The organism is Paenibacillus sp. MMO-177 (assembly GCF_037147795.1).
Lineage (GTDB): Bacteria > Bacillota > Bacilli > Paenibacillales > Paenibacillaceae > Pristimantibacillus.
On record NZ_JBBCUR010000006.1, the window covers coordinates 230,686 to 280,266 of the forward strand.

At 41.6% G+C, this 49,581-nt stretch carries 50 protein-coding genes, 4 pseudogenes and 1 riboswitch (1 of these 55 only partly in view); of the genes and pseudogenes, 36 read left to right on the forward strand and 18 right to left on the reverse strand.

The genetic code is table 11. The features are described from left to right. Both lspA (WFK81_RS21830) and WFK81_RS21835 read left to right on the forward strand, forming a co-directional pair. Positions 1–363, forward strand: partial view of a signal peptidase II gene (gene lspA, locus WFK81_RS21830; protein ID WP_336788486.1) — the 3' portion only. Its footprint begins 111 nt before the window's first position; only the last 363 of its 474 coding nucleotides appear in the window; the start codon falls outside the window, past its left edge; the stop codon is at positions 361–363. 126 nt (positions 364–489) lie between these two features. Then, positions 490–619, forward strand: a riboswitch (cyclic di-AMP (ydaO/yuaA leader). Positions 620–623: 4 nt separating this feature from the next. Beyond that, positions 624–1,058: a C40 family peptidase gene (locus WFK81_RS21835; protein WP_336788487.1), complete on the forward strand. Its 435-nt coding sequence runs from the start codon at positions 624–626 to the stop codon at positions 1,056–1,058. A gap of 253 nt (positions 1,059–1,311) precedes the next feature. Here WFK81_RS21835 and WFK81_RS21840 read toward each other — a convergent pair whose 3' ends face one another. From WFK81_RS21840 to WFK81_RS21860, 5 genes and pseudogenes are all read right to left on the reverse strand, one after another. Further along, a complete protein-coding gene (locus WFK81_RS21840) occupies positions 1,312–1,983 on the reverse strand; it encodes a class I SAM-dependent methyltransferase (protein WP_336788488.1) in 672 nt (223 codons plus the stop codon). A gap of 166 nt (positions 1,984–2,149) precedes the next feature. After that, a complete protein-coding gene (locus WFK81_RS21845; protein WP_336788489.1) occupies positions 2,150–2,953 on the reverse strand; it encodes an undecaprenyl-diphosphate phosphatase in 804 nt (267 codons plus the stop codon). A 67-nt stretch (positions 2,954–3,020) separates the two neighbouring features. Then, positions 3,021–3,476, reverse strand: a complete 456-nt coding sequence (gene lspA, locus WFK81_RS21850) for a signal peptidase II (RefSeq protein WP_336788490.1) — start codon at positions 3,474–3,476, stop codon at positions 3,021–3,023. A 34-nt stretch (positions 3,477–3,510) separates the two neighbouring features. Then, positions 3,511–5,617 (reverse strand): annotated as a pseudogene (locus WFK81_RS21855) (heavy metal translocating P-type ATPase). 10 nt (positions 5,618–5,627) lie between these two features. Further along, the gene (locus tag WFK81_RS21860; RefSeq protein ID WP_336788491.1) at positions 5,628–5,999 is read right to left on the reverse strand and encodes an ArsR/SmtB family transcription factor; all 372 of its coding nucleotides are present in this window, start codon (positions 5,997–5,999) and stop codon (positions 5,628–5,630) included. Positions 6,000–6,233: 234 nt separating this feature from the next. On the opposite strand from WFK81_RS21860, the gene WFK81_RS21865 reads away from it, so the two are divergent. The 7 genes from WFK81_RS21865 to WFK81_RS21895 all read left to right on the forward strand — a co-directional run bounded on the left by WFK81_RS21865 (position 6,234) and on the right by WFK81_RS21895 (position 14,668). Then, positions 6,234–9,203 carry a Tn3 family transposase gene (locus tag WFK81_RS21865; RefSeq protein WP_336788492.1) on the forward strand — a complete coding sequence of 990 codons (2,970 nt, stop codon included), beginning with the start codon at positions 6,234–6,236 and terminating at the stop codon, positions 9,201–9,203. Next, positions 9,200–9,907, forward strand: coding sequence for a tyrosine-type recombinase/integrase (locus WFK81_RS21870; protein WP_336788493.1), 708 nt, complete (start codon positions 9,200–9,202; stop codon positions 9,905–9,907). Before WFK81_RS21865 ends, WFK81_RS21870 begins: the two co-directional genes overlap by 4 nt. A gap of 134 nt (positions 9,908–10,041) precedes the next feature. Then, on the forward strand, positions 10,042–10,668 hold the full coding sequence (locus WFK81_RS21875) for a copper resistance CopC family protein (protein ID WP_336788494.1): 627 nt from the start codon (positions 10,042–10,044) through the stop codon (positions 10,666–10,668). A 125-nt stretch (positions 10,669–10,793) separates the two neighbouring features. Then, positions 10,794–11,891 carry a copper resistance D family protein gene (locus WFK81_RS21880; RefSeq protein ID WP_336788495.1) on the forward strand — a complete coding sequence of 366 codons (1,098 nt, stop codon included), beginning with the start codon at positions 10,794–10,796 and terminating at the stop codon, positions 11,889–11,891. Positions 11,892–12,220: 329 nt separating this feature from the next. Beyond that, complete coding sequence (locus tag WFK81_RS21885; protein ID WP_336788496.1) at positions 12,221–13,264, forward strand: multicopper oxidase domain-containing protein; 1,044 nt, start codon at positions 12,221–12,223, stop codon at positions 13,262–13,264. A gap of 30 nt (positions 13,265–13,294) precedes the next feature. After that, positions 13,295–14,461, forward strand: a complete 1,167-nt coding sequence (locus WFK81_RS21890; protein ID WP_336788497.1) for a ZIP family metal transporter — start codon at positions 13,295–13,297, stop codon at positions 14,459–14,461. 24 nt (positions 14,462–14,485) lie between these two features. Beyond that, positions 14,486–14,668, forward strand: coding sequence for a twin-arginine translocase TatA/TatE family subunit (locus WFK81_RS21895; protein WP_336788498.1), 183 nt, complete (start codon positions 14,486–14,488; stop codon positions 14,666–14,668). 54 nt (positions 14,669–14,722) lie between these two features. Here the strand turns inward: WFK81_RS21895 and WFK81_RS21900 are convergent, their stop codons facing one another. After that, a complete protein-coding gene (locus tag WFK81_RS21900) occupies positions 14,723–15,220 on the reverse strand; it encodes a PCYCGC motif-containing (lipo)protein (RefSeq protein WP_336788499.1) in 498 nt (165 codons plus the stop codon). A 189-nt stretch (positions 15,221–15,409) separates the two neighbouring features. On the opposite strand from WFK81_RS21900, the gene WFK81_RS21905 reads away from it, so the two are divergent. Beyond that, positions 15,410–15,775 carry an ArsR/SmtB family transcription factor gene (locus WFK81_RS21905; RefSeq protein ID WP_336788500.1) on the forward strand — a complete coding sequence of 122 codons (366 nt, stop codon included), beginning with the start codon at positions 15,410–15,412 and terminating at the stop codon, positions 15,773–15,775. 48 nt (positions 15,776–15,823) lie between these two features. On the opposite strand, the gene WFK81_RS21910 is transcribed toward WFK81_RS21905, so the two are convergent. Beyond that, positions 15,824–16,543 carry a ZIP family metal transporter gene (locus WFK81_RS21910; protein ID WP_336788501.1) on the reverse strand — a complete coding sequence of 240 codons (720 nt, stop codon included), beginning with the start codon at positions 16,541–16,543 and terminating at the stop codon, positions 15,824–15,826. A 308-nt stretch (positions 16,544–16,851) separates the two neighbouring features. Here WFK81_RS21910 and WFK81_RS31005 point away from each other — a divergent pair, with 308 nt between their 5' ends. The 10 genes from WFK81_RS31005 to WFK81_RS21955 all read left to right on the forward strand — a co-directional run bounded on the left by WFK81_RS31005 (position 16,852) and on the right by WFK81_RS21955 (position 29,439). Next, entirely contained in the window at positions 16,852–17,250 is a 399-nt protein-coding gene (locus tag WFK81_RS31005; protein ID WP_442956086.1) for a double zinc ribbon domain-containing protein, read from the forward strand. Between the two features lie 77 nt (positions 17,251–17,327). Continuing rightward, complete coding sequence (locus WFK81_RS21915) at positions 17,328–19,325, forward strand: DUF5693 family protein (protein ID WP_336788502.1); 1,998 nt, start codon at positions 17,328–17,330, stop codon at positions 19,323–19,325. A gap of 3,152 nt (positions 19,326–22,477) precedes the next feature. Beyond that, complete coding sequence (locus tag WFK81_RS21920; RefSeq protein ID WP_336788503.1) at positions 22,478–23,347, forward strand: cupredoxin domain-containing protein; 870 nt, start codon at positions 22,478–22,480, stop codon at positions 23,345–23,347. A gap of 64 nt (positions 23,348–23,411) precedes the next feature. Next, the gene (locus WFK81_RS21925) at positions 23,412–25,280 is read left to right on the forward strand and encodes a copper resistance protein CopC (protein WP_336788504.1); all 1,869 of its coding nucleotides are present in this window, start codon (positions 23,412–23,414) and stop codon (positions 25,278–25,280) included. Positions 25,281–25,319: 39 nt separating this feature from the next. Further along, on the forward strand, positions 25,320–26,027 hold the full coding sequence (locus tag WFK81_RS21930) for a response regulator transcription factor (RefSeq protein WP_336788505.1): 708 nt from the start codon (positions 25,320–25,322) through the stop codon (positions 26,025–26,027). Further along, positions 26,024–27,424: a sensor histidine kinase gene (locus WFK81_RS21935; protein ID WP_336788506.1), complete on the forward strand. Its 1,401-nt coding sequence runs from the start codon at positions 26,024–26,026 to the stop codon at positions 27,422–27,424. The genes WFK81_RS21930 and WFK81_RS21935 overlap by 4 nt, the downstream gene beginning before the upstream one ends. A 1-nt stretch (position 27,425) precedes the next feature. Next, the gene (locus tag WFK81_RS21940) at positions 27,426–27,638 is read left to right on the forward strand and encodes a hypothetical protein (protein ID WP_336788507.1); all 213 of its coding nucleotides are present in this window, start codon (positions 27,426–27,428) and stop codon (positions 27,636–27,638) included. Further along, positions 27,635–28,591 (forward strand): F510_1955 family glycosylhydrolase, encoded by a 957-nt coding sequence (locus tag WFK81_RS21945; protein WP_336788508.1) that lies wholly within the window; start codon positions 27,635–27,637, stop codon positions 28,589–28,591. Before WFK81_RS21940 ends, WFK81_RS21945 begins: the two co-directional genes overlap by 4 nt. 28 nt (positions 28,592–28,619) lie before the next feature. After that, complete coding sequence (locus WFK81_RS21950) at positions 28,620–28,874, forward strand: hypothetical protein (RefSeq protein ID WP_336788509.1); 255 nt, start codon at positions 28,620–28,622, stop codon at positions 28,872–28,874. 331 nt (positions 28,875–29,205) lie between these two features. Beyond that, on the forward strand, positions 29,206–29,439 hold the full coding sequence (locus WFK81_RS21955; protein WP_336788510.1) for an SHOCT domain-containing protein: 234 nt from the start codon (positions 29,206–29,208) through the stop codon (positions 29,437–29,439). A 281-nt stretch (positions 29,440–29,720) separates the two neighbouring features. On the opposite strand, the gene WFK81_RS21960 is transcribed toward WFK81_RS21955, so the two are convergent. From WFK81_RS21960 to WFK81_RS21995, 8 genes are all read right to left on the reverse strand, one after another. Then, entirely contained in the window at positions 29,721–29,987 is a 267-nt protein-coding gene (locus WFK81_RS21960) for a metal-sensitive transcriptional regulator (RefSeq protein ID WP_336788511.1), read from the reverse strand. A 74-nt stretch (positions 29,988–30,061) separates the two neighbouring features. Continuing rightward, entirely contained in the window at positions 30,062–30,544 is a 483-nt protein-coding gene (locus WFK81_RS21965; protein ID WP_336788512.1) for a DsrE/DsrF/DrsH-like family protein, read from the reverse strand. 26 nt (positions 30,545–30,570) lie between these two features. After that, positions 30,571–31,365: a sulfite exporter TauE/SafE family protein gene (locus WFK81_RS21970; protein ID WP_336788513.1), complete on the reverse strand. Its 795-nt coding sequence runs from the start codon at positions 31,363–31,365 to the stop codon at positions 30,571–30,573. Positions 31,366–31,666: 301 nt separating this feature from the next. Continuing rightward, on the reverse strand, positions 31,667–31,894 hold the full coding sequence (locus WFK81_RS21975; protein ID WP_336788514.1) for a sulfurtransferase TusA family protein: 228 nt from the start codon (positions 31,892–31,894) through the stop codon (positions 31,667–31,669). 15 nt (positions 31,895–31,909) lie between these two features. Then, on the reverse strand, positions 31,910–33,031 hold the full coding sequence (locus tag WFK81_RS21980; protein WP_336788537.1) for an MBL fold metallo-hydrolase: 1,122 nt from the start codon (positions 33,029–33,031) through the stop codon (positions 31,910–31,912). Between the two features lie 33 nt (positions 33,032–33,064). Beyond that, positions 33,065–33,460, reverse strand: a complete 396-nt coding sequence (locus tag WFK81_RS21985) for a DsrE/DsrF/DrsH-like family protein (protein ID WP_336788515.1) — start codon at positions 33,458–33,460, stop codon at positions 33,065–33,067. Positions 33,461–33,473: 13 nt separating this feature from the next. Next, the gene (locus WFK81_RS21990; RefSeq protein WP_336788516.1) at positions 33,474–34,049 is read right to left on the reverse strand and encodes a sulfurtransferase TusA family protein; all 576 of its coding nucleotides are present in this window, start codon (positions 34,047–34,049) and stop codon (positions 33,474–33,476) included. A gap of 14 nt (positions 34,050–34,063) precedes the next feature. Then, positions 34,064–34,384 carry a rhodanese-like domain-containing protein gene (locus WFK81_RS21995; RefSeq protein WP_336788517.1) on the reverse strand — a complete coding sequence of 107 codons (321 nt, stop codon included), beginning with the start codon at positions 34,382–34,384 and terminating at the stop codon, positions 34,064–34,066. 190 nt (positions 34,385–34,574) lie between these two features. Here WFK81_RS21995 and WFK81_RS22000 point away from each other — a divergent pair. The 13 genes and pseudogenes from WFK81_RS22000 to WFK81_RS22060 form a co-directional block, all read left to right on the forward strand. After that, positions 34,575–34,816, forward strand: a pseudogene (locus WFK81_RS22000) (metalloregulator ArsR/SmtB family transcription factor); the annotation flags it as partial. A gap of 259 nt (positions 34,817–35,075) precedes the next feature. Continuing rightward, a complete protein-coding gene (locus WFK81_RS22005; protein WP_336788518.1) occupies positions 35,076–35,417 on the forward strand; it encodes a metal-sensitive transcriptional regulator in 342 nt (113 codons plus the stop codon). A 20-nt stretch (positions 35,418–35,437) separates the two neighbouring features. Next, entirely contained in the window at positions 35,438–35,641 is a 204-nt protein-coding gene (locus WFK81_RS22010) for a copper ion binding protein (protein ID WP_336788519.1), read from the forward strand. A gap of 76 nt (positions 35,642–35,717) precedes the next feature. Beyond that, positions 35,718–38,165 carry a heavy metal translocating P-type ATPase gene (locus tag WFK81_RS22015; RefSeq protein ID WP_336788538.1) on the forward strand — a complete coding sequence of 816 codons (2,448 nt, stop codon included), beginning with the start codon at positions 35,718–35,720 and terminating at the stop codon, positions 38,163–38,165. A 45-nt stretch (positions 38,166–38,210) separates the two neighbouring features. Then, positions 38,211–38,843 carry a TVP38/TMEM64 family protein gene (locus tag WFK81_RS22020; RefSeq protein ID WP_336788520.1) on the forward strand — a complete coding sequence of 211 codons (633 nt, stop codon included), beginning with the start codon at positions 38,211–38,213 and terminating at the stop codon, positions 38,841–38,843. Between the two features lie 67 nt (positions 38,844–38,910). Beyond that, positions 38,911–39,531 (forward strand): nitrite reductase, encoded by a 621-nt coding sequence (locus WFK81_RS22025; RefSeq protein ID WP_336788521.1) that lies wholly within the window; start codon positions 38,911–38,913, stop codon positions 39,529–39,531. Positions 39,532–39,572: 41 nt separating this feature from the next. Beyond that, positions 39,573–39,812 carry a glutaredoxin family protein gene (locus WFK81_RS22030; protein WP_336775229.1) on the forward strand — a complete coding sequence of 80 codons (240 nt, stop codon included), beginning with the start codon at positions 39,573–39,575 and terminating at the stop codon, positions 39,810–39,812. 114 nt (positions 39,813–39,926) lie between these two features. After that, entirely contained in the window at positions 39,927–40,631 is a 705-nt protein-coding gene (locus WFK81_RS22035; RefSeq protein WP_336788522.1) for a response regulator transcription factor, read from the forward strand. 5 nt (positions 40,632–40,636) lie between these two features. Continuing rightward, positions 40,637–41,689 (forward strand): HAMP domain-containing sensor histidine kinase, encoded by a 1,053-nt coding sequence (locus WFK81_RS22040; protein WP_336788523.1) that lies wholly within the window; start codon positions 40,637–40,639, stop codon positions 41,687–41,689. Positions 41,690–41,810: 121 nt separating this feature from the next. Further along, positions 41,811–41,990, forward strand: coding sequence for a hypothetical protein (locus WFK81_RS22045; protein ID WP_336788524.1), 180 nt, complete (start codon positions 41,811–41,813; stop codon positions 41,988–41,990). Continuing rightward, positions 41,990–42,496, forward strand: coding sequence for a DUF2269 domain-containing protein (locus tag WFK81_RS22050; protein ID WP_336788525.1), 507 nt, complete (start codon positions 41,990–41,992; stop codon positions 42,494–42,496). Before WFK81_RS22045 ends, WFK81_RS22050 begins: the two co-directional genes overlap by 1 nt. 804 nt (positions 42,497–43,300) lie before the next feature. Continuing rightward, complete coding sequence (locus WFK81_RS22055) at positions 43,301–43,993, forward strand: response regulator transcription factor (RefSeq protein ID WP_336788526.1); 693 nt, start codon at positions 43,301–43,303, stop codon at positions 43,991–43,993. Next, positions 43,993–45,069 carry a sensor histidine kinase gene (locus tag WFK81_RS22060; protein ID WP_336788527.1) on the forward strand — a complete coding sequence of 359 codons (1,077 nt, stop codon included), beginning with the start codon at positions 43,993–43,995 and terminating at the stop codon, positions 45,067–45,069. The genes WFK81_RS22055 and WFK81_RS22060 overlap by 1 nt, the downstream gene beginning before the upstream one ends. Before the next feature lie 286 nt (positions 45,070–45,355). On the opposite strand, the pseudogene WFK81_RS22065 reads toward WFK81_RS22060, so the two are convergent. From WFK81_RS22065 to WFK81_RS22075, 3 genes and pseudogenes are all read right to left on the reverse strand, one after another. Continuing rightward, positions 45,356–45,587 (reverse strand): annotated as a pseudogene (locus tag WFK81_RS22065) (spore germination protein). A gap of 220 nt (positions 45,588–45,807) precedes the next feature. Further along, positions 45,808–46,116, reverse strand: coding sequence for a PspA/IM30 family protein (locus WFK81_RS22070; protein ID WP_336788528.1), 309 nt, complete (start codon positions 46,114–46,116; stop codon positions 45,808–45,810). A gap of 34 nt (positions 46,117–46,150) precedes the next feature. Next, positions 46,151–46,357, reverse strand: coding sequence for a hypothetical protein (locus tag WFK81_RS22075; RefSeq protein ID WP_336788529.1), 207 nt, complete (start codon positions 46,355–46,357; stop codon positions 46,151–46,153). A 431-nt stretch (positions 46,358–46,788) separates the two neighbouring features. Between WFK81_RS22075 and WFK81_RS31010 the strand changes: the two are divergent. The 3 genes and pseudogenes from WFK81_RS31010 to WFK81_RS22085 all read left to right on the forward strand — a co-directional run. Beyond that, positions 46,789–46,920 (forward strand): annotated as a pseudogene (locus WFK81_RS31010) (hypothetical protein); the annotation flags it as partial. A gap of 284 nt (positions 46,921–47,204) precedes the next feature. Next, on the forward strand, positions 47,205–49,082 hold the full coding sequence (gene asnB / locus WFK81_RS22080) for an asparagine synthase (glutamine-hydrolyzing) (RefSeq protein ID WP_336788539.1): 1,878 nt from the start codon (positions 47,205–47,207) through the stop codon (positions 49,080–49,082). Positions 49,083–49,097: 15 nt separating this feature from the next. Next, positions 49,098–49,581: PcsB-like coiled-coil domain-containing protein (locus WFK81_RS22085; protein WP_442956087.1), on the forward strand; the 484-nt coding region annotated here is incomplete at its 3' end.

The following is a 49,581-nucleotide window of genomic DNA, read 5'->3' on the forward strand; positions in this document are numbered from 1 at the left end:
CCTCTATGGCCTGGAGTTTTTCATCTGACTTCAGTCCGTAATCGTGGTGCCTCTTTCAATATTTTTGAAGGTCAGAAAGGTTTACTGATCGCACTTGCTTTAATCATAAGTGTCATTATTGTATTCTTCATCAGGAAACATGCTTCATCCAACAAGTTGCTCGGGATAGGTTTATCACTTGTGCTAAGTGGTGCTTTAGGAAACATGTTAGATCGTATTTTTCGGTCAGAGGTTGTCGATATGTTAGATTTCAGGCTCATTAATTTTCCGGTATTTAATGGAGCTGATGTTTTTATCAATATTGGAGTGTGCCTCTTTATTTGGTCCCAGTTTAAAGATAAAAAAGTCAATGATCAGGTTTAAATAAAAACAAATGAACTATTGATTCAGTATAAGTCCGATAGTTATTTCGTTTAAATGAAAAGATTCTAATCATTGTAATGGAGTGATGTGTCTGATTATGTCGTATTATACTACTTAAAGTAGTTTAATAAAATGATGCCGAATTCTGTAAGATGAAACCGGGGAACCAATGTACATGGGTGAATTAATCAATCTGATTATAGGGATCTTCAACCGAATCCGTAAGCTAACCTGGTAGGCAACGAAGGGAGAAAGTGTTTTTGAAAAAGTTTGTCTCGATTTTTGTTTTCTGTGTCATGTTAGTAACCGGTGCGCAAGGTGTTTTTGCAAGTGAATGTCCTCTTAAAGGATCAATAAACGAGGTAGTAGGAACTCCATACAAGTGGGGAGGCACAACGACTCAAGGTTTTGATTGCTCAGGTTTCATTAATTACATATTTAATCAATTTGATATCAAATTGCCGCGAACATCTCAAACACAAGCTAAGGTAGGGGATCCTGTTTCGAAAAGTAACCTACGTGAAGGTGACTTGGTGTTCTTTAATACGAGTGGCAAAGGGATATCACATGCAGGAATTTACATTGGTAATGGTAAGTTTGCTCACTTCTCCAGCAGCAAAGGCGTGACAATTAGTAAAATGAGTGAGGAATATTATGATTCCCGTTATGTAACAGCGCGTCAAGTGGGGTACTAAGAAGAAATGCAGTCTTTCAATATGAGAGACTGCATTTGCTTTGTTAGATAGCTACTGGACCTTGTAGGCGAGGGTTTTACAGTTCCTAAACAAGGGGGACCTACGCATTCAAGACTATATGGGGTAGTACCAGCGAAGCTGACACCACCCGCAAAGTAGATGTATTTAAATGTGAAATTTAAAGGGGCATCAAAATAACCCTCATCTTCTCATCAAGAGAGTACCAGGAAAGCTGACACTCACCGCAACATTTTTACAGCATATTTTTCCTCGCTCTATATAAAGAAAGGGTTCCATATATAGTCATAAATCGATCTGTTTCTTTAGTTTCATTAAATCCGGCATTAGTCATAAGTTGTAGTAAGAGGCCATTTACATTATCAGTAGTTGTTCTAAATCCGTCCAATATTTGGATGGGTAGGAATGCAACACGCATTAGTCCATTTTGAGCTTTGCCCCAATCCGCGATATGGATTTCACCTTGCGGTTTTAGTACTCGGAATATCTCGTGTAATGTACGGAGTTTATTTTCTAGCGTCAAATGATGAAACATAAGGCTGGTTACAATAAGATCAAATGAATTATTAGAGTATGGAAGTTCAAACGCAATGCCTTGATTAAACGTAATGTCCATTCCCATGTTCTCTGCTTTTCTTTCTGCAATTTGAAGAACTTTTGGGTCAATATCAATCCCGGTAACTTCTGCTTTTGGATACGTTTGTTTCAATAGGATGGTTAACGTACCGGTACCGCATCCTAGATCAAGGATTCGCTGCCCGGGGTCAACTTGAATTTGCCTAATTAGCTGGTTCTTAAAAGCGGATTCCCTCATCGTCCAACGTAATATCGGGTCATATAAAGATGTAAGCCAGTTGAATCGTAGAGCCGGAATAAAGTCTGTTTCCTTATTGTCTCTCTTCCTCATTTTCCCTTTCCTTCCGGCTACCTGCCATAAGTTATCCCTGTAATTTTAAAGTCCGACAAATTGTGCACTTTGCTGTCGGTACCCCTTCGATGCTCTCTCATTTCAATCTCACCCTAGAATCCCGTAACCATAAGAAATGCACTCGTTAATCGGAATTCCAGTTCAATTAAAAACTGTTTGAAAGAATAAGGTAGAAAAAAAACGCCAGCACGAAACGATAATAAGCAAACCAAGACAACTTAAGCCGTTTAATTGCATTTATGAATGTAACTACCGCAATCATTCCGACGACAAAGGAGATAACCAATCCGACGAGGAACAAACCAAGATCATCGAACGTCAAGAAAGCACGGCTCTTATATAAGTCTAAACCCGAGGCAGCGAACATGATCGGAACGGATACAATAAAGGTAAATTCTGCAACTGCTTTTTGGCTCGTGCCGACCAGTAAACCACCAGAGATAGTGGACCCGGAACGGGAGAAGCCGGGCCAGAGTGCCAAACATTGAAAGACCCCAATGAGAAAAGCTTGTTTGTATGTAATATCGTCCATGGAGTCGGCTGTTATTGGTATACGTACCCTCTCAGCCACGATCATCAAGATCCCGCCAGCTACCAAGCCTATGAGGACAGACCATGGTCCGAATAAATATTCTTTTATAAAATCATGTAGTGCAAGGCCGATAATTACAGCAGGGGCCATCGCTAAGCCTACATGAATAATATTGACTCCTGGTCGCTGCATATATCCAGGTGTAAAATTAAAGAAACGGAAAAAGCGTCGGAAATATAGGACAAAGACAGCGATAACGGCGCCAAGTTGAACAATAATTTCGAATGTTTTGGCTCTTTCTCCAAGGAAGTTAAGAAGATGCGCCGTTAAAATCATATGTCCTGTCGATGATACGGGTAGAAATTCTGTTAATCCTTCCACAACTCCCATAATAATTGCGTTAAAAATGTCACTCATCTTATATTTCACTCCTATCTTTGGATCTACGAGGCAGATCAGCTTAACGTATTATTCCTGCAAAGTCTTAGCTTTGTCCGTTTTTGACGACAGGGATGGAGACGATTATGACGATAAAAACGCCGGTAAAGATAAACACATCCGACATATTAAAAATCGGGTAATCTATAAATTGAAACTCCAGCATATCGACCACTTCACCTTTGAATGCCCGGTCGATGAAATTCCCCAGCGCTCCACCAAAGATAAGCGCCAAACCATAAGACAGCAACTTTTTCTCACGGTAAACTTTGCGGAAATAAATGATGATGCCAACTAAGACAATGGATGTCAGCACAACGAAAAATAGACGTTGGTTTTGCAGAATACCAAAGGCCGCGCCGCGATTCCGAATCGAAGTAAATCCAATGAGTCCTGGAATGAATGGTATCTTTTGATCAATCGTCATGTAAGTCGCGACAATCCATTTCGTCACTTGATCAACGAGGAATGCAAATAGTGCGACAATATAAAAACGTAACATCGTGCAACTCCTTTCCAGTGAAAAGTCAGGGGCATCAGCCCCTGACTTTCCGCAATCTCATTCCGTTTAATGTAACAAGCAAAGTTGCTCCAACGTCCGCCAGGATCGCGATCCACAGCGTCAACCAGCCGGGGATGACAAGAGCAAGAGCCGCAACCTTGATGACCAAGGAGAAGGTAATATTCTGTTTGATAATTTGCAAGGTTTTACGGCTGAGCTTTATCGTAAACGGCAGTTTATTCAAGTCATCCGCCATGAGCGCGATATCCGCAGTCTCAAGCGCGGTATCCGTTCCGGCGCCGCCCATTGCGATACCAATGTCGGCTCTGGCAAGGGCAGGAGCATCATTCACGCCATCGCCCACCATGCCTACATGATCGCTGTTCTTCAAGTCCTTGATGGCCTCCAGCTTGTGCTGGGGCAGCAATTCCGCTTTCACTTCACTGATCCCGACTTGCTTCCCGATCGCCTCACCTGTGGCTTTGTTGTCGCCTGTGAGCATGATGGTTCTCTTCACGCCAAGGTCATGCAGCTTGCGAATGACATCCCGGCTGCTTTCACGAACCTCGTCAGCGACAGCGATCAGCACAGAGGCTTCCTGCTCGGTTCCGAGCACCATAACCGTTTTGCCTTGCTTCTGCAAGCTTTCAATTTGAGCGGAAAGTTGTGCATTCAGGCCGCCTAGCAGCAGCTCTTCAAATAACCTAGGACTTCCGATGTAATAAGTCTTACCCTGTACAACCGCTTTAGCGCCTTTCCCCGTAATCGAGGAGAAGTCCTGTGCTTCCCACCGGGTTAGATCGATATTCGCTTCATCCGCTTTACGGACAATCGCCGAGGCGAGCGGGTGCTGAGACCATTTTTCGATGCCGGCTGCGATGCCCAGATATTCTTTTTCATCTTGACCATTCAGCAACACGATGTCGGTGACGGCAGGTACTCCTTTGGTTAACGTTCCCGTTTTGTCGAACGCGATAACAGACAGTTTTCCTGTCTCCTCCAAGTGAATGCCGCCTTTGATCAGTACACCGTTTTTCGCCGCATTACCGATCGCGGTTACGATCGAAACCGGAGTGGAAATTACGAGCGCGCACGGACATCCGACAACAAGCAGTGCCAGACCCTCATAAATCCATTTGCTCCAATCGCCGTTAAAAAGCAGAGGAGGTATTACCGCAATACCGAGCGCCACGAGCATAATGCCCGGAGTGTAATATTTGGCAAAGCGATCCACGAATGCCTGCGACGGCGCTTTTTCCGCTTGAGCTTCTTCCACCAGATGAATGATTTTGGCAATGGTGGTGTCTTCAACCCGCTTGGTTACCTCAACCTCAAGCAACCCTTCTTCGTTCAGTGTTCCTGCGTATACTTCGTCGCCGGCCGTCTTTGCGACCGGTACGGACTCGCCCGTGATGGCCGCTTGGTTAACGGCTGAATTGCCTTTGATGACTTTCCCGTCCATCGCCAATTTCTGGCCCGGTTTGACGATCATGATATCGCCGATTTGAATGTCATCAACGGGGATCTGCATTTCCTGCGCTCCCCTGCGGATCGTGGCTTCCTTCGGCGCAACATCCATCAAGGAGCGGATGGACTGACGCGCTTTTTCCATCGAGAATTTCTCAAGCGCTTCGCTGATCGCAAACAACATGACGACAATTGCGCCTTCGGCCCATTCGCCGATAATGGCTGCACCGATAATGGCCACTGTCATTAAGGTGTTCATGTTGAAATTGAATCGGACGAGACCTTTGAAACCTTTGATAAACAACTCGTATCCGCCAACAACAATGGCGAGCCCAAACAGAATAGGCCCGAGAGAGTTTTCTTCGCCCACAATGTAACCTGCGAAGAAGAAGAGCGGACAACACACTCGTTATCGTCTCTTTACGTTTCCATAACGGAACACGTTCAATTTCCCGTTTTTCTTTCTCCGGATAAACCTTCAGCCCTTCAAAAGCACCGGCTTTTTCCAAATCCGGTATGCTGGCTTCACCATATACGGTTAGTTTGGATGCTCCAAAGTTAACCTGTGCTTTGTCCACTTTAGGCAACGACTGCACATTTTTTTCGAAGGTTGCGGCACAGTTTGTGCACGTAAACCCTTGAACCCGGTATACGCTTTTTTTCTCCATGCTCATTTCTTCTGATTTACTTTCCAAGTAAAACACCCTCTTTCTGTTGTTCAATGGCCAGACGAATCAGCTGCTTAAGCTGTTCACCTTGAAGAGAGTAAAAAACCAGCTTCCCTTCTTTACGGTAATTTGCAATTCCCATATTGCGCAACAGACGCAGGTGATGGGATGCGGTGGCCATAGTGGAAGCGATTATGTTCGCCACATCGCATACGCACAACTCTTGCTCGTCACATAGTGCATAAGCGACTTTTAAACGGGTATGATCAGCAAGCACCTTGAAAATTTGTGCCATATCTTGAAAGTCATTTTTGTTTAGCTTTTCCTTGACGCGGTTGACCTTATCCTCGTCAAAACAAAAGATTTCACATGCGTCATCGTGTTTCATGCAATCACCCCCATTATTACTCAAATAATCATTTGATTATTATAATATATCTCTAGTCTAAATTTGTCAAAAAAATTGTCTAACAATTCTGAAGAAGTTCCGAATGTTAAATTTGATTTGGAACTTTCCAACAATCCGGCTTTCGAACGCTAGATTTCAGGGCTTAAAATCGTCTACAATTGTGCTATTGTTCCGATACTGACTATTTTAGGAACTTTACTAGGAGGGGATCATGTGAAACGAAATTGGGAGCTGGAGGAGTTAATTGAGCATTTTACGTTTCTTCCTAACGAAATGCAGCAAGTTGGCAATAAGTCGGGGGAGACTCGGTTGGGGTTTGCTGTTCTGTTTAAGTTTTTCCAATATGAAGCGCGATTCCCCTTCCATAAATTCGAAGTGCCCAAAGCAGTCATTCAATACATAGCAAAGCAGATCGAGGCACAGGTAGAGCTGTACGTACAATACGATTGGGCCGGTCGCTCAATCACCTACCATCGAACACAAATCAGGGAGTTTTTTGGCTTTCGTGAGGATACCATCAATGATGCTGAAGAGGTAATCGATTGGCTATGCAAAAGCGTGTTATTCCAGGATCACGGCCTCGAACATTTGGTTGAGACCGTATACCGGCGATTTCGGGAAATGAAAGTTGTACCGCCTACGCCTGATCGCATTGAGCGACTTATCAGATCTGCAATTCGTACATATGAGGAACAATTTTTCCAAGCCACACTGGACAAGCTGCCTACGATATCTTTATCCAAATTGGATTCACTCGTAGATAATATCGCATTTCTGGATGAAGATCAGGGCGGCTCAAGCAGCGATGAGGGACTTCTTTCTTTTCAAGAACTAAAGGCCGATCCTGGCAAACCAGGTGTCGAAAGTGTGTTAAGAGAAGTAAGCAAGCTGCGAACGATTCGAAATCTGGAACTTCCGGATGATCTGTTTCGTGATATCCCTCTTAAAGTATTGACCAAGTACCGGCAGCGGACCGCAACAGAGGATCTCCGAGAACTTCGCCGCCATCCTGATCCGATCCGTTACACATTGTTGGCCGCCTTCTTCTGGCTAAGGAGCATGGAGATAACGGACAATTTGATCGAGCTGCTTATTCAAATCGTACATCGGATAGGAGTACGGGCAGAACGCAAAGTCGAAAAGGAAATCCTGAATGACTTACGCAAGGTAAGCAATAAGTATGGCATTTTATTCAACATGGCGCAGTCTGCCGTCAATAATCCAGACGGAGTAATTCGTGATGTCATTTTCCCGGTCGTTAATGAGCAAACATTACGGGATTTGATAAAAGAATTCAAACACACCGGACCGGCTTACCGGGAGAAAATCCATACCATTATTCGGGCTTCCTATGGGAGTCACTACCGCCGTATGGTTCCCGAAATATTAGGCATCCTGGAATTTCGATCAAACAATGAAGTGCATCGGCCAGTGATTCGTGCGTTGGAACTGGTAAAGAAATATTCAGATACGGGCCATCATTATTTGCCAATGTCTGATGAAATCCCGATAGATGGTGTAATCCGGACTGTTAACAAAGAAATCATTGTAGAGAAGGACGAGAAAGGCCAAGAGCGAATTAATCGGATGAATTATGAGATAAGCGTCCTGCAAGCTTTACGGGAAAAGCTTCGTTGCAAGGAAATATGGGTGGCCGGAGCGAACCGGTACCGGAACCCGGATGAAGACTTACCAATAGACTTCGAAGAACGGCGGGAAGAAAATTATAAGGCTCTAAAGCAGCCGCTGGATGCGGAAGCATTCATTGCAACGTTGAAGCAGGCCATGAAAGATGGATTAGAAAAGCTTGATACCGGTCTCCAGAAAAACCCCAAGGTCCGGATCACGGAGAAGGGGAACGGTTGGATCAGCTTATCTCCTTTAGAGCCACAAGCAGAGCCGGTCAACCTATCGCGGATAAAATCTGAGATACTTCGGCGCTGGCCGATGACGAGCCTCTTGGACATTTTAAAAGAGGCGGATCTCCGTGTAGGATTTACGGAAAAATTCAAGACTGTTGCTGTACGCGAAGCGTTAGGCCGGGATACGCTGCAAAAAAGACTCATCCTATCCCTTTATGGCCTCAGGACGAATACCGGCTTGAAACGTGTGAGTGCCGGTGAGCATGGAGAAAGCTACAAAGACTTGCTGTACGTCCGGAGGAAGTTTATTCATAAGGATAATCTTCGAAACGCCATTTCTGAAGTGGTGAATGCCATTTTTCGTGTTCGGATGCAGGATATTTGGGGTGATGCTACAACTTCCTGTGCATCGGATTCTAAAAAGTTTGGTGCATGGGATCAAAATCTGATGACCGAATGGCATATCCGGTACCGCGGCCGCGGCGTTATGATATACTGGCACGTTGAGAAGAATTCGACATGCATTTACTCGCAGCTCAAATCTTGCTCCTCCTCTGAAGTCGCTGCCATGATGGAAGGATTGCTTCGTCATTGCACCGAAATGGAGGTCGAGAAGAATTACGTGGATTCACACGGCCAGAGCGAGGTTGCGTTCGCATTTTGTTACCTTTTGGGCTATCAGCTCATGCCACGGCTCAAAGCGATTCATTCACAAAAACTTTACCGGCCCGAACCAGGCATGACGGATGCCTATCCGAATTTGCAACCGGTGCTGACCCGCCCAATCAACTGGGAACTGATTCGGCAGCAATACGATCAAATGATGAAGTACGCTACGGCTCTTCGACTCGGAACCGCCGAAACGGAAGCAATCTTGAAACGATTTACCCGCAATAATTTAAAGCATCCGACCTATCAAGCTTTGGGAGAACTCGGCAAAGCAGTCAAAACGATATTCCTGTGCCATTACCTGCACTCGGAGGAGCTGCGCCGCGAGATCAATGAAGGGTTGAATGTCGTGGAAAATTGGAACTCGGCCAATAGCTTTATCTTTTACGGCAAAGGCGGAGAAATCGCCACCAACCGGTTAGAGGATCAAGAGCTTGCCGTATTGTCTCTTCACCTTCTACAAAACTGCCTGGTATACATCAATACCATTATGCTTCAAAGCATCTTATCCGACCGTAAATGGTTCGATATGATGACTCCGGAAGATTTTCGGGCGCTTACCCCGCTGATCTACACGCACGTAAACCCTTACGGCACATTTAGGCTAAACATGAGTGAACGCCTTCCGTTGGAAGAAGGTGTTATCGCGTGAGTGAAAGGCGCATATCCCCGAAACGCAAAGCGAAGGAGCTGGCCAAGTATCTCCGGGGGGAACGGCCAGATTATGCCTATCTCAAAAGCCTGTTTCAGCATCTTCGAGCAGAGCTGGAGGTAGAGGTGCCAAAAACAGCAAAAAAGCTCCCCTATGTACCTACAGAAGAGGAACTTAAACGCTACTACGATGTGGTTTGGCAGGTGAAGAACTTTCAAGACATGATGATCGTCAAGACGCTGCTATATACCGGCGTTCGGGTAAGTGAGCTTATCAATATCAAGTTGTCCGATGTTGATTTCCACTACTGCCAAATCCGGATTAATAAGGGCAAGGGGAGTAAGGATCGCATTGTCCCTTTCCCTCAATCGTTCAAGGAAATGCTGGCCATGCACGCTGATTCAATGAAAAAGAAGCAGGCAGTTTACCTGTTCGAATCATCGTGGAAGAAAAAATATACGGATCGGGGAATACGAAAGATTTTGGCCAAATATTCGGAGGAAGCCGGTCTTGTACAAAACCTGTCGCCGCATAAGCTACGACATTTCCTTTTGACCTGGCTTAAAAAGCAGGGTATCGATGACGCACTCATACAGCCTTATTCCGGCCATGAAAGCCGCAAGTCATTAGAGATCTATTCAAAGCTGGCGATCACCGATGCCCAGCAGGAGTACAACGAGGTCATCAATAAATTTCCCATTTAATATCCATCTACTTTGCGGGTGGTGTCAGCTTCGCTGGTACTACCCCTATATGTTAAAACATTGTCAAATTAACCTTCAGTTTATCATATGAATACATGATAAACTATTGATATAAAAAGGAGTGATTAATAATTATGAGATTTAGAAGCATGATATTTATTGCTTTGATACTAACATTGTTGTTGCCTACATCTGCTTTTGCGCACACAGGTCTAGACTCATCGTCACCGGCAAAGGATGAAAAAGTAGTTCAGAAATTAACGCAAATTGAAATGCTGTTCAAAACCAAAATTGAAGACTTAAGCAATTTTACTTTAAAAAATGAGAAAGGGGAGACGCTGCCTGTAAGTTCAATTGATGTTCAGGATAAGAAAATGACAGGCAAGCTTGAGGCTCCACTTCCTTCTGGGAGCTACAAAATTGAATGGAAGATTGTCGGTGTAGACGGTCACCCAATAACAGGCGAATACTCATTTTCCGTTGAGCTTCCACCGGAACCAACACCTTCGGAGACACCGGTGCAATCAGATAATGGATTAGGAGAAGCTACCGGGAATAATAATGTCAAAAATGAAAATGGGTCTGAAGTTGATGACAAGACAGATGTTCCACAGACTACTCCTTCAGTAGAAGAATCCAATCAGGAAAAAACCACCGAAAGCAATAGTCAATCTCCTTTATTGTTTGTTGGTCTTGGAGTGTGCCTCTTTGTACTCATAGGTTTACTTTTCTATCTTTTCAATAGGAAGAAGTTTAAGTAATTCATTATAGGCACCTTAGCAGGTGTCTTTTTAATGTCACGTTTAATAAAATGCGATACGTTTGCATTAGTTAGTTGTTCCTATATCTATATAGAAACAAAAATAAGCCTAGGAAAGGGATTTCAATGACTATCATTACCTGGTTGTCGGAATTATTACTTTACGTTAGCTTCTCTTTGCTTGCAGGTTATTCCATTCTAACTTTTGTACCAGCTCGTTTTAAACCAGAAATGAGGATTCCAAATAAAGTTATTATTTTAGCTGCTGTATCTATTCCTATTTTGGCCTTTATGCCTATTCTACGTATTGTCTTATTCTTTGCAGGAGATATTGGATTTGGTCTAACCATTAAAAATGTGCTTTTCTCGTTCGAAGAAGGAAAGGCTTATTTCAAGTTAGTGATTACTGCAATTGTGCTTATTTGGTTTTTAATTCGAAGACCGCTAATAAATCCACGGCATTCCTCAATACTGACCGGCTTGCTTACGATTATCATGGCACTGATATTAAGCTCTGCAAGTCATCTGGCCTCTTTAATCGGCTGGCAAGGCGTAACCTGGCATTTTCTTCATTTTGTTGCTGCAATCTCATGGGCTGGAACCTTGTTAGTGACGGGCTGTTTTTCCTTAAAACCGGATCACTGGCAGAATTATTTAAAATGGATGACTCCTTTAGGTATCATTTGTTTGATAGGAATATCTGTATCAGGATTGTTCATGCTACAGCCAGTAGCACCTGATTATGTAGATAGCTGGGTTCTTTCCTATGGTCAGGCTCTATTGTTAAAGCATATTGCTGTTATACCGCTTATTTTGTTTGCTTTTATGAATGGCGTTTTATACCGGTATAAGCAGAAAAGAAATACAGCCTGGAATCCCTTATCTTGGATACGCATGGAAGGCGTAGCTATTCTGGTCGTCTTTTTGTTTACAGGTTATATGGGCCAACAGTCACCTCCACATGATGTATCCCTTACTGTTAGAGAATCGGGATCATCATCATGGTTTCAATTTCTGGTAACAGATAAGCTTCCGGAGCAAGTTAAACTGATTATTGCCCTTAATGGTCTAAGTGTCATGTTGGGTGTTTTAGCCATTTTTACCCTAGCCTTATTAGTTTATAAAGCATGGAAATCTGAAGGATGGAAATGGCCGCAGGGATTAGGCTTAATTTTTATCGCATTCGCTTACCTTTCATTAATGACTGCTGTCACGTTCCAATAACCAGTTTCAGGTTGTGTTGTTCAAGTTAAATGTCCTCTATATTTTTGTATTCTAACAATGTCGCGATATAATTTGCGACATTTTTTCTTATTCTAGGTATCTGTGCACTTCGTGAACATTCCTCGAGTCTCCTCGTCAGCATTCATCTCTGCTCATCAACAAAAAAATTTATGGCTATACAAAAAAATAGGTTTACAACGTCTGGGTAATAGCATATATTCTAACTAAAGTTTCTTTAGGGAAACATTTTGTCTTTAGGATAACTATTTTGTGTTTGTCCAATTTATTTGGTTTGGCGAATCTTCATTTTGAAGATAGGGAGGAATATAATGATTGATCCAAAAAACAAAATGAGTAGACGGACCATCTTGAAGCTAGGGGCAGGAGGAGTATTGGGATTATTGGCAAGCACTGTCATGAATCCGGCGAATATGTTTGCTAAGTCCGTCCAGGAAACGTCAAAACATGATATGCGGAGCATGCTTAAATCTCAGGGTCATCAAGGCATGTCGCATGGATACGATCCGGGGAAGGATTCAAGTGAGGGGCTGGAAAGAGCCGTAAAAGCATTAACAGCGTTTGATTATGGAACCGTCAGCACGCTTGCAAACGGCAGAATACTTAGAGAATACGAAATGATCGCAGCTGATTGGGATAACATGGAGATTGCAAAAGGGATCATCTTTCCTGGCTGGGCTTATAATGGCACAATCCCTGGCCCAACTTTGCGTTGTACAGAAGGGGATATCGTGCGAGTTACTTTTTGGAATGGCTCAAAACATCCACATTCTATTCATTTCCATGGTATACATCCAACGGATATGGACGGTCTAGAACCTGTTTTACCCGGTCGAAAGTTTGTTTACGAGTTTGAGGCGAAACCAGCAGGGCTTCAGGTTTACCATTGTCACGTCCAGCCTTTTACTAGACATATACACAAGGGTCTGTACGGGAACTTTATTATTGATCCAAAAACACCTCGGAAGCCAGCAAAAGAATTCACCATGGTCATGAATGGCTTCGATCTGGATCTTGACGGCGAGAATGAGGTTTATACGGTAAACGGCTATGCATTTGCGTATATGAGCAGACCAATTAAAGTAAAGGCAGGAGAGCTTGTCCGTATTTATATCAGCAATATGACAGAGTTTGATCTTATCAATTCCTTTCACTTGCATGCCAATTATTTTCATTACTACGCAACTGGTGCGGATCCTGAGGCACGTCCTGCATTTACGGATACAATCATGCAGTGCCAAGGAGAGCGTGGAATTGTTGAAATCACTTTCCCTGCACCCGGAAGATATATGTTTCATGCCCATCAAAGTGAATTTACCGAACTCGGATGGATGGGGTTTTTCGAAGTGGAATGATATCGAGGCGCGGGGAGGTGAAAGGATAATATGACAATGACTAACTGGAAGATGTGGATGTGGGGAGGAATACCCGTACTCCTACTAATCACGATAGTAACCGTAATATCACAAGTTGGAACCGGGGTAAAAGAACAACAAGCAGCACCAATTGAAGTCATCAATTTTCAAAAAATAACTCTTGTTGATGAGGGGTTCAAAGTGTCCGTTCTTAACAGTGGCCCCAATGAAGTGACAATATCCCAAGTCATTGTTGATGATGCTTTTTGGAACGCTGATTTTTCGGCGAGTGCAACCTTAGAGCGATTTGAAAAAGCCACAATATCTATTCCATATCCCTGGGTAGAAGGGGATCCTCACGAAATCAAGCTGATCACTTCCAACGGCCTCATTTTTTCTGGTGAAGTAGACGCAGCGATGAAAACGCCGGAGCCTAGTGTAAATCGAGTGATGCAGTATGCACTAATTGGATTCTATGTAGGAATTGTACCTGTTAGTTTAGGCTTGTTGTGGTATCCTCTTCTACGCCGATTTACAGTGAAAGGGATGCAGGCTGTACTTGCTTTCACTGTTGGACTTCTCTTGTTTCTTGTCATTGATACCTTTGAGGAAGGACTGGAACTGGGAAGAGAAGCTCCCGCTGTATTTCAGGGGCCAGGTCTTGTATGGTTTGGAGCCATATTGAGTTTCCTCTTTCTATTAGCGATGGATCAGGCAGGAGCTTCTAAAAAACGGGAAAAGAAAAACGTTGCCTTCAAGATTGCAGGGGGGATAGGGCTTCACAACCTAGGAGAAGGGTTAGCGATTGGTGCTGCATTTGCCGCAGGAGAGGCGGCGCTTGGCACCTTCCTTATTATTGGTTTCACACTGCATAATGTAACAGAGGGAGTTGGCATTGCCGCACCGCTGCTAAATACTCAACCGAAATGGAATGTCTTCGTATACTTGGCCCTTATAGCCGGAGCACCAGCGATTGTCGGAACCTGGATAGGTGGATTTATTTTAAATGATACCTTAGCAGCATTGTTCTTTGGTATTGGTGCCGGCGCGATTTTGCAGGTTATCTATGTGATCGGTAAAATGATTGCTCAAGAATCGAGGAGGATCCAGTTGCCGGCCGTAAGCTGGTTGAATTTTAGTGGAGTACTCATCGGCATCATTGCTATGTATGCAACGGCTCTCCTGGTGAATTTTTAACTTAAAGAACGAGGAGGAACATCCATGCCATACGGAATTGGAGTCACTGGATTTATCCTTATTGTTGTCGTAGGTTTGTTGCTTTTTGGACCTTCCAAATTGCCTCAGCTTGGAAGAGCCATAGGATCAACTTTTTCGGAATTCCGCAAAGGAACGCGTGAAAGTATGTTCCTGGATGATGACAAAGAAGAAGAGGTTAAGAAATAACTATTAAAGAAAACCGCGGTCGTTACAAACGACCGCGGTTTTCTTACGTATAGCTTATACTTTAGGAAAAGGAGTACGTGTTGGATTTGCATATCCCTCTTTGTACATAGTATCAATCGTTTGTCGTATTTCAGATAGCGATTTGCCGGCTTTTTTCATTTCCGCTGTTGTCATCGCAGTCTCCATGCAAACACCACAGCGAGTACCATGATCATCCCAAACAACAGAACCGTCATCATTAATTTTATTTATAAAACAGTTCAAATTGCTTTTGTGACCCGCACTTTCGCCGCACCCACAATAACAAGGGATATAGGGGAGTTCTTCACTCACACTGGCTGCAACGGAATAGGCTGTTTGGATAACAGGTGATAAACCATCTAGAAAATTAGGCATTTTGGTAAGCGAGACCGTCTTTTCCTGAAGATCACCATTTTCAGCATGAAGAACATTACTATGATTTTGATTATCATTTGTATTTTTGGAGCATCCACTAAGGATCAGAATTGCACACACTAACAATAGGAATGGAATCCCAACTTTTTTCTTCATAGCTAATCTCCTCTGAACTGTTTTAACTCAATTGTACCTAATTTTAGGGGAGAGGAGAATGAAAACCATGACAGGTTAATGAAGATTACAGATATGCCAAATGAATGCAGATTTGAAGTCACGTCATTTCCCTTAACCGTAATTATTCTGATATAATAATTCTACTTAGTGAAGGTGGGGGATAATCTTATGAATAATTATATAGATGAACAATGTGACGATAACTGTATAAGAGAAAATGACAATAGCATCAATTTTGAAGAATTAAAGTTAGAGATGAATAAAGCAAGTAATTTAGCTGAGCTATTCAAGGCCATTGGTGATCCTACAAGAGTAAAAATCATTTTTGCTTTATTAGATATAGAGCTTTGTGTTCATGATTTATGTAATGTATTAGAAATGAACCAATCAGCCGTTTCTCATCAGCTTAGATATCTGAGAAATGTTCGGATTGTAAAAAGACGTAAAGAAGGAAAGACAGTTTTTTATTCACTTGATGATGAACATGTACGTGAGATTATTATCCAAACGATGACTCACTTGAAGCATGATTAAATTTTATGTGTTATCTCATGGGCAGCCGAGAATACGGCTGCCCATTTTTTAGAGAAAGATCAATCCCGAAATAACCCCTAATCCCGTGCCTGCTATCATAATTCGAAGGTCGAACTTTTTAAAAACTGGCTGTATCATTTCATGAAGTGCTACATAGATCATTGTCCCTACAGCTAAGCCAAGTATGTATGACATTAGCCCTTGTGGAATGTTTCCGAGCATCATGCCAAATAATGCACCAATTCCTGTTGGGAATGAGGCCATCGTAACACATATGAATAGTGCAAGTGGCTGTAATCCAGCGACTGCAAACGGTAAGCCAAGGATAATGCCCTCTGGAAGAGAATGTACCGCCATGGTCAAATAGAGATCGGACAAAAAAGTCATTTTGTTAGCAGAAATGCTGCCAAGTGCAAAGCCTGCTGGTAAGTTATGCAGTGCGATTGCTAAAGCGATCAGCATACCAGAACGAACTTGAAGTGGGTTGTTCCCATCAATGCTAAGGATTACGACTCGTTTTGAGAATGATTGAATCAAAACAAACAATAAGTATCCGGATATTGTTCCAATACTGGTTAGAACCCACCCTCCTAGATTTGCGCTTTCTGGTAATAGGCGTGCAGTAATTTGAAACATGAGAAGACCAAATGAGAAAGAAATTAGCCAGGCCATTGGTGACTGGGGATTCCGAACAATAACGAAAGAAATAATCCCTCCTATACTTAAGCTAAAGAGACTCACACCAATTCCGAACAAACTGATTATCATTTAAGAATTCACCCCATTGATTCCTTCAAATTTTGGACAAGTGGTTTGTTATTTGAGTTCATATGTGTTTAAATCTAAATTCTGTACATTATCTTCACAAACGGGTTGCAGTCACACCCATGAATAATAGCCCTCATGCCTGTTTGTAGAGGGTGAGGGTGTTTTGTGTTAGATAATAAAGAATTATGATAATCATCTCATTAAAGATCAATTAATTGTATGAACACATATTCATGTGTTAATATATCAGTATGCGCTGAAATGCTAAGCTTTTTGGTTATCGCTAATAAAAATTAGAGGTGAGTATAATGTCGTTTTTTAAGCATTTGTTCGGACATCATTCGGATCATCATGGAAAACATCATAAAACAGATCAGAGGAAATACTATCACGATAGTGGGCATGAAAGTCATCACCATAGAGATGAAAGTCATCACAATAGTCATCATTCCAAACACAGCCATGATCGTCATCAGCATGATCAGCATCATCAGGATCCTAGACGTGCGGAGCAACATTTTAGGTACAATAACGCAACGAGCAGTCCACGTATTTGTTCGACATGTGCAGCACCCAACGATAATTCCTTTAAGTTCTGTGGTAATTGCGGAACAAGCTTAATACCAACTGAGCGTCTATGCTCTGGTTGCAATAACTCCATTTCAGGCAGAGCATTGTTCTGCCCGCATTGTGGGAAAAATCTTTAAGGGTCAGATCCTATAATTAACAAAGAATAATAAGGGAAAGGAGCTATTGGTCTTAAGCTATGTGTTGGAAACGCAATATGGTCAAAACATTATGGATACTTGTAATACTTGGTGCTATAGCAGCAATCCCAGCCGAATATTCCCGATGGAAAATGGAGAAATCCGCTAAACAAGTTGAATACATTTTCGACTTTAGGGATCTACAAGAGATGGCGACTAATTATTCTAATCCTAATCAATATATTTTAGATAGGCTTAGTGAAATGAAAAAAGCCGGAATAACTACGATTTCAATCAATGAATCTACATTGAATGACTTTGTTCTATCTGGTCGAATTGATCTTTACAATGAAACAGATCTCAGTATGATGCAAAATACGCTATCTCGCTTTGATGAAAATTATACGTATGTCCTCTTTCGAAGTGAAGAAGCAACGAAGGTATTAACCCCCATTATTAAACAACGATTCATGCAAGATAATATTGTTGTACTTCCCTGGTCGTATAAAGGGAGGTCGGGTCTCATAGTAGAGACCTCACTTAAAAATGCAATGCTCAAAACAATGGAACCAGATCCATTGACGCTGAACCTTCTTCAACAAAAGGGATATCAGATAATCCCTCGTTTAACGAATCGAGTTCCATACAATCAAAAGGATTTCAATCAACTCCTAATAAATTTTAAACAATATCACATTCGTCGAATTCTTTTTGAAGGTAACCAAGTGACAGGCTATACAGAGGACAGTGTAGGGAAGCAGCCCTTGTATTCGTTTGGGGAGTTATTGAAAAAATATGATATGGGACTTATTACAATTGAAAATCTTCAACAACCTCCAAAGGGATTCCAAGAGTTAGCTAAAATGATTGGTTATAATGTTACACGTTTATATTCATTGTCTGAGATCGATGCAGAACGAATGAGTCCAAATGCTATTAAGGATAGGTTTCTACTAGCAGCCAAAGACCGAAACATCCGAATGTTTTTTATAAATGGTATGGTCGTTAGGCAACCAGAAAAAAACAAACTTTCAGACTCTTTAGATTACACAATACAAGCCATGCGTGGTTCAGAAGGAATTGTAAATGAGTTAAAATTACAGGGGTTCTCGCCAGGTGAAGCGGAGGCATTAGAGCCATTAGGAACTATTACTAAGGGATGGGAAAAACCATTTATTGCTCTTGGAGCAATTGGGATGATCACCTTACTTTTTGGTGCATTTTCTTCTTCGTTGCTATTTCCTATATTCATTTTAGGATTGTTGGGAATTGTTGTTTTTCAAATGTTTTCTCCTACATTAGGGTGGCAAATTTTAGCTCTTGGTGCAGCAGTTAGTGCACCAACAGTTGGTGTCATTTGGGCAGTTGAACGAATAAGCCGCTTTCAACAAAACAGTCTGATAAAGCAGCGTAGCCAGTTGCTCCTTGCAATTACATTCTTTATTTTCACTACGTGCATTACACTAATCGGAGGCCAATTTATTGTGGGCTCTTTAGATGATATCAGCTACAATCTTCGACTACAACAATTTCGAGGAGTAAGTTTATTACATCTGCTCCCGATTATTCTTGTAGGTTTGTATGTCTGTGTTTTCATGGGACATTCGATAAAACAGAACGCTTTACGTATTCTCCAGGCAAAAATTACTGTTATATGGATTGTTTCAATTGCCTTTTTACTCGGTGTAGGCTACTACTATATTTCCCGTACTGGAAATGGAGGAAGTGTCCTGTCAATTGAATTAATCGCCAGAAACTGGTTAGAACAAACTTTAGGAGTACGACCAAGAACGAAGGAATTCCTTTTCGCTCATCCAATCGCGATTTTAGGATTTTATTTGTTATTTAGATATCGCGCTGCCCGTTTAATCGTTGTTGTTGGTGTAATTGGACAATTATCTATGCTAGATACGTTGGCTCACCTTCACACCCCGTTACAGATCTCAATCGTTCGCAACATTCTTGGCCTTGGGTTAGGATTGTTATTTGGATTATTATTAATCGGGATATGGTGGATCGGCGAACTAATATTTATCCGGCTCAACCTTAAAAGTAGATTTTTATCGTCGCCTTAAACGCTACGTTAATGCTATCGATTGACGGCGACAGGCATTCAGAATAATGGCTTCCAACATAATTCATGTTGACGCGATGAGCGAAAATAAAGATTGAATAATAAGCCGTTCCATGGCAATAGAACAAACACAATAAAAAGTTCTGGATTCAATATTACTTATAAGAGTCCTGTAACAGCAGTATAGAGTTTTTCACCGAAAAGTCAGAAAGAGTTGACCCTTTCTAGAATGTTTAAGGGCAAGGTAGTGTCAGTAATTGATATGCTAAATGATCCAGATATAATAATGTTGACGGTAGCAATCGTGAGGAAATCACAAGCAAAAAAATGATAAGGCAGGTGCTTAAATGAATGGACGTAAAGCCGTTTATATTGTAGTTGGAGTATGTTTCGCTATGGCAATTTTCGTATATTCATGTATCCAATTTGTAGTTAATGCACAAACAAGTTAATTGCACTTTACTCCTATATGTATTTATACAGGTTAGGACCCGAATGTGAACGGCTGCAGCCGTTCACATTTTAAATTGTTTTGAATACAAAACAATGCAGTTAAATTATTTATTTGTAGCTGGTTTTGAAAATAAGGAAATGTACAATATAAAAAGCCAACGCGGAATGCTAAATGTATTAGGCTATTGTCAAACTTATTATTTAATCGCTTCATTATCGTCGCTTAACTTTTCATGGCTGCGATCATATAGCTTGCAACTGCGCTATGGCTCATTACCGTTACCGGCATACGAATTTAATATCGGATTACTTCTGAGCGGTTTTGATGACCGTATAACTAAACAGACTGTCGAAACTTCTTGACAGTTTTTTTATGTTGCAGTGATCTTTAAATGACATTCGAATCGAACAAAGAATCAAATAAATGGTTTGGAGGAAAACAGAGATTTAAATCGAATTAAACTATTAACCGTAGTTTAATGTCGCTTTGTGTCTTATTATTTGACATAATGTACGTAATATTCGCAAAAGGAAGAGGAGGAATAAATGATTCGGCTATAATTGAGATATCTTTGAAACTTCCGGATATTTAAAAGATGCAATGAAGGAAAAACAGTTTTTAGTTTCGGGATGATGAACTTGTGCGTGAAATTATAATTTAGACTAAGTCTCACTTGGAGCCTGATTAAAGACTCTGAGTCTGCAGAAGGATAAATATAAAAGATCATATTCACTAAGTAACAACTAAGGAGAGAAGATTATGGATTCGATATTATTTATTTCAGCGTGGACTATTGTTGGAATTTTTATTGGTGGAGTAATTGTACTTGTGAAAGCTAAATTCAAGAAATAAAAATTAAAACGGAAAGGAAGTTTTGAAAGTATGCATAGGCGGAGATTGAAAAACGAGGGGAACCTGTTTGAATTAATTCTTTTTTCTGTCTCTGCATATTGATGGCCTTACTAACCTCAACACACCTGAGCTTGTTCGAGGTTCAGCTGCTTTTTCGTTCATCGGAAGATCTTGGCGGAGGAGAGCCGGAGTGTGAAACGTTGGAACTTATAATTTTGATATCTGAAAAGACGTATATAATGTCACTAGCGTTGCATAAACTTTGCTCCTTCTATATTTCTGAAAATTCAGATATACGTTTTTGAATGAAAAATCCAAAAAGTCGATAGCTTCCTAAAGATAGCCTGTCTCATTTGGATGATTTATACAAATATGTATGATTAGAGCGATTCGTTTGAGCGACTTAACGATTAGACAATTGCTTCTCTTCGTCGCCTTCCTTTGGATTCTCGACTCGGCTTTTGTTTCATCCGATTCAACCATCGGGCGTAGGGCTGCCACAGCAATTTCGTTAACCATCGGTTTAACTGCAGCAGACTGTGATCGACCTTCGTTTCCAGCTTTACGAGTAAGAGTAAGCAAAAGGCGATAAGAGCAATCCAAATCTGGTTGTGAACGGCACGTTCGCTTTGACCGTGGAAATGCTTAAAATTCGGAGAAAATTAATGCAACGCTAGTGATATAATGTATGACATCATAGCAGCATACATGTGTGGGATGATAAGAACATTTTCTCATTAAGGGCCGCGAAAATCGCGGCTTTTTTATGTTATGGGATAATGCTGTTGTCAAATCATAATGACAAGAACTTTATCCCATTCCCGATTTTGACAAGAACTTGATCTCATTCCCGACAGAACTAATTTCCTGTACCGTTCTTTGTTTATAAAAACGGCCTGATCGCTGCGATCTTCCGTGATTCAGGGCATCGGGTCCATCATTTGTATTTGAGTTACTGCTTAATCGAAATTGATGGACGATTAGTAAAATCAACGGCATTCACAGAGAGGGGGCCGCTAAACTGCATGTATTTATGAATAAACATATTATTTGTGTCTTCACAGAATCAACAAACCTTTCGAGTATGATTGATTTGGCAAGGTTAAACTTGTCAAATTACACATCGGAGGGTATAAGATGAAGAGGATTTTTGTAATATCGGCTATGGTAGCCATGCTATCTTTTGGAGGAACGGCGTTTGCTAACGGTGCTAATGTCGCAGACTGCGCAAAGATGAGCAAAGGAAAGTGCGTATCTATGTGTGCTCACGAAATGGAGCGAGGAGTTTCTGAATGCGCCACGTCTACTTGTGAAATGACAGATTGTTCAATGTGTTAACGAAATCGAAAAGACTCATGCCAATGGACATCGGCATGAGTCTTTTCAATGTATAAGCATCGAATTAATGGAAGGTGTTGTATTGATTTGTCGATCTTTGAGATTACAAAGTTGATAGAGGCTGGAACAGTGGGTACTATGGCTGTAGCAGCTAGTCTTTTGCTCAGCGTTTTGATCAACAATGCCGGCATGATTCCTTCAGTCATTCTATCCGGAATAAATGTTGCTATTTTCGGTTATTTACCGGGCTTTTTTTATATCCTGGGCCTGTGTAGGTAGTCGGGGCATTTATTGGCGGTATCTGTTTTGTTGCTTAAGTTTTTATTTCTTATCTTTCGAAAACCTAAAAACACCATCAACAGGATCAAAAAAAACAGGTCATTTTCTTCAGATGAAAATGACCTGTTTTTTTGATCGCGCATTCGCATTCTTTATCGTTCTTCAAACTTTCAACAAATCTCTTTGATAGAATAAGCGTATAAATCAATTGAAGAATGCGGGAGGATTTTATGTTTTCTATTTTGGCTTGCGCTGTGGTTCTGTTTTTTACCATCTATTTTATTGTCCAAATGTACAAGCGAAAGGACAAGCTTACATGCTTGACGGCAATGATGATTGCGATGACAGTCGGCATGATGTCCAGTCTTGCGTTAGGCGTCATATTGGGCGTTCTGCTCAACCACGATTTGACGTTATCGAGCATGATCGCCGTTTTGTTCGGAATCATTGCGGGTTATTTAACCGGTAAACCGGTAAGCCTCATGGCTGCTTTAGACGGCATGCTGGCCGGTGTAATGGGCGGTATGATGGGAGCCATGTTAGGCGTGATGCTGGTCGTATCGGAACCAATGCTTTTGTTTGTCAGCGTCATTTTTATTTTCATCATGTCCGTGCTGCATCAGCTCGTCGACCAGGAAACCGGGAAATCGGCTGCCGGCAAACAAAAAAATAGCGGAGCTCATTCGATTAGCCTGCTGACGCTGGCAATTGGCATCGTTTTTGTAGGAGCGTTAGTATTGTTTCAAAGAGTGGACGGGGTTGCCAATTCGCGTTCAAGCTTGCCGCAGCAAAATAATAAAACTGCGCAAGTACAGACCAGTACGGAAGGCACTGCCGGGTATCAGACTGGAACAATCGAAGTAAAGCCGACCGGTTACGGTCCGCAAAATATTCAATTAAAATCGGGAGTGCCGACCCAAATCAACTTTGTTGCGGAAGCCACTATCGGCTGCCTGGGCCAGCTGATTTCAGATGAGTTGGGTATTCAAGCAACATTGAACGAGGGAAACAATTTCATCACGTTGAAAGACGCTAAACCTGGAACCTATTCGTATACGTGCGGCATGGGAATGTATGGAGGAACCATCACGATCGAATAATAACATTTCAGTTCATGCTTCCGAAGCGAGTTTTGCTTCGCAAAACTTTAAGGAGATGCTTTATGTGATTAAAAAAATGCTCATCGCTTTTCTGCTTGCGGCTGCGCTTATTCCGGTCTCAACAATCGATGCGCACTCGCAAATCGTGAAACGAAGCCCTGAAGTGGATGAAATTTTGGCGGCTTCGCCTTCCATCATTGATCTATATTTAGAAGAACCGGTCGGAATCCACAGAAGCTCCATTATTGTCCGAAATGAAAAGCAATCCGTCATGCAGCTTGGAAAACCGCGGTTAGACCCAAATGATAACCGTCATATGACGGTCGATTTGAAAGAGAAGCTTCCTTCAGGTCTATACTCGGTTATGATAGCCGTTGTGGCGCTAGACGGACATTCGTTAAAAGAGAAGTATAATTTTGAGGTCAAAACGAAGGAAGATACTGACGAGCAAAAATTTCAAAGGTTGAAATTGGATCGGACCTTCCCCGAAGACGGCACGATCGTACAAGCATCGCCGGATAAAATTGAAGTCTGGTATTCAGAAACGGGAGAGCTTAAATTACTGGGACTGCTTGACGACAAAGAACATAGCGTAATAACAGAATCGCCAATTGCGGACCCTGACGATCCTAACCATTTTACGATTCATTTGAAAAAGAATTTGCCGCCGGGAACGTATTCCATCCATTCGCATTTGAAAATCGGGGATCAAAGCAAATATGATATCCGGTATTTCGCAGTTCAACACTTTACAGCCATAACAGGACCGACCTATAAATTCGGCGACAGCTTATGGAAGCATATCCAATTGCAACAGCTAGCCCACTGGATTGCGTATACGGCAGTTCTGGCTCTGTTCGGCGTTTATTTTATGGGGTTAAAAATATTGAAAATCAGCGGCAATCAAAGGTTTGTTATAAATCTACTATATGGGACAGCGGTTGCCGCATTTCTTCTGGAGTTTATCGCCAATAAAATGCAATATTCAGAAGTCGTATGGATCGATTTTATTACTTTTTATTTTGTTCAAGTTTTATTGGTGCAAATTGTGCTGCTGCTTATCAGTTATTTCATCGTTTGGAATAGAATGAAGCTTTTATTGCTGTTTTTGGCATTGCTGGGCCTGGCTTTGACCGGCCATACGGCGGCACCTAGCTACGGGGGAATTTGGAGCGTTGCTCTGGACGTCATTCATCTGTTTTCGGTCTCGATCTGGATTGGCGGTTTATTGACATTAACGGTTATGGCGCCAAAAGAAAACAAAACCAAATGGCTCAAAGAAAAAGGCAAGCTCTTCTCCAAATGGGCGCTGACCAGCATAGTCCTAATCGCGGCAACGGGAATATTAATGACGATCCGATTCGTGCCTTCATTTTCTCTAAACAGCTTGATATCGAGCTATTGGGGGGAAATGCTGCTTGCCAAAGCCATTCTATTAATCGTTATCATTGTTATTGGAATTTGGCAAAGGAGAACTTTGGCTAAATGGGCAGAGGGTATAGGGGCTATATTCCGAAAATGGTTATGGATCGAGCTTGTGATAGCGGCTCTAATCTTACTAGTTGCCGGAGTGCTGGTTGACCTGTCGCCTAAAGATGCAGAGGAAGGCATCTATCCTCAAACAAAAACGGTAGACGGGGTTCAGGCAACGGTGCAGATTACTCCGCTCGCTGCATCCCCTTCAGAAATCTCCATTCGTGTCGGTGATCCTTTGGACATTGAGCGGGTTCGAGTTAAATTCTCGACGACGACAGGATGGCAAGTGGAAAACGCCGCATTTTCATTCGGCAATGGAGTTTATAAGCTGACGGGCTATTACTTTCATGCTCCCGGCACGATGAACATGGAGGTTTATGCCTATCGAGCCGACGGCACAGTGATCAAGCTGCCCTACATCATTCAAATACCCGGCGTAATGCCGCCTAATATTTAAACGGGTACGTGTAGGCGGAAGCAAGGGGAAGGAGGAGCTATGCAACAATTCAAGGCGCTCGTCGTCGATGACGAATGGAATATGCGGAATTTGCTGCGGATTTACTTAATGAATAATGGATATGAAGTGACGGAAGCAAAGGACGGCTATGAAGCTTTAACTATCACTCGGAATATGGCGTTTGACGTTATTATACTGGACGTGATGATGCCTGGAATGGACGGCATAGAGGTTTGCGAGAAAATCAGAGAGACAAGTCAAACGCCGATTCTGATGCTGACAGCACGATCCGAAACGAAAGACAAGGTTTCCGGCATTAATGCCGGAGCTGACGATTATCTCGTCAAGCCGTTTGAGCGTGAAGAATTGATAGCCCGAGTATTTGCACTCATAAGACGTTCCCATGTTTCCGAAAATAACGCATCGAATTCGAAGACGATCGTCCACAACGAATTAACGATCGATCCGGAAGGCAGACAGGTGCTTGTGCTGGAGCAGCCGGTTGATTTTACCCCGAAAGAATTTGAATTGCTGCACTTGCTTGCGGAGCAATACAAACGCGCTTTTTCACGGGAGACCTTGTTAAACAGCATATGGGGAGAGGACTATTACGGCGATATTCGCACCGTAGACACTCACGTTAAAAATATACGGGACAAAGTCCGTAAAGCCGGATTACCGTACAATCCGATTCAGACCGTATGGGGCGTTGGATACAAATTTCAAGGACCGGAACAATGCAAATGAAATGGAATCGGATTGTCGTCAAGCTGGGCGGAACGATTATTATCTTGTTTCTTGCGGTGTTATTGCCTGTCGGATTCGTAACGAATCAAATTTTTTCCGCTTTTTATTTGAACAAGGTTCAAGAGGAGACGGATCAATTATCTGCCCGGTATGCGGATTTCCTTGTAGAAACGCAAGATCCGATGTCGGTCAAAATGATGGCAGAGTTCTCGCAAGTGAACACGTTCATTGTCGATGTTGACGGACAAATTATAGTCAGCGCCGATCTTGAGCATTTCTCGAAGGGAGCTTATATTCCAAAAAAAGAGCTGCAGCAGTTATCGAAAGGCGCTGCAATTGAAAAGGAGTATACAGATTCCAAATCGGGAATTCGATATTTGGTTGCGGGCAAACCCGTGGCAAACGGAAATCTGTTTTATGGCGGAGTTTATATTTTGAGCTCGATGGAAGGGATCGAACAATCCGTTCATAAAATTCGGGATTTATTGATTCTATCCGGAATAGGCGCCTTTTTTATAGCGCTCGGCTTGACCTTTGTCGTATCTATAAAGCTATCCGCTCCTTTAGTTCAAATGGAAAAGGCTGCGCGTAATATCGCAAAAGGGGATCTGGAAACGAGGGTTTCCGTGACATCTGGAGACGAAATGGGATCTTTAGCGCATGCCATTAACGATCTTGCAGTGGATCTTCTAAGGTACAGGGACACACGCAGCGAGTTTTTCGCCAATGTATCTCATGAACTAAGAACGCCTATAACCTACTTGTCGGGCTATGTAAATGTAATCAAAGAAGGATTGTATCAAAACGAGGAAGAGAAAAATCAATATTTGGATATTATTTATCAGGAAACTGGCCGGCTCACTCATTTGATTCATGATCTATTTGAGCTCTCCAAGATGGAAGAGGGGAAGATCGTCTTGGACATGGAATGGATCGATTTGGCTGAAGTTATTGAACAGTCGGTGTTAAAGGCCGGAATAAAGGCGAAGGAAAAAGGATTGGAAATCGGAATCGACCTGCAAAATGAGATTCCGGCGGTTTATGCCGATAAACGGCGCATGGAACAAATCATTATGAATTTGATCGAAAATGCAATCCGCTATACGGAAAAAGGGACTGTGCTTGTAAAAATGACGGGGACAGACTCAGACGATTATGTTATTACCGTCGAGGATACGGGTATTGGCATTCCACATACGGAGCTACCTTACATTTTTGACCGATTTTATCGGGTCGAGAAATCGCGTTCCCGTGAATTCGGAGGGACTGGGCTGGGATTGGCCATTGTGAAAAAATTAGTCGAGTTCCAGGGAGGAACCATTGAAGTAAATAGCGAGGTTGGATGCGGCACGATTTTCGTCCTTCGATTCCCGATGAAACCTAAGGAGGCGGTATAAAATGAAACGGCTGGATTGGTTCATTGCCATATCGCTGGTGGCGATCGGGCTGTCATGCTTGACGATGTCAGCCACTTCGATTATGAGGCCCGATTCCTTCCATGTTTATTTAAGCATGTTAATGGGAATATGTCTTTGGACTGGCATTCCGATTCTAATCGCGGGCATCGTCTATATGATTTTTAAAAGAAAAAGAGGTAGAAAGAAGCCATGAAAAAACCGGATCGGGAAAAAAGAACGAAGCAGACAAAAAGGGCAAATGGACTTAAATGGCTCGTTATCACAGCTCTGCTTGCAGGTGTTATCATTGGCGGAATAAGCCTCTTGAATAAAGGCGCTTCGGCGATTAAGTTGAAGCATATCCATGGATTGGGCTATTCACCGGATGGAGCCAAACTAATCGTCCCTGCCCACGACGGCATTCGAATCTATGATAACGGAAGCTGGAGCGTGCCGCCAGGAGATCAAAATGATTACATGGGCTTCTCCGCAGTAGATGACGGATTTTACAGCAGCGGACACCCGGGGCAAGGCTCAAGCTTGAGCAATCCCCTTGGCATTATTAAAAGCAATGATACGGGAAAAACGATCTCGGTACTGGCTCTTGAAGAAGAGTCCGATTTCCATGGCATGAGTGTCGGATATAAGACGCATATCATTTATGCATTCAATGCGGCTCCGAATTCGAAAATGAGCTCGCCCGGTTTATTTTACAGCAAAGATGAAGGCCAAACCTGGGCCAAGAGCGAAAGCTTCGGTGTCGAGGGAGAACCTGCGGCTTTAGCTGTACATCCGGAGAAAGAAAATGTCATTGCGCTGGGTACGCAAACGGGCGTATTTCTTTCCGACGATTATGGTCAGAGATTTGAGAAAATTGTCCCGGATCTTCAAGTGACCGCCCTATATTTTAATCTTCAAGGTAATTTATTAGTTGGCGGATATGTGCAATCGCCGGTGCTTCAGCTTGTCGATACGAAATCCAAAGCGATTAGTACGTTTCCGATTCCTGAACTTGATGATGATGCCATCGCGTATATAGCACAAAATCCGGTAATGCCGAATGAATTTACGTTCGCCACAGCACAAAGGGATATTTATATAACCCGCGACGATGGAGTCAGTTGGTTGAAAATCGCGAATCAGGGGAAAGCCTTAGACGGACAATAACGTTTTTAGCGAATGGAGGAATTCGACTATGCAACAACTGTTGAGCATTTTATCTATTTTAGTTTGTCCATTAATGATGCTGTTTTGTATGAGGGGCATGTTGTTCGGACATAATAACGCAAAAGGAAAAAAGGAAGGGAAAACCAGTTGTCATGCTGGCGATACCAAAGATCGGGATTATCAAAAACTTCAGATCCAAATGGCAGAACTAATCGAACAAAACCAGCATTTATCCAACGAGATTCAATCCTTGAAACAATCACAATCACAATCACATAGTTAAACGAACACTTTCAAATTATACACTGCAGTACTTTTGTAATAAGAGCTCCCAATATGCAGGAGCTCTTATTATTTACTCCAGGCAGATACAAATAAAAAAATACCTAAGCTATATCGTTTCACTTATGTAAAAGGGGAGATGATACGATTGCTTATATTGTGCAAAACTGGACGAAACCAGATGAAATTTCGATCGCTACTTACAAGAAAGATATCTTTATGAGCAAAGATTCGGTAGTTAATTGGTCCAAATTTGCTGATAAAGGCACCGGTTTTTGATATTTCTGATATCACAATTTTAAATATTGAAACAACGAAGGGTGGTATGCATGATGATGAATGGGCAGTTATCTGGCACATCCATGATATGGATGTGCATAGTGATGGGGATTGGGGCTCTTATTCTTATAATAGCTCTTGGAGCAACAATTTATATGGTGATCCGTTTGCTTATAAAGAAAAGTAGAGTAGAAGATCGCCCACTTATGATGTTAAAGGAGCGCTATGTAAAAGGTGAAATAAACGATGAAGAATATAGGCAAAAGCGAAAATCACTCGAAGAATGAAACGACTGTACTTGAAACACGGGGAAAATGAATGAGCTGATCTTTATATCATTCCCGATATGATCTCATTGACGGCAACCGGCAAGATGATCTGTGCCGTTTTTACTGAACTCCCTCGAAATGATTCAGTTTCCTCACTGTATCCCGCTAAAACTAAAGCTCCCATACGGTAAACAGGTTATTATTATTTCGCCTGATTACCGTATGGGGAACATTTATTCTCTAAGGATAACACTTATATTAAAAGATGGTGTTTCGAAAAGACAGTAAACTTACATCCATTAGCGACTCTTTACCAACAATTCAATGGCTTCTTGAACAAGCTTATTACCATCTCGTCCAGCCGCTTGTTCTTCCAATAAACAATATTGTAAGTTTTCAGCAACAATTTGAGCAATGGCCTTATCTGATGCATTGCGTACAGCAGACAATTGACTCACGACTTCCTTGCAAGACTTACCTTCATCCATAAGCCTCAGTACGCCGCGTATTTGACCCTCTATTCTTTTCAATCGGGTTTTCATCTCGTTCGTATAATTGTAGTCCATTATCATACAGTTCCTTTCTAACATACCGGTATGGGTATATTATAAGTCAAAAAATAAAAATGAAACAAGAATTCTTATATAAATAAGTTTACTTTGGCTTCCGTAGCATCACCAAGATAAGCAGCAACGCCGGCGTATTCCAAGCCATCAATAAGTTCATCTTGCTGCAAGCCCAACAGGTCCATCGTCATCGTACAGGCAACCAATTTAATGCCTTGTTCTTTTGCTAATTCAATCAGTTGTGAGAGAGACAGCGCATTGTGTTTCTTGATGACGTGATTAATCAACTTAGGTCCCATACCCATAAAGTGCATTTTGGACAATCCGAGCTTTTTGGCTCCTCGCGGCATCATCCATCCAAATGCTTTTTCAAGCATCCCTTTTTTTACTTTAACGACCTCATCCTTACGCATGGCATTCAAACCCCAGAAAGTAAAGAATATCGTGACTTCATGGTCATAAGCAGCTGCTCCATTGGCAATAATAAAAGCTGCGATCGCTTTGTCCAAATCACCGCTAAAAAATACAATTGTCGTTTTTTCTTTTGTCGGTTCCATTATGATTTCTCCTTCGCATAAATAAGTTATAAAATAGATAACCATACCTTAACGGCAGTTAAGATAATTAAGATGACTAATCCATAGCGTAAATACGTTGTATTGATTTTGGCGCTCATCCTTGAACCGAGTGGAGCGCCAATCAAGCTTCCAATAACGGTAAAGATAATGGGGGTAAGGGGAATATCACCAGCGGTGATTTTCCCAATAACACCTCCGATTGCTGAGATGAATACGATGGCAAGAGAAGTTGCTATCGTTGTTCTGGTTGGGATTTTGAGTACCGTCAGCATAATCGGGATGAGAATGAATGCACCGCCAGCTCCTACAATCCCCGAAACAACACCAACGATAAGAGCAGATATAATGGCGATACTCTTATTAAATGTGATCTCTTGCGCACTATCCGATTGTTTCCCTTTATTGGGAATCAACATTAATACAACTGCAACGAGTGCTAAAATGCCGTAGATGATGTTTATGGCATCACCGTCTAAATATTTTGAAGAAATTCCCCCAAGGAGACTTCCACACAAAATACTGATTCCCATATAAAGAACAAGTCCCGAATGGATTTGAGCGTCATTCTTACTGTTCTTTTTATTTCGAAAGGCAAGAACCCCGGCAAGTGATGAGAAAAATACTTGGAACATGCTGAGACTTGAAACTTCATGTGCAGAAAAATGAGCAACACCTAAGCTCGACGGTACAAAGAGCAGAAGAGGGTAATTGATTATCGCGCCTCCTATACCCAATAAACCTGATAAAAATGAACCGACTAAACCAAGGAGCGTCATCACGATATACAAAAGGGTATCCATAATTCCTCCCTTAGTCCGAACACCATTTCTCTTGTTTTACACTCGATTGTGAATTATAATATATCCGAGTAAAGTCGTGTGAAAAGAGGGTGTATTCTAATGATGCGGTTTATTAAAACTATATTTATCCATAAATGTCCCGATTGTGCAGAACCTTTAATCAGTAGCAACGATGCGTTGTGCTGTATCAAGACTTGTCCAAATGAGCATTATAGAGAAGAAACGTATTGTTCACTTGGTGTAAAAATCGTCTATGACTCAAAATAAGCGAACACTATTCGTGTAGTGTTCGCTTATTTTTTTAAAGTTTCTTCACAAGGAATTTATAAACGCCATCTTCATGTTCATGTTTAATGAGTTCATGTTTGGTTTGTTTAACCCAAGCTTGGAAGTCGTTCACAGAGCCTTTATCTGTCGATAGAACAACCATGGTTTGACCCACTTGCAAGGTATCCAGTGCCTTTTTAGCTTTTACGATTGGCATTGGACATGCCATTCCTTTTGTATCTACAATGATATCTGCTTGCATTTTATAATTTCCCCCTTAGTTATCGTGAACTGCGCAGCGATTAGGACCAATCTCCATTTCACGCTGTTCTTCTTCGCTTGGATAAATTTTCCCCATGTTGGTTTGGCGAATCTCTTGATAAGCATTTGGTTGTGGCGGTAAATGGTTCGTCACAACTTCTCTAAACTCTGCTTCGTCAGTGATGTTCAGACCAGGATTATGCTGATACAAATCCCCTAAACGAGCAGAAACCGTTCCATCATGACCAAGTTCCGTTACTTTACCGAAATGGGCAGGCAGTACAATCAATTCATTTGAGAGATGTCTGTAACGATTGTAAAGTGTATCACGTAAATCCCCAACCCAATCCTCGGCTTTACCCGCCAAGTCTGGTCGACCGATGGACTCAACAAACAAAATGTCTCCGGTGAGCAAATACTTTTCATCGATAAGGAGTGATGTACTCCCGATGGTATGTCCCGGTGAATAGATAGGTTGAATATTGATTTCAGTATCTCCAACCTGAATGACTTGATTTTCTTCGAGTTTAGCGAAATCAAATGTCACTTCTGTTGCATCCTTCGAAGGTAGCCAGTAAGTTGCACTCGCTTTCTCAGCTAACTTTTTACCGCCCGAAATATGGTCAGCATGAAGGTGAGTATCCATCGTATGCTTGATTTGGACATGGTGCTCGGAAGCAAAACGTTCAATATCATCCGTCATACGCGGGGTATCAACGATAGCCGCTTCTCCATTGGACATTACGAAATAACTCAGACACCCTTTGCCAATGCGAATGAATTGATAAATCGAACCACCGTTTTTCAAATCGCCAATTTTAACGGGTTCTAAATGTTCGCTCCAAGCTTTCATGCCCCCCTGAAGATAAAAGACATGGCTGCGACCCGCCTCTACAAGTTGGTCAGCCACAAATTTAGACGACCCTTCTTTGGCGCAGACCACTAATACTTTTTTATCTTGAGGAACTTTATCGAGTGCTGGATCCACACCATCCAGCAGCTCGAAATAGGGGATATTAATGATTTCTACGCTTTCCCCTTCAATTTTCCAATCGTTAAAGTCATCTTCATTTCGAACATCAAGAATATAAAGCTGTTCTTTTTTCAGAACCAATCGCGTTAATTCTTTCGTATTCATGATGGTTGCTTCCACTTTTGAAAACCTCCTTTATTAAAACGATAACGAAATTTGCGCATCTTTTGCGAAGTCCAAAAACATGACCGCTCCACCAACTTCGATTCCGTCAATAAAATCTTCTTTCTTCAAATTCATGACATCCATCGTCATTTGACATGCAATGATTTTTACACCCATCTCCTGAGCCATTCCAACCAATTCAGGGATGGATGGAACGTTTGCGTTCTTGAACCCTTCGATAAAATGCTCTTTACCAGAAGGCAGTGGAAGCTGCTGATGGGCTTGCTTGTGAATGAGGTTTAAACCTTCAAAGGTGAAGAAGATGGTAACCTCAGCTTCGGTAGCCGCGGCTGCAGTTGCAATGTTAAAAACCTTATATGCGTCAAACATACCACCGTTACTTGCAATAATGGCAACTTTTGTTGACATAAATATTTCCTCCTCAAATAAATTTTTCTGTTGGACCTGTCCAGCCCGACATACCAGGCAAAATGTTAGTTAATTGCTTAAAACCCTTTGCGGTTAGCAATTGGCATGCCATATCACTGCGAGTTCCTGTACGACAAATTACATGAATATCATCATTCTCATTCAACTCATGCACACGCTGTTCCAGTTCGCCAAGTGGAATGGACTTTGCACCATGCAAATGATTGAATGCGTACTCTGCCGGTTCACGAACGTCCAGAATGGTTAGGTTGTCTTTATTTTCGATTTTCTTTTGTAACTCCTCATTAGTAATGCTGTGAGGATGTTTCATTTCTTCTTTCACTTCATTGGCGTTAGCTTTTCGTACAAAATGTTTTAGCACTTCGCCTTCATGAACAGTTCCTAAATATTGATGCCCTGTATTTCTAGCCCAACCTTGAATATCAGCCAAAGAACCTTTATCCGTGGCCTGAACTTCAATGACTTGACCCGCTTGAAGTTCATCAATTGCTTTTTTAGTTTTTACAATGGGCATCGGACAAGCAAGACCTTTACAATCCAGTGTTTTATCGGCTTGGATTATTGTCATTTGAATACCTCCGATTAGTTTTTCTCAACTGATCCATTCCATTCCAACATGCCACCAGTCATATTTTTTACATTAGTGTATCCAATGGAAACAAGGTGATCACAGGCTTTTGCGCTTCTTTTTCCGCTTCTGCAAATGCAGATGACTTCTTCATTGGGACTAATTTCATTTGCTCGTTGAGCGAATTCACTTAGGGGAATCAATTTCGTTCCATGAATCCTACCAGCAGCATATTCATCGGGTTCACGAACATCAATGAATTGTGTTTGTGAATTCTTATTTAACTTCTCTTGAACTTCTTGAGGTGTAATGTCTTTCCATAGTTGTGTATTCAAAGTTGTTCCTCCTCATTTTTTAAATTACATATACATGTATGGGTATTGCCTATACCCCTATGGGTATTATATCGACGCAATGTTTATTCGTCAATTTCCTAATTTGGGCATACTTTAAACGCACTTAATCCATGTTGAGTGAGAAGATAAAAGATACTTGCAACATTTTTTGCTTTTATGAGCAAGAGGTTTTATACCTCTGGGCGATGAAACTCGGATGAAAATTGCTTTTGAGCTATGTGAGGAAGAAGAATTATGCGAATGTGATGTCGCCAATATTATTGGATTCTCCATGGTAACAGTTTCTCATCACTTACGAACATTAAAGCAGCTTAAATTAGAAAATACTGTAAAGAAGGTAAGATGATGTTTTACTCCTTGGTAGATGATCTCCGCCAATTGATTCAATCAGCAGCGACACATAGTAAGTAGATGATTACAAATGGATAAAGAAACAGTTGAAAAAAAATGTATTTCGCGTACAAGGGTTTACCTGTGCAAACTGTGCGACGACTTTCGATGTATGTTAAAAAACTTTTTATGTAGAACTTAAGTACGAAAAAACAAACGACAGCGGCGTAAGAAAGGAATCCTTTATAATGCCCAATTCTTTTGAGTATAGAAAAATTATTATTTAGCATTGACATACCCTAAGGGGGTATAGTATATTTTGTAAGTGAGGTGATAAATTGTGGCAAACCAAGAGGAAGTTGTAACGACGGAAATCAACGATACCTGTTGCTCATCAGACAGCGAAAGAAAAAGCCATCATTCAGATAAAATGAAGAGTAGTTTAATCTCTCGCTTGAATCGAGTTGAAGGACAAATTCGCGGTGTAAAAGGGATGATCGAGCGAGATACTTATTGTGATGATGTGCTGAACCAGATCTCTGCAATTCAGTCGGCTTTGAACAGTGTAGGGAAATTGCTGCTCGAGGGCCACATGAAGAGCTGTGTGGTAGAACGTATTCAGGCTGGTGAAAATGAAGTCATTGAAGAACTTTTGATTACGGTAAATAAATTAATGAAATAATAAAATCGGAGGGATTTCCAATGAAACAAACAACATTGAATGTTAACGGAATGTCTTGTCAGCATTGTGTGAATTCGATTGAGAAAGCGGTCAAGGAAATCGGTGGTTCTGCTCATGTAGATCTGAAAAATAATGCAGTAACAGTGGAATACGATGAAAATAAATTGTCCTTGGATGAAGTTAAAACCGCCATTGAAGAACAAGGGTATGACGTTGTTGGTTAAATAACTAGGCCGCCGCCGGTGGCCTTTCTTTTTACAAATAAACATACCCCCATGGGGTATGAATGAGGTGAAGATTATGGAAAGTAATGAAGCGCAGCAAAACAAGCAGACAACACTGCAAATAACGGGTATGACATGCGCCGCATGTGCAAACCGAATTGAAAAAGGTTTAAGCAAAATGGAAGGCGTAACGGAGGCTAATGTGAACTTTGCTCTTGAGAAAGCATCCGTAACCTACAATCCGGATAAAGTGAGCATTCCCCTGATTGAGAAAAAGATTCAGGATATCGGCTATGATACCATAAAAGAGGTGGCCGAATTTGACATTAGCGGTATGACCTGTGCTGCATGTGCGACACGAATTGAGAAGGGGCTTAACAAAATGGTTGGCGTAACAAAAGCGACCGTCAACCTGGCGTTAGAGAGTGCTCGCGTCGAATATTCGCCGGCCGATGTCTCCACTTTGGATATGATTAAAAAAGTGGAGAAGATTGGATATAAGGCTAAACTTAAGCAAGAGCAGCAAGAGGCTGGAGACCATCGAAAAAAAGAAATCAGGGCCCAGCAAAAAAGGTTCTTGTTGTCGGCTGTCTTATCGCTGCCGCTTCTTTGGGCAATGGTTGGACATTTTTCATTCACGTCTTGGATCTGGGTACCGGATTTATTTATGAACCCTTGGTTCCAGCTCCTGTTAGCTACGCCTGTTCAATTTATCGTCGGTCGCTCCTTTTATATCGGTGCATACAAAGCGCTTCGCGGCCGTAGCGCCAATATGGATGTGCTTGTGGCCTTAGGTACATCGGCAGCCTATTTCTACAGTTTGTATTTAACGATACAGTGGGCGAACGAGATGCATGCCCATAACGCGCCATCTATGTACTACGAGACCAGTGCAGTGCTCATTACGCTAATTGTACTCGGTAAATTGTTTGAAGCCTTAGCTAAAGGGCGTTCATCGGAAGCCATTAAATCGTTAATGGGGTTGCAGGCGAAAACAGCGCTGGTCGTACGAGAGGGACAGGAAGTAGCCATTCCAATTGAAGACGTGGTTGTAGGTGATATTGTAATCATTAAACCAGGTGAAAAGGTACCAGTTGATGGAATTGTACTGGAGGGTTCTTCGGCGGTGGATGAATCTATGCTCACCGGTGAAAGCATTCCAGTTAGCAAAAAGAAAGGCGATTTTGTAATCGGGGCAACGATCAATAAAAACGGTATGCTTCGTATTCACGCAGACAGGGTCGGTAAAGAAACAGCTCTTGCACAAATCATTAAAGTCGTGGAGCAAGCGCAAGGAATGAAAGCACCCATCCAACGTATAGCAGACGTTATTTCCGGTATTTTTGTCCCGATTGTCGTTGGAATTGCGTTCATCACTTTCCTTGTCTGGTTTTTCGGAATCGCTCCTAATGATTTTTCCGGAGCTCTTGAAAAGGCTATTGCGGTACTTGTGATTGCTTGCCCTTGCGCACTTGGTTTAGCTACCCCTACATCAATCATGGCGGGATCCGGCCGCGCAGCCGAGCTTGGTATTTTGTTCAAAAGCGGGGAACATCTCGAATCTACACATAAATTAACGACTATTGTACTGGATAAAACAGGAACAGTAACCAAAGGAAAACCTGAGCTTACCGATGTTATCGTTGATGTGTCCATGACGGAAGAGGAGTTTCTTCAATTCGTAGCCTCCGCTGAGAAAAACTCGGAACATCCGCTTGCGGAAGCAATTGTTTCTGGTGTGCGGGAACGAAACATCGCTTTCCCAGAAGCTGAAGCATTTGAAGCTGTACCGGGGTTTGGCATTCGCTCAGTCGTTAATGGGAAAAAAGTGCTTATCGGAACTCGAAAATGGATGGCCCATAATCAGATACAGGCAGATACGGCATTTGAGCAAATGAATGCACTCGAAGAGTTGGGAAAAACCGCAATGCTGGTGGCCATAGATGGTCATTTTACGGGTATCGTCGCTGTTGCTGATACCATCAAGGATAGCTCAAAACGTGCCGTTGCCCGGCTCAAAGAGATGGGGCTTGAGGTGGTCATGATTACCGGTGACAATGAACGTACGGCAAAAGCAATTGCCCGTCAGGTTGGCATTGATCGTGTGCTCGCGGAAGTTTTGCCAGAAGGCAAGGCATTAGAAATAAGGAAATTGCAGCAATCTGGTCAGAAAGTGGCTATGGTTGGTGATGGGATTAATGATGCCCCTGCACTGGCTACAGCCGATATTGGTATGGCCATTGGAACTGGCACCGACGTAGCTATGGAAGCAGCAGATGTGACCCTAATGCGAGGTGATTTAAATAGCATTCCAGATGCTATCTTGATGAGCCGGAAAACGATGACTAATATAAAGCAGAATCTTTTTTGGGCACTTGCCTATAACGTAATCGGCATCCCGATTGCAGCAGCCGGTTTTTTGGCTCCATGGCTAGCAGGGGCTGCAATGGCCTTCAGCTCCGTGTCTGTTGTGCTTAATGCACTCCGTCTGCAACGGGTAAAGCTAAAATCTTTGAGCGATTAACTGAAGAAGAGTTACACTAAGTGACGTGGCTAGGAGGCCAAACGGATGATGAAGAAATGGCTTCTATCTCTCGGATACATTCTTTCGGTTATCGCCATCATCCTGTACAAAGAACCGATACTTCAATGGCTCCAAGATGACCAGGCAGACAACTTTACACTTTTATTTGGCGGGGCCGTATTGTTTGCCCTCATTCCTGTCATTCCATACGGTGTAATTGCAGGGATTATTGGGGTTAAATATGGCCCCATTTGGGGCGGTTTGTTCAATGTAATAAGCTCTACGCTTGCAGCTGCACTACAATTTTTAATGGTAAGGTTCGTGTTTCAGGGGCAGAGTATCCGGCTTTTGGATAAATTCAAACGAGTCGACCAATTTACCAGACTTGTAGAACAAAATGCGTTTTTTGCGGTTTTACTTGCTCGTCTACTTCCGTTTGTCCCTGCTGCTGTAGTTAACGTCTATTCGGCAATAAGCCGCATGCAATTCAGTACCTTCGCAGCAGCAACGCTGATTGGCAAAATACCTGTGATGTTCGTATTCGCTTTTGTCGGGGATCAGCTGTTAACCGATGTAGGAAATGTTTTATGGATATCGCTGATTTATATGCTCTTTCTTTTTTTCGTTTATCTTTGCTATCGGTGGATCCGAAAGCGTGAGGGCAGAAACGCTGGATGATCCTTCATCAATGTTCACCCGCTCGACGAAAAGATATTCCATAAAAATATTATAAAGGAGAATAACCATGGGAGAAATAAAGAAAATTGCGGTGACCTCGACGATTCAGGTTGGAGGAAGTTTATTTACACCGGAACAGTTTGCCAAGATCGGTGTAATCGCAGGTCCGGATGGCAGAATCGAAATGACGCCGTTCAAGCAGCTTTATGTGGAAGTGCCGGCAGAACAGCTCGAAGGTATCCAGGCAGAACTTGAGCTTGCCGGTCTTGAAGTTTATCCTGCCGGTTTTGTAACCAAAAGTTTAATTGCCTGTAATTTCTGCAAAGGAGCGGAGGAGGCTGGACTAGAAACGGCTCGAATCATAAATCAATCCATTGCTGGTATCGAAACACCGACACCGTTAAAAATTGGCTATGCAGGATGCGCTCTTGGAACGAGCGAACCTTTACTCAAGGATATTGGAGTCGTAAAAATGCGCAATACCTTCGATATTTACGTTGGCGGCGAACCTAAAGGACTCAAGGCCTCTATGGCCAAATTGTTTCTTACCGGATTAACGGAAGATCGGCTCGTCCCGGTTATTACTTCGATCATTGATTACTATAAATCGAATGCCAAAGGGAAAGAGAAATTTAGCAAGTTCGTAGATCGGGTTTCACTTGAAAAGTTAAAGAATATCACCGGCTGACTTGAATAAAATCGGCCAAGTATGCAAGGAGTGAGCTTAATATGAATGAACCTTTAAAAATCTATACGATACCGACCTGCAGCGATTGCAACTATGCCAAACGCTACTTCAAAGAACAACAAATTCCCTTTATCGAATACAACTGCGAAGAAAATATCAAGTATGCTGAGGAAGTTTGGAACTTGACGAACAAACAAATCGTTCCGACAATTGTTATTGATAATAAAGTGTTTATTGGTTTCGCGGAAAATCTAAATGAAATAATTAAATTACTTCATTAAATCAAACCCCCGGTTAATCAACGACCGGGGGTTTGGGCTTACTTGTTGCGTAATCTTTTAAAAGTTACAATTTAAGAAGAAAACACAAAATTAGCAAAAAAGCTGGTGAAAAGATTGAGAAAAACGGTGTTGGTTATCGATGACGATCATGATATTGTGAGATTGATCACAGAAAGTCTGAACTTCGAACAATTTAACGTTATTCCAGCGTATTCCGGAAAAGAAGGCCTGTCCATCGTGAAAGAAAACATCATTGATTTTATTGTTCTTGATATCATGATGCCAGAAATGGACGGTTTGGAAGTTTGCAGGAACATCAGAAATCATTATAATATCCCGATTCTCTTACTAAGCGCTCGAGACAGGGATATTGATAAGATCATCGGACTCGAAATTGGCGCAGACGATTATATGACCAAACCATTCAGTATCCAGGAGCTTACTTCTCGGATTAAAGCTCATTTCAGAAAAATGGACCGTATGTATAGGGAATGGAACGGGCTCCATCTGGCTACGGTAATGAGTAACCAAGCTTCTGATCCGCTGCTCGAGTTGAATGAAAAAACTTTCGAAGCTATTTTGGATCAACGAAAGCTGGATTTTTCGACCAAGGAATTCCAGATACTATCCTTCCTCATGAAACATCCCAATCATGTCCTGACAAGGGAACAAATTTATGAAAGTGTCTGGGGAGACGAGTTCGGAGACTTAAACACCGTTACCGTACATATAAAAAATATCCGGAAAAAGCTTGGCAGTCAGCATGATTTCATAAAAACCGTTTGGGGCATCGGATATAAATATGTGGAGGGGAATTAAAGGAAATGAAGCTAAAAATAAAGCTTCCCTTACTATTTTTGCTGATGTTTATGTTGACCACTTTATTCATTTTTCTATACCTAATAAAAGCATTAATCGCGGATGAAGGTCATATGTGGTTAAAAAACATAATGGGTCCGTTACATTTTCAATTACTTCTGGTACTTTGCATATTAATGGGCATCACTTTTGTTGGTTTAACCGTTTATCTTCACTTCAACATCACCAAACCGATTCAGATCCTGAATTCAAGACTGACAAAAGTCAAAGTCGGACAATCCCGTACTTCTCTACAATCAAGAAGGAGAGATGAAATCGGGGAGCTGTACAATCATTTTAATGAGATGGAAGACAGGCTTTATCAGGCTCATAAGGAACAGGTCGATATGATTGCAGCTATCGCTCATGACTTGAAAACACCACTCACGGCCATCAATGGTTTTATGGAACTGCTCACGATACAGAAACATCTTTCCGAGAGGGAAAAGCAGGACTATTATAAGCTAATAATCAAGAAATCCAAGCACATCGCTGAATTGATTGACGCTTTCTCTGCGTATACCAGGGACGAGCTTACTATGGAAACCATGGCGTTGAATTCGGTGTGTGTACAAAAAATGTTTGAAAATATCGCAGCTGAATACGAGACTGAATTATCCGGTTTTGATGTTGAGCTAACATGGAAGCATTCCTTTCTGTCGAACCAACTCGTTATGTTGAATGAACCGATGATTCGTCGTGTATTTGGGAATCTGTTCAGTAACGCGGTAAAATACGGAGAGAAGAAGCACCTAAAAATCTATATGAGTGGATACACGCGGGGAAAAGATGCATATTTACAGATTGAGGACAACGGTAAGGGAGTGCCCGACCAGGAGCTTTCTTCTTTGTTTCAAAAATTTTACACGGTCGATAAGTCCAGAAAAATGAAAAATGGCGGTACAGGACTAGGATTGGCTAGCTGTAAATCTATTATTGAACGTCATGGCGGTGAAATCAGCGCATTTCATTCCGATTATGGGGGACTAGGAATTCGGTTTGCTCTTCCGTTACGATAAGTTCATACTGCGCTTTATTATTTTTTAAACATTCTTCACATTTCTTTATTATTACTTTATCGGTGATTTAGCTCACTTCATTACAATATGAATTGTCTACAAGAGATAAGGAGATGAGCAAATGTCGAAGTTAAATAATGAGGACACGAACAAGACCGACCGTGGACAGATGCCCGGTACACCAAGATGGGTGAAAGTATTTGGAATCATTGCCCTTGTCCTTTTCCTGCTGTTTGTGGTTCTACACCTTACCGGCCGTGGCTTCGGCGGCCACACCATGCAACACGGGGTAGAACAATAATGACACACCGCCTCCGTAAGTTCGTGCTCACTGCACATGTCACTTCATCGGTCGGCTGGTTTGGAGCGGTTGCCGGTTTCCTGGCTTTCGCCATCACCGGTATAAAAAGTCAGGATGCTCAGTTGGTAAGTACCGCGTATATCGCAATGGAGTTGATCGTCCGAGTTGTTATCGTTCCGTTATGTCTTGTATCGCTGCTAACTGGGATTGTATTGTCCTTGGGTACAAAATGGGGCTTGTTCCGGCATTACTGGATCATGATCAAATTATTGATGACTATCCTTTCCACTATCGGTTTACTGGTGCATATGCAGCCGATTAGCTACATGGCAGGCGTAGCTGCAGAGAGGACATTGACAAATAGCGATCTCAACACACAGATTCAACTTGTCGTCGCATCCGGCGCTGCTCTTCTTGTGTTGCTCATAGCCACTATACTGGCTATATATAAGCCGCGTGGATTGACACCGTACGGTTGGCGTAAACAGTACGTACGTAAACAATAATCGCAGCAGGAGTAGATAAAAAGGCAACCGATTAACAAAATCGGCTGCCTTTTGTCTTATCAGTTAGAATTACTCAGCAACTTAATATGAAGTGAAGAATCTAACAAAAAAGGGCTACATAAATTTTAATAAGATATTGACTATGTACCGTAATAAAGGGTTGATAAAGCCCGGCTTTATAGAATTTCGTCTATTCCAACCGTAGTGATCAATGAATGAGGCAGCGAAAAGGGCGAGATTAAATAAAAATCATCACAAAAAAATTTATCTAACTCCCTTCACAGTTTCATCATAATTTTTCTGTAAACTAGACATAACAACAAGGATGAATAAGTCATTTTCTTTTAAAAAGAAAATGACCTGTTTATCTGCTTATAAAAACTCAAGAATCGAGCAATTACCAGTTAGGAATCAATCCGATTATTCTCAGTATCTTCTGTCATCAAACCTATTCGTACCCACTCTGAGGCATCATCAAATACTAATAATACGAATGATCCTGCAGCGAACAAGTTAGGTTCAAGTTTTGTTGCCAGAAGGGACATTAGCTAGTGAACTCATTAATGAGATTTGACTCGTCTGATAGAAATGAATTCCAAATGTGGTCAAAAAAGAAACGGTAAAAAAGAATATAAATCGTTTTAAATTATTGCCTCTATATTGCACAGCAAGCCCGCCTCCTAGCAAATCTTTCATCTAGCAGTATTTGTACTACTATTATGAGAATGAAAGGGGATATAGTACTTGGATCAATGACTTCATACTGGAAATACTTCAATTATACAAAGATGAATGGAGTGAGCTATGTTGAGCAAGATTTTAATTGTTGAAGATGAAGATAAAATTCGAGAAGTCATCAATGCCTATTTGATGAAAGCCGGATACGAAGTTGTTGAGGCAAGCGACGGTCAATCCGCTATTCATGAGATTGAAAAACAAGCATTCGATTTAATCCTTTTAGATCTCATGCTGCCTGATATGAATGGGGAGGAGCTTTGTAATCGGATCCGCTCATCGAAATTGATACCGATTATTATGCTGACAGCAAAAGCATCTACCCATCACCGCATTCAAGGGCTGGCGGCTGGTGCGGATGATTATATCGTTAAACCATTTGACCCAGGGGAGTTGTTAGCGCGGATTCGGTCCGTATTGCGCCGAACGAACCAACATGAACTTCTTGCCGAGAGATTGAAATATGGAAACGGGCGTTTAGTGGTAGACGGCCATGCCAAACAGGCATATGTCAATCAAGTCCCAATAAGCTTAACGCCAAACGAATATAAACTGCTTGTTGTAATGGCGAGAAATTCGGAGCGAACGTTTACTCGTGAAGAATTAATCGAGTTGGTAATGGGTATTGACTTTGAAGGTGATTCTCGTTCGATCGATCAACATGTAAAGAACTTGCGTCAGAAGATTGAAGAGGACCCGAAAAATCCATTCTTTATCCGAACCGTATTTGGCGTCGGCTATCGTTTTCATGGAGGCATATAATGAAAAAATCGCTATCCTTTCGATTAAGTGTCCTTCTTATTATATATACTGGATTAATTCTCCTATTGGCTTCGTTCACCATCATTAATGCAACGCATTACCATTTCCAACTGTATGGAAACGAAATGGAACAAGGACATAATCAAACCGAATTGTTGAACACGCATTTAGAGCAGGCGATTATCCAGTCCGTCGGTATGACTATCGGAGGCGCTCTGATTGTCGCTCTGATCTTAAGTATCTATATCGCGAAACGGATTTCTTCTCCTTTGATTAGCATGAAAAACTTAACTTTAATTATGGCTCGTGGAAAGCGTGATGTTCGCTTACCTTTAAAGGGAGTACCGAAAGATGAATTAGGAGAGCTGGCAGCTTCCATCAATCATCTGGCGGATCAACTGCAGCAGCAAGAGCAATTAAGGGTAAGCATGACGGAAAATATCGCACATGAACTCCGTACGCCTTTAACCACGCTAAACAGTTATTTAGCTGCCATTCAAGACGGGATATGGGAGGCTACGCCAGAGCGAATTCAATCAAGCCGGGAAGAAATACATCGATTAATTCATCTTGTTAATGATTTAGAAGAACTGCAAACCCTCTCGTCACCCGATTTTGATTTGTCTAGGGAAGAGGTTCAATTAGTAAAATCGATTGATCAAGTCATCAACTTCATGCAGCCTTCCTTTTCTGAAAAAGGAGTAGTATTGGAAAAAGGGATAATTCCTGATATTACGATTTACGCGGATGAGCATCGTCTCATCCAGATTTGGACAAATCTGATATCAAATTCCCTCAAATTCACTCAAGCAAATGGGAAAGTAAAGATTTACGGTATTATGAAGCCCGATGGTGTTCAGATTACGGTTGAAGATACTGGTATTGGCATACCCGATAAAGAGCTTTCCAATGTATTTGAACGTTTTTATCGAGTTGATAAATCAAGAAACCGTAAAATGGGGGGGGGAGGTTTAGGCCTTGCGATTACAAAAGCGCTTGTTGAGCGTCATGATGGGCAGATTTGGGCGGAAAGTAATGCAGGGACATTATTTCATGTATACTTACCATTAAAATAGCGGGACAGTCATTCAAGAAATTGAGCTGACTGTACCTTTTTTCTTGTATAACAATCAGAAATTCCCGCGAGCAATCCTGCAGGATCATGTACTGGTGGACGAAATTTCCTTCTTATTGGCATGGAGTTACAATGAGCGCTGGCGATTTTTACCGTAAATATTAAGAGGATATTGAAATTGATAAAGTAAGAAATTGAGCCATATAGGGCTGCTTATATAGCGAAAAGACGGCCATCGGATAAAGGTCGTCTTTTTGCTGGTCCTACAATACTATAAGGGCTTCGTTTTAAATCACGTTTACACCATTGCCTACATTATTTGAATTAGAATCTTCAATATCAGGATCCAGGGTATTGGTGGCACTAACTGCATTATTAGCATTTGCCAAGCTCCCAGTTAAAAAAGAACCGGATCCTGCATACGTTTTAGTTTGGACTCAGTTGGACAGAATCACCAAATTGTACAATTGCACTTGATCCAACACTTACAATCTTAATAAATCCTACTATGGACGGCATTTTGTTCTCACTCCTACAACATTTTTTACATCATATTCTCGTTTACGATTATCAGTGACAAAAATATTGGGCGCAGCATTCGGCACTGCTTTGCTTATGCTGAACATGCAGTAGAATGGCTGCATAAAATCAACAAGTGCAATCAAATGGCGCTCGTCAAATGAAGCGCCATTTGATTGTTTATTCCGGCATATTACCTGCGTTCGGATCGTTAACAAAACTATTTTGGACGTGGTTGCATCAATTCAGCCTTGGCTTCGGCTAGAAAAGTTTCCTCTTCCATTCTTTCCAATGCAGAAGAGGAAAATAATTCTTTTAGAGCCGCATTCATTTGCATCGTTAATTTGGCGGCTTCCTGACGAAGCATGAATTTTTTTCGCATCTCTTTAGCAGTCAGAAGTTTATTTTCTAGTTGAGTTAATGTATCTTTCGATTGTTTAGTGGTCCACTGCAATCTTTCCACCTCCGACTTTAAATTCTCGGAGTAGGTTTCCTTTGAAAGTGCTTGCACCAGCCAATGTTTGGCCATGTCGGTATTTCCTAGTCTAGCTTCTTGATCGGCCTTATCTCGGTAAATGGCCGAATTGACTATATATATTCATTTTTCCTTTTAGAAGCAGCCATTCCGATTCCGATCTGTTTACGGATACAGATAGTTCGCGCAGTTTTTCAGAGTAAAACTCAATAAAATCACTTAGTACTCGCACCGGATAATCTTCTTGCGGGATTTTCGCCTTGAACAGATCTTTCAATCGGCTAAAGAGCCCCATCGTATGGCCTCCTATAATTTGTTTCAGAAGCTCTTCAATTGTGGTTTCGTATTCACGTTCAATCGGTGTTATATTACAGTTGGCACAGTGTTTTCCAAGTCTTCAACCGATTGTGCCCAATCGCCGGCGCTAATAATATCACTTCTTGCGTTTGACAAGGTTACTTTCCAAATGTCTACGAATCAAGTTTGCAACGACGGTTTGCCAAGGAACTGCTTAAGGAGTTCATGTTTTGCCGCTTAACCAAGTCGGACACTTTTAGCCCCTGCGCGACAAGCAAACAATCGTAAGTGCCATCTAATATTGTTTCTCTACATCCTTATGGCTTTCTGCAGATACTCATCTTCAAAAGCTATATTCCATGTACGTATTTAATATTACGGTAATTTCATGGCTGACAATAATTACTATACAGGAAGTATGATTCGCAAGCTGAAGTATGGGACGATCACGGAACACGTTGTAGTGTCTGTATGGAAACTACAATCAAAACGTACATCCACATTAAGATAAACAGCTGTAGAATCCGAACTGACATGCCCCAGTATCTCCGAAATGTTTGATAGGGTATTCGAATCTTTACCCGAACCCATATCCATTGTGGAATGATCATTTCCTTCATCGAACCGCCAGGTATACTAGCAGATACCCGAATCTTTTATTTAATCGTAACAGACACTTATGAAGAATTAATGTAGACAATAGTTAAATGATTTTTAATCTGCTCACTGTTGCGAAACCGACAACAAAATACTACAATAGGTAGTGTTTTATTAATAAACTACGTATCGTAGTAAATAAAATCCCTTTTTAAAATGGGGAAAATGAAGAATTGAGGTTGATGATAGTGTGCGGAATAGCCGGTATATTGAACTTTGACGAAAAAACACCTTACAAACAGCAACTGAAGGAAATGACGGATGTCATGATTCACCGAGGACCGAATCAATCCGGATTTTGGGTAGAAGGTAAAATTGGATTGGGTTTTCGGAGATTATCAATCATTGATATTCAGGAAGGGAACCAACCTTTAAGCAATGAAAATGAATCGATTTGGATTATTTTTAATGGAGAGATTTATAACTATAACGAACTTCGTCGGCTTCTTGAAGCAAAGGGACATCGTTTTAAAACGAAATCAGACACTGAAGTCATTGTTCACCTATATGAGGAATATGGGCAAAAATGCCTTGACTACCTGAGAGGGATGTTTAGCTTCGCGTTATGGGACCGCAATCGTCAATTATTATTTGCCGCAAGAGACCACTTTGGTATTAAGCCATTTTACTATTACCAAGATAAGGACAAGTTTGTCTTCGCCTCCGAAATTAAGAGCATACTTGCCATCGGTGATATAAAAGCCAGCCTCCATTACCAAAGCTTACTTGATTACTTGTCATTTCAGTACGTGCCGCAGCCGGATACGATGTTCGAGCATATTCATAAGCTTCCCCCGGCACATCAATTAACCATACAATATGGAAAGGTTGAAATAAAACGATACTGGCAACCGATGTTTAATCCTTTGGACAAGCCTATTACGTATTTCGAAAATGAAATTCGTCATAAACTTTTGGACTCGGTTAAATATCATATGCACAGTGAAGTACCTCTCGGTTGCTTCTTATCCAGCGGAATCGACTCCACTGCAATTGCTGCTTATATGAGTCAGCTTGAACCAACCAAGACCTTCTCCGTCGGTTTCGACGGGCCGCAAAATGAGACATTTATTGCTGCCAATACTGCCCAAGAGCTTGGAACACAGCATTTTTATAATATCATTACGGAAGAAAAATATTTCGATGCTCTTCCTAATGTCATTTGGCATCTTGATGAACCGGTAGCGGATCCTTCCGCAGTGGCCTTATATCAGGTTGCAAAGTTAGCCAAAGATCATGTAAAGGTGGTCCTCTCCGGTGAAGGAGCGGATGAATTGTTTGGCGGTTATCGGATTTATCAAGAGCCTGCTGCACTAAGATATATTTCATGGTTGCCTGATTCAATAAAGAGAGCTTTGAACAAACAAATAAGATCCTTACCTTTTAACTTTTACGGAAAGAATTATTTGTTAAGGGGAACGCGATCACTGGAAGAGCGATTTATTGGTAATGCCAATTTACTGACCGAAAGCATGAAAGAATACTTTCTGCACAAAATTCCAGAACATATAGACTATTCCTTGTCCACGCATCCGATCACGAAGCCAATATATAATCAAACATCTCATTTAGATGATGTGACCCGAATGCAATTAATCGATATGAATCTATGGCTGCCTGGTGATATTTTGGCAAAAGCCGACAAATGCTCCATGGCTCATTCCCTGGAATTGAGAGTACCGTTTCTAGATAAAGAAGTATTCGATATTGCCAGTCAAATACCGGCAGCTTACCGTATATCGAATGGCACCACCAAACATGTGTTAAGAAGGGCTTTAAGTGGCGTCATTCCAGATTCAGTTATTAACCGTCCCAAACTTGGGTTTCCCGTACCATTACGACAATGGCTTAAAACGGAACGGACGAGTGTTATGCTGGAACAAATTCAAGCAAGCGGAATCGATAACATTGTGAACATGAGAGCCATTGAAGAAATCGTTATGAAGCACAAACATGGTCAGGGTGATTACGCTCGGATTATTTGGTTATTTTACAATTTAGCGCTTTGGCACAAAATGTATGTGATTGATCTTCCAAAGAGTCAACACTTACATGCCGCGCAGTGATCAGGAGGTTTCTACTTGAGGAAACAAGTAATATTTTTTCTGATCTTTTCCTTAATGTCTGGTTTGCTTGCCTACCCAAGCCAAAGCCGGGCGATAGCCGAAGTAGATGAGCTGGATAAGGAAATTCAAGATATTGAAGAGAAAATGAAGGATGCAGAGAAAAAAGCGCAAGACAGTCAAGACAGCCGGGAAGAAGTGCTTAATGATAAAACTGTAGCAGAGCAAGAAATCACTACGATTCTAAAAAATCTGGATCGTACAAGTGAACAGCTTACGCGTTATAACAAACAAATCGTTTCTTTGCAGCAAAATATAATTAATACCGCTGTACAGCTAAAAGAGATAAAGAACCGTCTAACAGAGCGAAAAAAGCTCCAAGATAATCGTGTTCGGCTCATGTATCAAAATGGTGCGGTCTCCTATATAAATGTTCTATTGCAATCAAATAGTTTTATGGATTTTATTGACCGGATCGAGAGCCTGAAAATCATTATTGCCC

What these genes read in the sequence shown, in the direction of transcription:
- WFK81_RS21840 (WP_336788488.1), bottom strand. Translation starts at nt 1,983, where the DNA reads ATGAGGAAGAGAGACAATAAGGAAACAGACTTTATTCCGGCTCTACGA.
- WFK81_RS21845 (WP_336788489.1), bottom strand. Translation starts at nt 2,953, where the DNA reads ATGAGTGACATTTTTAACGCAATTATTATGGGAGTTGTGGAAGGATTA.
- lspA (WP_336788490.1), bottom strand. Translation starts at nt 3,476, where the DNA reads ATGTTACGTTTTTATATTGTCGCACTATTTGCATTCCTCGTTGATCAA.
- WFK81_RS21860 (WP_336788491.1), bottom strand. Translation starts at nt 5,999, where the DNA reads ATGAAACACGATGACGCATGTGAAATCTTTTGTTTTGACGAGGATAAG.
- WFK81_RS21875 (WP_336788494.1), top strand. Translation starts at nt 10,042, where the DNA reads ATGAGATTTAGAAGCATGATATTTATTGCTTTGATACTAACATTGTTG.
- WFK81_RS21880 (WP_336788495.1), top strand. Translation starts at nt 10,794, where the DNA reads ATGACTATCATTACCTGGTTGTCGGAATTATTACTTTACGTTAGCTTC.
- WFK81_RS21885 (WP_336788496.1), top strand. Translation starts at nt 12,221, where the DNA reads ATGATTGATCCAAAAAACAAAATGAGTAGACGGACCATCTTGAAGCTA.
- WFK81_RS21890 (WP_336788497.1), top strand. Translation starts at nt 13,295, where the DNA reads ATGACAATGACTAACTGGAAGATGTGGATGTGGGGAGGAATACCCGTA.
- WFK81_RS21895 (WP_336788498.1), top strand. Translation starts at nt 14,486, where the DNA reads ATGCCATACGGAATTGGAGTCACTGGATTTATCCTTATTGTTGTCGTA.
- WFK81_RS21900 (WP_336788499.1), bottom strand. Translation starts at nt 15,220, where the DNA reads ATGAAGAAAAAAGTTGGGATTCCATTCCTATTGTTAGTGTGTGCAATT.
- WFK81_RS21905 (WP_336788500.1), top strand. Translation starts at nt 15,410, where the DNA reads ATGAATAATTATATAGATGAACAATGTGACGATAACTGTATAAGAGAA.
- WFK81_RS21910 (WP_336788501.1), bottom strand. Translation starts at nt 16,543, where the DNA reads ATGATAATCAGTTTGTTCGGAATTGGTGTGAGTCTCTTTAGCTTAAGT.
- WFK81_RS31005 (WP_442956086.1), top strand. Translation starts at nt 16,852, where the DNA reads ATGTCGTTTTTTAAGCATTTGTTCGGACATCATTCGGATCATCATGGA.
- WFK81_RS21915 (WP_336788502.1), top strand. Translation starts at nt 17,328, where the DNA reads ATGGTCAAAACATTATGGATACTTGTAATACTTGGTGCTATAGCAGCA.
- WFK81_RS21920 (WP_336788503.1), top strand. Translation starts at nt 22,478, where the DNA reads ATGTTTTCTATTTTGGCTTGCGCTGTGGTTCTGTTTTTTACCATCTAT.
- WFK81_RS21930 (WP_336788505.1), top strand. Translation starts at nt 25,320, where the DNA reads ATGCAACAATTCAAGGCGCTCGTCGTCGATGACGAATGGAATATGCGG.
- WFK81_RS21935 (WP_336788506.1), top strand. Translation starts at nt 26,024, where the DNA reads ATGAAATGGAATCGGATTGTCGTCAAGCTGGGCGGAACGATTATTATC.
- WFK81_RS21940 (WP_336788507.1), top strand. Translation starts at nt 27,426, where the DNA reads ATGAAACGGCTGGATTGGTTCATTGCCATATCGCTGGTGGCGATCGGG.
- WFK81_RS21945 (WP_336788508.1), top strand. Translation starts at nt 27,635, where the DNA reads ATGAAAAAACCGGATCGGGAAAAAAGAACGAAGCAGACAAAAAGGGCA.
- WFK81_RS21950 (WP_336788509.1), top strand. Translation starts at nt 28,620, where the DNA reads ATGCAACAACTGTTGAGCATTTTATCTATTTTAGTTTGTCCATTAATG.
- WFK81_RS21955 (WP_336788510.1), top strand. Translation starts at nt 29,206, where the DNA reads ATGATGAATGGGCAGTTATCTGGCACATCCATGATATGGATGTGCATA.
- WFK81_RS21960 (WP_336788511.1), bottom strand. Translation starts at nt 29,987, where the DNA reads ATGGACTACAATTATACGAACGAGATGAAAACCCGATTGAAAAGAATA.
- WFK81_RS21965 (WP_336788512.1), bottom strand. Translation starts at nt 30,544, where the DNA reads ATGGAACCGACAAAAGAAAAAACGACAATTGTATTTTTTAGCGGTGAT.
- WFK81_RS21970 (WP_336788513.1), bottom strand. Translation starts at nt 31,365, where the DNA reads ATGGATACCCTTTTGTATATCGTGATGACGCTCCTTGGTTTAGTCGGT.
- WFK81_RS21975 (WP_336788514.1), bottom strand. Translation starts at nt 31,894, where the DNA reads ATGCAAGCAGATATCATTGTAGATACAAAAGGAATGGCATGTCCAATG.
- WFK81_RS21980 (WP_336788537.1), bottom strand. Translation starts at nt 33,031, where the DNA reads ATGAATACGAAAGAATTAACGCGATTGGTTCTGAAAAAAGAACAGCTT.
- WFK81_RS21985 (WP_336788515.1), bottom strand. Translation starts at nt 33,460, where the DNA reads ATGTCAACAAAAGTTGCCATTATTGCAAGTAACGGTGGTATGTTTGAC.
- WFK81_RS21990 (WP_336788516.1), bottom strand. Translation starts at nt 34,049, where the DNA reads ATGACAATAATCCAAGCCGATAAAACACTGGATTGTAAAGGTCTTGCT.
- WFK81_RS22010 (WP_336788519.1), top strand. Translation starts at nt 35,438, where the DNA reads ATGAAACAAACAACATTGAATGTTAACGGAATGTCTTGTCAGCATTGT.
- WFK81_RS22015 (WP_336788538.1), top strand. Translation starts at nt 35,718, where the DNA reads ATGGAAAGTAATGAAGCGCAGCAAAACAAGCAGACAACACTGCAAATA.
- WFK81_RS22020 (WP_336788520.1), top strand. Translation starts at nt 38,211, where the DNA reads ATGATGAAGAAATGGCTTCTATCTCTCGGATACATTCTTTCGGTTATC.
- WFK81_RS22025 (WP_336788521.1), top strand. Translation starts at nt 38,911, where the DNA reads ATGGGAGAAATAAAGAAAATTGCGGTGACCTCGACGATTCAGGTTGGA.
- WFK81_RS22030 (WP_336775229.1), top strand. Translation starts at nt 39,573, where the DNA reads ATGAATGAACCTTTAAAAATCTATACGATACCGACCTGCAGCGATTGC.
- WFK81_RS22040 (WP_336788523.1), top strand. Translation starts at nt 40,637, where the DNA reads ATGAAGCTAAAAATAAAGCTTCCCTTACTATTTTTGCTGATGTTTATG.
- WFK81_RS22045 (WP_336788524.1), top strand. Translation starts at nt 41,811, where the DNA reads ATGTCGAAGTTAAATAATGAGGACACGAACAAGACCGACCGTGGACAG.
- WFK81_RS22050 (WP_336788525.1), top strand. Translation starts at nt 41,990, where the DNA reads ATGACACACCGCCTCCGTAAGTTCGTGCTCACTGCACATGTCACTTCA.
- WFK81_RS22055 (WP_336788526.1), top strand. Translation starts at nt 43,301, where the DNA reads ATGTTGAGCAAGATTTTAATTGTTGAAGATGAAGATAAAATTCGAGAA.
- WFK81_RS22060 (WP_336788527.1), top strand. Translation starts at nt 43,993, where the DNA reads ATGAAAAAATCGCTATCCTTTCGATTAAGTGTCCTTCTTATTATATAT.
- WFK81_RS22070 (WP_336788528.1), bottom strand. Translation starts at nt 46,116, where the DNA reads ATGGCCAAACATTGGCTGGTGCAAGCACTTTCAAAGGAAACCTACTCC.
- WFK81_RS22075 (WP_336788529.1), bottom strand. Translation starts at nt 46,357, where the DNA reads ATGGGGCTCTTTAGCCGATTGAAAGATCTGTTCAAGGCGAAAATCCCG.